Origin of the sequence: Rhodococcus sp. KRD197, assembly GCF_017168235.1 — a bacterium.
GTDB lineage: Bacteria > Actinomycetota > Actinomycetes > Mycobacteriales > Mycobacteriaceae > Rhodococcoides.
In genome coordinates this window covers 711,724-769,394 of the sequence record NZ_JABFAO010000004.1, presented here as the reverse complement: position 1 = coordinate 769,394, position 57,671 = coordinate 711,724, and the positions used below count along the sequence as shown (strand labels likewise).

Annotated in this window: 54 protein-coding genes and 3 pseudogenes (2 of these 57 only partly in view); 26 read left to right on the top strand and 31 right to left on the bottom strand. The window is 64.4% G+C overall.

The genetic code is table 11. The annotated features are described in order from the left end of the window. Both J1M86_RS09930 and J1M86_RS09925 read left to right on the top strand, forming a co-directional pair. A protein-coding gene (locus tag J1M86_RS09930) for a DUF1697 domain-containing protein (protein ID WP_075840482.1) crosses the window boundary here: on the top strand, positions 1-274 show its 3' portion. The gene continues 248 nt to the left of window position 1, outside the view; only the last 274 of its 522 coding nucleotides appear in the window; its start codon lies beyond the left edge, outside the window; its stop codon occupies positions 272-274. Beyond that, positions 271-1,557, top strand: coding sequence for an SLC13 family permease (locus tag J1M86_RS09925; protein WP_206509682.1), 1,287 nt, complete (start codon positions 271-273; stop codon positions 1,555-1,557). The genes J1M86_RS09930 and J1M86_RS09925 overlap by 4 nt, the downstream gene beginning before the upstream one ends. Here J1M86_RS09925 and J1M86_RS09920 read toward each other — a convergent pair. Genes J1M86_RS09920 through cobC form a run of 4 tightly spaced genes read right to left on the bottom strand, consistent with a single transcriptional unit; the run spans position 1,540 to position 5,702 of the window. After that, entirely contained in the window at positions 1,540-2,649 is a 1,110-nt protein-coding gene (locus J1M86_RS09920; RefSeq protein WP_307786619.1) for a bifunctional RNase H/acid phosphatase, read from the bottom strand. The genes J1M86_RS09925 and J1M86_RS09920 overlap by 18 nt on opposite strands. 5 nt (positions 2,650-2,654) lie before the next feature. Further along, a complete protein-coding gene (locus J1M86_RS09915) occupies positions 2,655-3,392 on the bottom strand; it encodes a zinc ribbon domain-containing protein (RefSeq protein WP_075840478.1) in 738 nt (245 codons plus the stop codon). Between the two features lie 58 nt (positions 3,393-3,450). Continuing rightward, on the bottom strand, positions 3,451-4,608 hold the full coding sequence (locus tag J1M86_RS09910) for a Nif3-like dinuclear metal center hexameric protein (RefSeq protein WP_206510068.1): 1,158 nt from the start codon (positions 4,606-4,608) through the stop codon (positions 3,451-3,453). Then, positions 4,605-5,702: an Rv2231c family pyridoxal phosphate-dependent protein CobC gene (gene cobC / locus J1M86_RS09905; RefSeq protein ID WP_075840477.1), complete on the bottom strand. Its 1,098-nt coding sequence runs from the start codon at positions 5,700-5,702 to the stop codon at positions 4,605-4,607. The genes J1M86_RS09910 and cobC overlap by 4 nt, the downstream gene beginning before the upstream one ends. Before the next feature lie 15 nt (positions 5,703-5,717). On the opposite strand from cobC, the gene J1M86_RS09900 reads away from it, so the two are divergent. From J1M86_RS09900 to J1M86_RS09890, 3 genes are read left to right on the top strand one after another with little or no spacing between them, the layout of a single operon-like run. Beyond that, complete coding sequence (locus J1M86_RS09900) at positions 5,718-6,416, top strand: HAD hydrolase-like protein (RefSeq protein WP_206509680.1); 699 nt, start codon at positions 5,718-5,720, stop codon at positions 6,414-6,416. Continuing rightward, on the top strand, positions 6,400-6,897 hold the full coding sequence (locus tag J1M86_RS09895; protein WP_187346819.1) for a low molecular weight protein-tyrosine-phosphatase: 498 nt from the start codon (positions 6,400-6,402) through the stop codon (positions 6,895-6,897). Before J1M86_RS09900 ends, J1M86_RS09895 begins: the two co-directional genes overlap by 17 nt. 32 nt (positions 6,898-6,929) lie before the next feature. Then, positions 6,930-7,871, top strand: a complete 942-nt coding sequence (locus tag J1M86_RS09890) for an SURF1 family protein (protein WP_206509679.1) — start codon at positions 6,930-6,932, stop codon at positions 7,869-7,871. Here J1M86_RS09890 and J1M86_RS09885 read toward each other — a convergent pair. Continuing rightward, positions 7,812-8,795 (bottom strand): cobalamin biosynthesis protein, encoded by a 984-nt coding sequence (locus J1M86_RS09885; RefSeq protein ID WP_206510029.1) that lies wholly within the window; start codon positions 8,793-8,795, stop codon positions 7,812-7,814. The genes J1M86_RS09890 and J1M86_RS09885 overlap by 60 nt on opposite strands. A 67-nt stretch (positions 8,796-8,862) precedes the next feature. Further along, positions 8,863-9,048, bottom strand: a complete 186-nt coding sequence (locus tag J1M86_RS09880) for a hypothetical protein (RefSeq protein WP_139318264.1) — start codon at positions 9,046-9,048, stop codon at positions 8,863-8,865. Between the two features lie 86 nt (positions 9,049-9,134). On the opposite strand from J1M86_RS09880, the gene J1M86_RS09875 reads away from it, so the two are divergent. Next, positions 9,135-9,692 carry a permease gene (locus J1M86_RS09875; protein ID WP_075840471.1) on the top strand — a complete coding sequence of 186 codons (558 nt, stop codon included), beginning with the start codon at positions 9,135-9,137 and terminating at the stop codon, positions 9,690-9,692. Positions 9,693-9,703: 11 nt separating this feature from the next. On the opposite strand, the gene J1M86_RS09870 is transcribed toward J1M86_RS09875, so the two are convergent. Then, complete coding sequence (locus tag J1M86_RS09870; protein WP_075840676.1) at positions 9,704-9,952, bottom strand: hypothetical protein; 249 nt, start codon at positions 9,950-9,952, stop codon at positions 9,704-9,706. A 65-nt stretch (positions 9,953-10,017) separates the two neighbouring features. Beyond that, the gene (locus J1M86_RS09865) at positions 10,018-10,911 is read right to left on the bottom strand and encodes a LysR family transcriptional regulator (RefSeq protein ID WP_075840469.1); all 894 of its coding nucleotides are present in this window, start codon (positions 10,909-10,911) and stop codon (positions 10,018-10,020) included. A gap of 70 nt (positions 10,912-10,981) precedes the next feature. Here J1M86_RS09865 and J1M86_RS09860 point away from each other — a divergent pair, with 70 nt between their 5' ends. The 3 genes from J1M86_RS09860 to J1M86_RS09850 all read left to right on the top strand — a co-directional run bounded on the left by J1M86_RS09860 (position 10,982) and on the right by J1M86_RS09850 (position 14,700). Beyond that, positions 10,982-12,514 carry a CoA-acylating methylmalonate-semialdehyde dehydrogenase gene (locus tag J1M86_RS09860; RefSeq protein ID WP_075840467.1) on the top strand — a complete coding sequence of 511 codons (1,533 nt, stop codon included), beginning with the start codon at positions 10,982-10,984 and terminating at the stop codon, positions 12,512-12,514. A 78-nt stretch (positions 12,515-12,592) separates the two neighbouring features. Next, on the top strand, positions 12,593-13,750 hold the full coding sequence (locus tag J1M86_RS09855; RefSeq protein ID WP_206509678.1) for an iron-containing alcohol dehydrogenase: 1,158 nt from the start codon (positions 12,593-12,595) through the stop codon (positions 13,748-13,750). Positions 13,751-13,782: 32 nt separating this feature from the next. Beyond that, complete coding sequence (locus tag J1M86_RS09850) at positions 13,783-14,700, top strand: NAD(P)/FAD-dependent oxidoreductase (RefSeq protein WP_206509677.1); 918 nt, start codon at positions 13,783-13,785, stop codon at positions 14,698-14,700. 12 nt (positions 14,701-14,712) lie between these two features. On the opposite strand, the gene J1M86_RS09845 is transcribed toward J1M86_RS09850, so the two are convergent. Beyond that, positions 14,713-15,588: a LysR family transcriptional regulator ArgP gene (locus tag J1M86_RS09845; protein WP_206509676.1), complete on the bottom strand. Its 876-nt coding sequence runs from the start codon at positions 15,586-15,588 to the stop codon at positions 14,713-14,715. Positions 15,589-15,657: 69 nt separating this feature from the next. Between J1M86_RS09845 and J1M86_RS09840 the strand changes: the two genes are divergently transcribed. From J1M86_RS09840 to J1M86_RS09830, 3 genes are read left to right on the top strand one after another with little or no spacing between them, the layout of a single operon-like run. Continuing rightward, positions 15,658-16,278 carry a LysE/ArgO family amino acid transporter gene (locus tag J1M86_RS09840; RefSeq protein WP_206509675.1) on the top strand — a complete coding sequence of 207 codons (621 nt, stop codon included), beginning with the start codon at positions 15,658-15,660 and terminating at the stop codon, positions 16,276-16,278. Positions 16,279-16,309: 31 nt separating this feature from the next. Further along, entirely contained in the window at positions 16,310-16,756 is a 447-nt protein-coding gene (locus J1M86_RS09835) for a MarR family winged helix-turn-helix transcriptional regulator (RefSeq protein WP_206509674.1), read from the top strand. Beyond that, a complete protein-coding gene (locus J1M86_RS09830; RefSeq protein ID WP_075840458.1) occupies positions 16,753-17,142 on the top strand; it encodes a DUF5313 family protein in 390 nt (129 codons plus the stop codon). The genes J1M86_RS09835 and J1M86_RS09830 overlap by 4 nt, the downstream gene beginning before the upstream one ends. 9 nt (positions 17,143-17,151) lie before the next feature. Here the strand turns inward: J1M86_RS09830 and J1M86_RS09825 are convergent, their stop codons facing one another. Then, positions 17,152-17,799 carry a TetR/AcrR family transcriptional regulator gene (locus tag J1M86_RS09825; RefSeq protein WP_206509673.1) on the bottom strand — a complete coding sequence of 216 codons (648 nt, stop codon included), beginning with the start codon at positions 17,797-17,799 and terminating at the stop codon, positions 17,152-17,154. Between the two features lie 65 nt (positions 17,800-17,864). Between J1M86_RS09825 and J1M86_RS09820 the strand changes: the two genes are divergently transcribed. Both J1M86_RS09820 and J1M86_RS26305 read left to right on the top strand, forming a co-directional pair. Next, positions 17,865-18,473 carry a TetR/AcrR family transcriptional regulator gene (locus J1M86_RS09820; protein WP_294634345.1) on the top strand — a complete coding sequence of 203 codons (609 nt, stop codon included), beginning with the start codon at positions 17,865-17,867 and terminating at the stop codon, positions 18,471-18,473. Positions 18,474-18,648: 175 nt separating this feature from the next. Then, positions 18,649-19,191 (top strand): nitroreductase/quinone reductase family protein, encoded by a 543-nt coding sequence (locus J1M86_RS26305; protein WP_241259748.1) that lies wholly within the window; start codon positions 18,649-18,651, stop codon positions 19,189-19,191. Positions 19,192-19,213: 22 nt separating this feature from the next. Here J1M86_RS26305 and J1M86_RS09810 read toward each other — a convergent pair whose 3' ends face one another. Then, positions 19,214-19,825: a TetR/AcrR family transcriptional regulator gene (locus J1M86_RS09810; RefSeq protein ID WP_294634349.1), complete on the bottom strand. Its 612-nt coding sequence runs from the start codon at positions 19,823-19,825 to the stop codon at positions 19,214-19,216. 74 nt (positions 19,826-19,899) lie between these two features. Here J1M86_RS09810 and J1M86_RS09805 point away from each other — a divergent pair, with 74 nt between their 5' ends. The 4 genes and pseudogenes from J1M86_RS09805 to J1M86_RS09790 all read left to right on the top strand — a co-directional run bounded on the left by J1M86_RS09805 (position 19,900) and on the right by J1M86_RS09790 (position 23,636). After that, positions 19,900-22,050: a molybdopterin-dependent oxidoreductase gene (locus tag J1M86_RS09805; RefSeq protein ID WP_206509672.1), complete on the top strand. Its 2,151-nt coding sequence runs from the start codon at positions 19,900-19,902 to the stop codon at positions 22,048-22,050. Next, a pseudogene (locus tag J1M86_RS09800) lies at positions 22,047-22,253 on the top strand (ferredoxin family protein); the annotation flags it as partial. The gene J1M86_RS09805 and the pseudogene J1M86_RS09800, both read left to right, overlap by 4 nt. 105 nt (positions 22,254-22,358) lie before the next feature. Continuing rightward, positions 22,359-22,541 (top strand): annotated as a pseudogene (locus J1M86_RS09795) (hypothetical protein); the annotation flags it as partial. A gap of 75 nt (positions 22,542-22,616) precedes the next feature. Then, complete coding sequence (locus J1M86_RS09790) at positions 22,617-23,636, top strand: HAMP domain-containing protein (protein ID WP_241259747.1); 1,020 nt, start codon at positions 22,617-22,619, stop codon at positions 23,634-23,636. A gap of 15 nt (positions 23,637-23,651) precedes the next feature. On the opposite strand, the pseudogene J1M86_RS26300 reads toward J1M86_RS09790, so the two are convergent. Continuing rightward, positions 23,652-23,771, bottom strand: a pseudogene (locus J1M86_RS26300) (YfcE family phosphodiesterase); the annotation flags it as partial. 10 nt (positions 23,772-23,781) lie between these two features. Further along, on the bottom strand, positions 23,782-27,066 hold the full coding sequence (locus J1M86_RS09785; RefSeq protein ID WP_206509670.1) for an error-prone DNA polymerase: 3,285 nt from the start codon (positions 27,064-27,066) through the stop codon (positions 23,782-23,784). 166 nt (positions 27,067-27,232) lie between these two features. Between J1M86_RS09785 and J1M86_RS09780 the strand changes: the two genes are divergently transcribed. Beyond that, the gene (locus J1M86_RS09780) at positions 27,233-29,362 is read left to right on the top strand and encodes an MMPL family transporter (protein WP_206509669.1); all 2,130 of its coding nucleotides are present in this window, start codon (positions 27,233-27,235) and stop codon (positions 29,360-29,362) included. A gap of 115 nt (positions 29,363-29,477) precedes the next feature. Beyond that, positions 29,478-31,475 (top strand): SDR family oxidoreductase, encoded by a 1,998-nt coding sequence (locus J1M86_RS09775; protein ID WP_206509668.1) that lies wholly within the window; start codon positions 29,478-29,480, stop codon positions 31,473-31,475. Positions 31,476-31,488: 13 nt separating this feature from the next. On the opposite strand, the gene J1M86_RS09770 is transcribed toward J1M86_RS09775, so the two are convergent. Genes J1M86_RS09770 through J1M86_RS09755 form a run of 4 tightly spaced genes read right to left on the bottom strand, consistent with a single transcriptional unit; the run spans position 31,489 to position 35,224 of the window. After that, positions 31,489-32,016: a hypothetical protein gene (locus tag J1M86_RS09770; protein WP_206509667.1), complete on the bottom strand. Its 528-nt coding sequence runs from the start codon at positions 32,014-32,016 to the stop codon at positions 31,489-31,491. A 9-nt stretch (positions 32,017-32,025) separates the two neighbouring features. Then, positions 32,026-32,784: an alpha/beta fold hydrolase gene (locus J1M86_RS09765; RefSeq protein ID WP_206509666.1), complete on the bottom strand. Its 759-nt coding sequence runs from the start codon at positions 32,782-32,784 to the stop codon at positions 32,026-32,028. A gap of 59 nt (positions 32,785-32,843) precedes the next feature. After that, a complete protein-coding gene (locus J1M86_RS09760; RefSeq protein WP_206509665.1) occupies positions 32,844-34,403 on the bottom strand; it encodes a DNA polymerase Y family protein in 1,560 nt (519 codons plus the stop codon). After that, the gene (locus J1M86_RS09755) at positions 34,400-35,224 is read right to left on the bottom strand and encodes a hypothetical protein (RefSeq protein WP_206509664.1); all 825 of its coding nucleotides are present in this window, start codon (positions 35,222-35,224) and stop codon (positions 34,400-34,402) included. The genes J1M86_RS09760 and J1M86_RS09755 overlap by 4 nt, the downstream gene beginning before the upstream one ends. A gap of 205 nt (positions 35,225-35,429) precedes the next feature. On the opposite strand from J1M86_RS09755, the gene J1M86_RS09750 reads away from it, so the two are divergent. Continuing rightward, complete coding sequence (locus tag J1M86_RS09750; protein ID WP_206509663.1) at positions 35,430-36,644, top strand: serine/threonine-protein kinase; 1,215 nt, start codon at positions 35,430-35,432, stop codon at positions 36,642-36,644. 69 nt (positions 36,645-36,713) lie between these two features. Here the strand turns inward: J1M86_RS09750 and J1M86_RS09745 are convergent, their stop codons facing one another. Continuing rightward, positions 36,714-37,361: a response regulator transcription factor gene (locus tag J1M86_RS09745; protein WP_206509662.1), complete on the bottom strand. Its 648-nt coding sequence runs from the start codon at positions 37,359-37,361 to the stop codon at positions 36,714-36,716. Beyond that, on the bottom strand, positions 37,358-38,668 hold the full coding sequence (locus J1M86_RS09740) for a PspC domain-containing protein (protein WP_307786584.1): 1,311 nt from the start codon (positions 38,666-38,668) through the stop codon (positions 37,358-37,360). Before J1M86_RS09740 ends, J1M86_RS09745 begins: the two co-directional genes overlap by 4 nt. Positions 38,669-38,838: 170 nt before the next feature. Between J1M86_RS09740 and J1M86_RS09735 the strand changes: the two genes are divergently transcribed. Both J1M86_RS09735 and J1M86_RS09730 read left to right on the top strand, forming a co-directional pair. After that, positions 38,839-40,221, top strand: coding sequence for a PspC domain-containing protein (locus J1M86_RS09735; protein ID WP_206509661.1), 1,383 nt, complete (start codon positions 38,839-38,841; stop codon positions 40,219-40,221). After that, complete coding sequence (locus J1M86_RS09730; protein ID WP_206509660.1) at positions 40,214-40,459, top strand: hypothetical protein; 246 nt, start codon at positions 40,214-40,216, stop codon at positions 40,457-40,459. Before J1M86_RS09735 ends, J1M86_RS09730 begins: the two co-directional genes overlap by 8 nt. Before the next feature lie 4 nt (positions 40,460-40,463). On the opposite strand, the gene guaA is transcribed toward J1M86_RS09730, so the two are convergent. The 4 genes from guaA to guaB all read right to left on the bottom strand — a co-directional run bounded on the left by guaA (position 40,464) and on the right by guaB (position 46,757). Further along, on the bottom strand, positions 40,464-42,053 hold the full coding sequence (gene guaA / locus J1M86_RS09725) for a glutamine-hydrolyzing GMP synthase (RefSeq protein ID WP_206509659.1): 1,590 nt from the start codon (positions 42,051-42,053) through the stop codon (positions 40,464-40,466). Positions 42,054-42,086: 33 nt separating this feature from the next. Beyond that, a complete protein-coding gene (locus tag J1M86_RS09720) occupies positions 42,087-43,868 on the bottom strand; it encodes an FAD-dependent oxidoreductase (RefSeq protein WP_206509658.1) in 1,782 nt (593 codons plus the stop codon). A 173-nt stretch (positions 43,869-44,041) separates the two neighbouring features. Next, the gene (locus tag J1M86_RS09715) at positions 44,042-45,181 is read right to left on the bottom strand and encodes a GuaB3 family IMP dehydrogenase-related protein (protein WP_075838867.1); all 1,140 of its coding nucleotides are present in this window, start codon (positions 45,179-45,181) and stop codon (positions 44,042-44,044) included. A 52-nt stretch (positions 45,182-45,233) separates the two neighbouring features. Beyond that, positions 45,234-46,757, bottom strand: a complete 1,524-nt coding sequence (gene guaB / locus J1M86_RS09710; RefSeq protein WP_075838866.1) for an IMP dehydrogenase — start codon at positions 46,755-46,757, stop codon at positions 45,234-45,236. Between the two features lie 300 nt (positions 46,758-47,057). Here guaB and J1M86_RS09705 point away from each other — a divergent pair, with 300 nt between their 5' ends. Then, a complete protein-coding gene (locus tag J1M86_RS09705) occupies positions 47,058-47,462 on the top strand; it encodes a DUF5319 domain-containing protein (protein WP_075838865.1) in 405 nt (134 codons plus the stop codon). 100 nt (positions 47,463-47,562) lie between these two features. On the opposite strand, the gene J1M86_RS09700 is transcribed toward J1M86_RS09705, so the two are convergent. The 3 genes from J1M86_RS09700 to J1M86_RS09690 form a co-directional block, all read right to left on the bottom strand. Beyond that, complete coding sequence (locus J1M86_RS09700) at positions 47,563-48,444, bottom strand: anti-sigma-D factor RsdA (protein ID WP_307786583.1); 882 nt, start codon at positions 48,442-48,444, stop codon at positions 47,563-47,565. A 121-nt stretch (positions 48,445-48,565) separates the two neighbouring features. Next, positions 48,566-49,144 carry a sigma-70 family RNA polymerase sigma factor gene (locus J1M86_RS09695; RefSeq protein WP_075838863.1) on the bottom strand — a complete coding sequence of 193 codons (579 nt, stop codon included), beginning with the start codon at positions 49,142-49,144 and terminating at the stop codon, positions 48,566-48,568. A 123-nt stretch (positions 49,145-49,267) separates the two neighbouring features. Then, the gene (locus J1M86_RS09690; RefSeq protein ID WP_206509657.1) at positions 49,268-50,086 is read right to left on the bottom strand and encodes a hypothetical protein; all 819 of its coding nucleotides are present in this window, start codon (positions 50,084-50,086) and stop codon (positions 49,268-49,270) included. Between the two features lie 788 nt (positions 50,087-50,874). Here J1M86_RS09690 and J1M86_RS09685 point away from each other — a divergent pair. Further along, the gene (locus J1M86_RS09685; RefSeq protein WP_075838862.1) at positions 50,875-51,168 is read left to right on the top strand and encodes a WhiB family transcriptional regulator; all 294 of its coding nucleotides are present in this window, start codon (positions 50,875-50,877) and stop codon (positions 51,166-51,168) included. Between the two features lie 86 nt (positions 51,169-51,254). On the opposite strand, the gene groL is transcribed toward J1M86_RS09685, so the two are convergent. The 4 genes from groL to J1M86_RS09665 form a co-directional block, all read right to left on the bottom strand. Beyond that, positions 51,255-52,868, bottom strand: a complete 1,614-nt coding sequence (groL, locus tag J1M86_RS09680; protein WP_206509656.1) for a chaperonin GroEL — start codon at positions 52,866-52,868, stop codon at positions 51,255-51,257. Between the two features lie 95 nt (positions 52,869-52,963). Continuing rightward, complete coding sequence (groES, locus tag J1M86_RS09675) at positions 52,964-53,263, bottom strand: co-chaperone GroES (protein WP_075838861.1); 300 nt, start codon at positions 53,261-53,263, stop codon at positions 52,964-52,966. A 191-nt stretch (positions 53,264-53,454) separates the two neighbouring features. Beyond that, positions 53,455-54,504 carry an LLM class flavin-dependent oxidoreductase gene (locus J1M86_RS09670; RefSeq protein ID WP_075838860.1) on the bottom strand — a complete coding sequence of 350 codons (1,050 nt, stop codon included), beginning with the start codon at positions 54,502-54,504 and terminating at the stop codon, positions 53,455-53,457. Between the two features lie 19 nt (positions 54,505-54,523). Then, on the bottom strand, positions 54,524-55,066 hold the full coding sequence (locus tag J1M86_RS09665; protein WP_206509655.1) for a potassium channel family protein: 543 nt from the start codon (positions 55,064-55,066) through the stop codon (positions 54,524-54,526). 239 nt (positions 55,067-55,305) lie between these two features. On the opposite strand from J1M86_RS09665, the gene J1M86_RS09660 reads away from it, so the two are divergent. Continuing rightward, positions 55,306-56,994, top strand: coding sequence for an Hsp70 family protein (locus tag J1M86_RS09660; RefSeq protein ID WP_206509654.1), 1,689 nt, complete (start codon positions 55,306-55,308; stop codon positions 56,992-56,994). 4 nt (positions 56,995-56,998) lie between these two features. Here J1M86_RS09660 and tsaD read toward each other — a convergent pair whose 3' ends face one another. Further along, positions 56,999-57,671: the 3' portion of a tRNA (adenosine(37)-N6)-threonylcarbamoyltransferase complex transferase subunit TsaD gene (gene tsaD, locus J1M86_RS09655; protein ID WP_206510026.1), read on the bottom strand. 371 nt of this gene lie beyond the right edge of the window; only the last 673 of its 1,044 coding nucleotides appear in the window; its start codon lies off the right edge, out of view; its stop codon occupies positions 56,999-57,001.

Sequence of the window (57,671 nt, the reverse complement as noted above, 5' to 3'; positions counted from 1 at the left end):
GGTCCAGCGATATCCGTTCGATCCTGAGCGCGACGGGTGGCATCCATACGTGATTTTCGGTAGCGACGCTCGTCACCTCGCCGAACTCCTCGACGCGGCGGACGCCCTCGACCCCGCCGTCGAACGTGTCGAGAGAGGCGAGGGCGTCGTGTACTGGGAGGTCGTGAAAGGGCGGACCACCGACAGTCCGTTCGGGAAGTCGACGGCCAAGAACAGGTACAAGCCCACCATCACCACGAGAAATCTGCGAACACTCGGCAAGATGCTCTCGTGACCGTCCTCGCTGCGTCCCTTGTCGGCGCAGTGTTGCTCTTCGCGATCGCGCGTCCTCGAGGCCTGCCGGAGATCGTCGTCGCCGGGCCCGCCGCAGCCGCAGCGCTCGCGCTGGGGCTGGTCACTGTCGACGCTGCGCAAGCACAGGTGCTCGAATTGTTGCCGACGGTGATCTTCCTGGCGTTCGTGCTGATGATCGCCTACCTGGCCGACACACTCGGTGTGTTCTCGTGGGTGGCAGCCACGGCGATCGATGTCTCGCAGAGCAGCCCGCGGCGGCTCCTGGCGGCCGTTTTTGCGGCAGCTTCGCTTACCACTGCTGTGCTGAGTCTCGATGCCACGGTCGTGTTGTTGACACCGGCGGTCATCGGTGCGGCGCGGGTGCTGCGCACACCGGCACGGCCGTACAGCTACGCAACTGCTCACCTCGCGAACTCCGCGTCCACGCTGCTACCGGTGTCGAACCTGACGAACCTGTTGGCATTCGCCGCGACCGGGCTCACCTTCGCTCATTTCGCAACGTTGATGGCACTGCCGTGGGCGGTGGCGATTGCTATCGAATTTGTCGTATTCCGGATCTTCTTCCGACGCGACCTCGCTCGACAGGGTGCAGTTGGGCCGGATGGGAGTCCGACCGAAGCGGCGCCGGACAGGAGGCCGGCGTTTTCGCGGACCGGGCAGCCTGCTCCGAAGCTCGCCCTCGCAGTTCTGGCGACGACGTTGCTCGGGTTCGGCGCTGCCGGATTCGTCGGCATCGAACCGTTCTGGGTGGCTGCGGCAGGCGCCGGCGTTCTCGCGGCGTACGCACTGCGGCACGGGTACACCGCACCGACCAGGGTTCTCAGCGCCGCCGACCCGATGTTCTGCGGCTTCGTGCTGTTGCTGGGTGTGGTCGTCCTCGGCGTCACATCCGGGCCGATCGGTGACTGGCTCACCGGGGTCCTGCCGACCGACACATCGCTGACCGGTCTGCTGGTCACCGCGCTGATCGGCGCGGCCGCGTCGAACATCGTCAACAATCTGCCTGCGACATTGTTGTTGCTTGCCGCATTGGGGCCATCGGCGCCGCCTGGCCTCGTCCTGGCGATGATCATCGGGGTGAACCTGGGACCCAACCTGACCTATGTCGGATCGCTGGCGATCATGCTGTGGCGCAGAGTGACCTCGAACAACGGTGAACCTGCATCGCTCGGCACGTTCACCCTGCTCGGTTCGATCACGACTCCGCTGACGATCCTGGGATCCGTGGCAGCATTGTGGTTGGCGTTAGGAGCTCAGATATGACGTGTCGTTGACCAGACGCACCGACGCACCGCCGTCCGGGTAGAACTCGGCGACGCTGAGCGAGGCCAGATCGAGATGCAGTCTGTACAGAAGGGACGGACCGACGTCGAGAGCCAGCTGAAGCAACATCTTGATCGGCGTGACGTGGGTGACGACGACCACCGTGGATCCGGCATACGCCGTGATCAGTTTGTCGCGGGCCGTCGTGACTCGTCCCAGCACCGTGTCGAATGCTTCGCCACCAGGCGGGGCGACGGAGGTGTCGCCGAGCCACTTACGGTGCACGTCCGGGTACCTCTCGGATGCCTCGGCGAAGGTCAACCCTTCCCAGTTGCCGAAATCGGTTTCGACGAGTTCGTCCATGGTGGTCACGGGGAGGCTCACTCGATCTGCCAGAGCCCGGGCAGTGTGTTGCGCCCGATCGAGAGGCGATGCCACCACAGCAGCGATGTCGGCGGTGTCGGCAAGGTGAGCCGCAGCAGCCGTGGCCTGCCGCTCACCGAGGTCGGTGAGTACTGGATTGCCTCGGCCGGAATAGCGTCGCTCCACCGACAACGGTGTCTGGCCGTGCCGCAGGAGCAGCAGCCTCGTGGGGGCGCCCACCGCCCCGGTCCATCCCGGCGCAGCAGATGAGCCCGCCGATTTCTGCAGCACCTTCGGTGGAGTCTTTTCGAGCTTCGCACCGGTCGCGGCAGCATCCATCGCTTCGTTGGCGAGTCGGTCCGCGTGCGAGTTCTCAGCGCGCGGTATCCACGTGTAGGTGACGCGATCGAAGCCGCGAGCTACTTCTGCAGCTTCCTTGTTCAGAGGAATCATGTCCGGGTGCTTGACCTTCCAGCGCCCAGACATCTGCTCCACCACCAATTTCGAATCCATGCGGACCTCGACCTCGCGGGCTCCCACGTCGGCCGCAGCCGTGAGCCCTGCGATGAGCCCGCGGTATTCGGCCACGTTGTTGGTGGCAACGCCCAGGGCGGACCGTCGTTCCGCCAGCACCGTCGAACGGTCCGAGGTGAAGACGACAGCCCCGTAACCGGCGGGACCGGGGTTTCCGCGCGAGCCGCCGTCTGCTTCGACGACGACCCTTGCCACTGCGCTCACAGACCCGATTCTTTGGTTCGCACCAGAATCGCGTTGCACTCGGAGCATCGAATGAGCTCGTCGGCAGGCTTCGCGGCGATTCTGGAGATCTCGCCCCGGTCGAGTTCGATACGGCAGGCACCACAGCGCCTGGCCTGAAGCAGCGCGGCACCGCGGCCGGTGAGCGAGCGCTGCTTCTCGTAGATCGCAAGAAGTTCAGCCGAGAATGTCGTTGCGAGTTCCGACCGTCGTGCAGTCGCTCGCTGCTCGGCGCTCTCCACGTCCGCGACCGCGTCGTCGCGGCGGCGGCCGGCGTCGATCAACTCGTCCTCGATCTGGGTGAGCTGCGCTCCAGCATGGTTGTAGTCGGTCTCGGATGCCTCACGTCTTTCCATGACCTCGAGCAGTTCCTCTTCGAGAATTCCCTGCCGACGTTCCAGACTGCCGAGCTCGTGCTGCAGCTCCGACATCTGCTTGGCAGCGACGGTGCCGCCTTCGAGGAGCTTTCGGTCGCGGTCCTCTCGCTGGCGGACGGCGTCCACCTCGCCCTCGAGCTTCTTGATGTCCCGGTCGAGATCGTCCATGGCGATCTGCACGCTGACGGCAGCGTCTTTGCGCGCTACGCGCTCCGCCTCGAGTTTCTCCAACTCGGCCTGCTCGGGCAGAGTTTTACGGCGATGTGCGATCTGCGTCAGCTCGGTGTCCACTGCGGCCAGTTCGAGAAGGGAGGCCTGTACTCGGGGGTCGACATTCACGCGTGATGACTCCTGCGACTATGGAAGTTGATTCGGTCAAGCCTACCGGGTGCGGCGGCTAGCGTTCACCGCTCGCGTGGACCGATCCCACTGTCCACGGATCGGTACGACGGACGCTGACACGACTCGTCCATCTCGGATACCGCGAGAACCGTGAGTCCAGAACACCGCGTGCCTGTTCACACCACGGCCACTCCGAGGCCCAGTGTGCGACATCGATGACGGCAGGCCCGCCGGCACGCAGGTGCTCGTCGACGGGGTGGTGCCGGAGATCGGCCGTCACGAACACATCGACACCCAACGAACCGACGACTCCGAGGAATGAGTCACCCGACCCTCCACACAGCGCCACCGTGGACACGATCGAGTCGGGGTCGCCCGCCGCCCGGACGCCCCACACGGTCTCCGGCAGAGCCGCCCGCACGCGCTCGGTGAAGTCCCGCAGCGTCGACGGTTCGTCGAGCGTGCCAACTCGCCCGAGGCCGGTCGAGGTCGGCAACGGTGCTTCTTCGAACACGTCGAACGCCGGCTCCTCGTAGGGATGGGCTCGACGCAGAGCCGCCAGGATCTCTGCACGCGCCGAGACCGGGGCGACCACTTCGATCCGGTCCTCCTCGACCTCTTCGAGTTCCCCGATCCGGCCGATGGCAGGTTGAGCGCCGATCTCGGGCAGGAACCGGCCCAGGCCGCGGACGGTCCAGCTGCAGTCGCGGTAACGCCCGATCGAGCCGGCACCTGCATCGAACAACGCTCGGCGCACGGCGTCGCCGGCGGCTGTCGGGACCAACACGGACCACTTGTCGATCCGCGGTGTATCGATGGGCGCGATGGGGCGAGTTGCCGTCACCCCGAGCGCCTTCGCCAACGCGTCGGACACCCCGGGATCGGCGCTGTCGGCATTGGTGTGCGCGGTGAACAGTGCGCAGCCCGCTCTGATGAGTCGGTGAATCAACGCGCCCTTGGGGGTGTCGGCAGCGACCGTATCGACGCCACGGAGAAGCAGCGGGTGGTGCACGACGAGTAGGTCGGCGCCCCATTCGATGGCCTCGTCGACGACGTCGGCGGTGGCATCGACCGCGAACATCACGGCGCCGATTCGGGCTTGCGGATCGCCCGCGACAAGGCCCACCGAATCCCAGCTCTCGGCCAGGCGCGGCGGGTACGCATCGTCGAGAACATCGATGATCTCGGCGAGCGTCACGGGATGTTCGGTCACATTCGTCTCCTCGGTAGAGCTCGATTCAGCGCTCGCTGTAGTCCTTCTATGAGCACGTCGACCTGATCCGGTGCCCGGACCGCGACGCGAAGGTGCCCCGGGGCCAACCCTGGAAACGTGTCGCATCGACGCACCGCGACGCCGTCGGCTCGGAGCCTCGACCTGACCTGCTCGGCGGCCGGAATCTTCAACAGTAGGAACGGTGCCTGCGGTTTCCCGCAGATCTCGATGCCCAGGCTCTCCAAACGGGCGGCCATCGACCGTCTGTCCGCGCCGATTGCTTCCGCTTTGGCAGCGGCGATCTCGAGCGCACGGGGTTCGCTACAGGCCGCGATCGCTTCGATCTGCAATGTTCCGACCGGCCAGTGGGCGCGGCCGCGAGTCAGGGCGGCCAACACGTCCGGGTGGCCCAGGGCGTAGCCGCACCGCAGCCCCGCGAGCGCCCATGTCTTGGTGAGACTGCGCAGCACCACAATGTCGTCGAACGTGTCGCCGGCCACCGACTCGCGTTCACCGGGAACAGCATCGGCGAATGCCTCGTCGACGACGAGCACACGGCCGGGCCGTCGCAGCGCGAGAATTGCACTCCGCTCGTGCAGAACCGATGTCGGGTTGGTGGGATTTCCGATGACGACCAGGTCTGCCTCTTCTGGAACCGAGGCTGTGTCGAGTGTGTACGGCGGCGCCAACATCACCTGCACGATGGGCACGGACGCTTCCCGCAGCGACACCTCGGGTTCGGTGAACGAGGGATGCACGACGGCCGCGAGACGGGGACGCAGTCTTGGCAGCATCGCAAATCCCTCTGCTCCGCCGGAGAGCAGCAATACCTCGTCGGGAGAGCGCCGGTGTCTGCGAGCGATGGCCTCGCGTGCATTCAGATCGGCAGCTGCGCTGGGATAGGAACCCAACGACGTCAGAGCCGCGGCGATCCTGGCGGTGAGCCAGTCCGGTGGCGCGAGCCCTTGAACGTTGACCGCGAAATCCATCAGTCCGTCGCCAACTTCGACGTCACCGTGGTGACGGAGAAGCGCCATCGAGTCCACTGCGCTCAGGATCCTTTCGTTGCCGATGAGCGTAGTCGCCGCCGTCACCGATATGGTTTTGTCATGACAAACCCAGCTGCACCGGACCGCCCGGGTGCCACGGTTGTGCTCTTCGATCTCGATGGAACGCTCACCGATTCTGCACCGGGAATCTTCGCCGGATTTCGCCACGCGCTGGAGACCATCGGCGCCCCCGAACCCACACCGGCCCAGCTCGAAGGTGTCATCGGGCCACCGCTCATCGACACGCTCAGGATGATGGGCTTGCCGGAGGACCGCGCGCAGCAGGCCCTGAGCGCGTACTTCGAGCGCTACGACGCCACCGGCTGGGCCGAGAACACTGTGTTCGAGGGCATCGAAGAGGTCCTCGAAGGCCTGCAAGCTCGGGGTATTCGCCTGGCTGTCGCTACCTCGAAGTCGGAGCGATTCGCCCATCGCATCCTCGACCACTTCGGGCTGTCGCGGTATTTCGAGTTCATCGGCGGCGCGAGCAACGACGGTGTTCGACGCGCCAAGCCAGACGTCATTGCGCACTCACTGCGCAATCTCGAACTTGTTCCCCGCGAGGTAAGTGCCGGTGGAACGGCCGGTGTAGTGATGGTCGGCGATCGTGACCACGACGTCCACGGCGCCGCGCGATTCGCGATACCGGCGGTCTACGTGGACTGGGGATACGGCATCACAGGTGAGGACGACGAGGCCGCCTTCACTGTTGCGACGATGGAGGAGTTGAAGAAGGTGCTCGATGAACTCACCCGCTGACCGAGCAACCCTGCACATCACGTTCATCTGCACCGGCAACATCTGCCGTTCCCCCATGGCCGAGAAAGTCTTCGAGACCTACGTTCGCGAAGCCGGACTCGTCTCGAGCGTGCGGATATCGAGCGCAGGCATCGACGGTTGGCACGAAGGAGAACCGGCAGACTCCCGCACCGTCGCCGAACTGGACGCCCACGGGTACAGCAGCGAGCACGAGGCCACTCAGGTGGGCGCGGACCACCTCGCCGCGGACCTGCTCGTCGCTCTCGATTCCTCGCACGCCACCGAGCTGCATCGACTCGGCGTCCCGAAAGATCGAGTCGTGCTGCTGCGCGCATTCGACGACGCAGCCGATTCGGAGTCGGTGGCAGACCCGTACTACTCGACGGACGACGCCTTCACCGAGGTGCGAGAACAGATCGAAGCGGCAGTCCCCGGCCTCGTGCGGTGGCTCGAGAACAAGCTCTCCGACGAGGCGTCGTAGGTCACTTCGAGTCAACCGCTACCGTAGATGTCGTGCGAAGGCTCAAATTCCTCTTACGCCCCCAGTGGCTGGCGCTGGCTGCTGTCGTCGCATTGTTCGCGTTTCTGTGTTTCTCCGTTCTCGCCCCCTGGCAGCTCGGCAAGAACACTTCGACTGCCGAGCGCAACGAACTGATCAATCAGTCGACGGAGTCCGAGCCGGTCGCGATCGGTGAGCTCCTCACCTCGACCGATCCCGCAACTGGAGAGCCGAGTTTCGCCGCCCAGGACGAATGGCGTCGCGTCACTGCCACTGGCACGTACCTCCAGGACCAGGAAGTACTCGTTCGTCTGCGGGTCGTGCAGCAGTTGCCGGCCTACGAGGTCGTCACCCCGTTTCAGCTCACCGACGGCCCGATCGTGCTGGTCAACCGCGGGTACGTGTTGCCTGAGCAGGGAACTGCACCACCGCCGTTCGAGGCGGCACCCGCCGGAGAAGTCACTCTCGGCGCCCACCTCCGGCAAGCCGAAGATGGCTCTCGCGCATCGATCGAAGAAGCCGGCCATGTGCAGGTCTACAACATCGATCCCGAGCAGATCGGTTCGGTGGTGGGGGTGAGCGCAATCGACGGCTACCTTCAGCTCGAGAGCGATCAGCCAGGCGGCCTCGGTGTCATCGCACTTCCCCAGACCGATTCCGGCCCGTATCTGGGGTACGGGCTGCAGTGGCTCGCATTCGGCATCATGGCGCCGCTCGGGCTCGCCTACTTCGTGCGGGCAGAGTTGCGTGAGCGACGCAAAGCCGCCGGTGAGCCCGAGGACACCGCACCTGAGGACGTCACCTTGCCCCTGCCGACCGAGTCGGATCCTGTTGCGGCAGAACCGGAGTTCACCCTGCCGACGCGCAAGCAGCGCAAGTCGAAATCGAAGAACACATCAGTCCCGAGCACGGCGAACGATGTCCGCCTGGCCGATCGCTACGGCAAGAAGCGCTGAGACCACCGTCGCGGAGACCTGCACCAGAACGGACAGCGCCGCTGCGCGGTCGAGGTCCGAGGGTGTCGGTGTACGGCCGGATCCGAGCGTCGGTCTGATCTCGATTCCGTGGGCGTATTCGGTTCTCCCGCCGAGACGAACCCCCAGCGCTCCCGCCGCGGTGGCTTCGGCGACACCGGCGTTGGGACTGGGATGACGTGCCGCGTCGTCCCGCCACGCTCGAATCGAGTCCGACGGCCTGCCACCTACCGCTGGCGCGAGTGCCACGGTGAGTGCGCCGGTCAGGCGCGCGGGGGCCAGGTTGACGACGTCGTCGAGTCGCGCCGCGCACCACCCGAACTGCCGGTACCGCTCGGATCGGTATCCGATCATCGCGTCGAGTGTGTTGACGGCGCGGTACCCGACCACGCCGGGAACACCTGCAACAGCTCCCCACAGCACAACGCCGACGGTCGCGTCGGAGGTGTTCTCGGCCACCGATTCGAGCGCCGCACGCGCGATCCCCTGCGCGTCGAGTACGTCCGGGTCGCGCCCACACAGCGAAGGCAGAAGCGCCCTTGCCGCTGCCATGTCACCGTCGGTCAGGTGGCCGGACATGCGTGCACCGGTTCGCGAGAGCGACGTTCCGCCGAGGCACGCCCACACTGCCGAGGCGGTCAATGCTGTCTCGGCGATCAGCCCACTACGCCGCGCGATGCCGGTGGCCACCACACCCGCGGTGACCGTGCCGCCGACCAGCGCGCTCGTGTGCAGTACACCGGCCCACCTGGAATCCCGATAAAGACTGCGCTCGGCGCGCGCAGCGATGAGACCGAAACCGGCGACGGGATGCCACCTGCGGGGATCGCCCACTATCCGATCCAACGCAAGCCCGAGGACCAGTCCCGCAGCCCGAGCGTGGAATCTCGTTCCCGAGCCCGTCATCCTGCCGATGTGCATGACCAGACGGTAGACACCTGCGACTGCGTGGCCACTCGGCGGGTGCGCGCGATCACGCCCAGCGAGACCGATACACGCCCGCCATTTGACGATTGTTGAACTCGAGGTCGCGACCCGAGTTGAGCATCGCCACAGCGATACCGAAGAATCCGACCGTTGCCATCAGAAACATTGCCATGATTTCCCCCGAAAAGGTGTCGTGGGCCTGCATACCGGCCCTGATGATCTTGATTGTCACCGACGCGTCCGTGGATGGAAATGCAGATGAGTGCGCCATCACATGTGGCGGCTGTCACGACGAGTCACGCGTCTAGGATCGTTCTCATGACAGTCGACGGAACCTCCCCCGCTCCTTCCACCACAGGTAGGCCGCGGTGGGTGAACAAGGCGATCGTCATCGCCATCGGCGTGGTCGCTCTGGTGATCGCGTACTTGATCCTGTCTGCGTTCCTACCGCGCTGGTGGAGTATTCGTGTGGCGAACCTGGCCGACCAGACGTTCACCAGAGGAATCTTCTGGGGCCTGACATTCGGCATCGTCTGCACCGTGATCCCGCTCGCGTTGTTCGCAGCAGCGTGGCTGGTGCGCAAGCGCCGAGGCGGCAAGATCGGCGCGATCGTGTTGTCGATACTGGCTTTGCTTGTGGCCGCCCCGAACCTGCTGACCCTGTCGATCGTCCTCGGTAGCAACAACGCGGCGCACGCCGGCGAGCGAACGCTCGACACCGAGGCGCCAGGATTCCGCGGGGCAACCGCCCTGGGGTTTGTTCTCGCGATTGCGTTGTTCGCGTTCTTGACCTTCGTCATCGTCCGCGCGCGGCGCCGACGGGCCCAGAAACGGCTCGACGCAACGACAATCGACGCGGCGGGAAGTGGTCAGTAGGTGCGTGGGAATCAGGGAACTACGGGTGCTTTCCCGCCGTCGTACGGCTCGACCGTGACCTGCGTCTCGGGCGCGAACGTCATCACGGCGGGACCTGTTTCTTCCGCCACCGTCACCACCACCGACATGCCCTCCTGGGCCACCGATTCGATACGCCCACGCTGTTCACCCATGTCGTTCACGAGCGCATAGTCCCCGACCAACACGAGCAGCTCCTCGGCCGAGAGTGTGCGTCGGCCACCGAAATCTTCCACAGTCATGTCACCACCGTAGGCGAGATGGTACCGGTTTTCGCTCGCTCGCCCTTGACGGATCGGTGACCAGGTCAACGGCCGGGCGTCAGATGCGGCGCATCGGCGACGATGTCGGTCAGCACGTCGTTCACCGCCTTCACCCGCGCGAGCCCGGTGAGTTCACGCGGAACCGCGACCCAGTAGGTCCTTTCGATCGAGAACTGCTCGGGCACAACCCGCACGAGGGAGTCGTCCGGTTCACCGATGTAGCTCGGCAACGGGGCGATTCCGAGACCGCTGCGCGCCGCGAGCCAGTGCCCGGTGATGTTGTTGGTCTGGATTTGCGCCCGACCGTCGGCGAGGATCGAATCGAGTATGCGCAGCGGCTCGACGTCGAGGAGCGCGGCTACGTACCAGATCAGTGTGTGCGCGCGTAGGTCGTCCAGCTTCGTGATCGTCGGGGCGGCATCGAGATACGCCCGTGTCGCGTAGAGGTGTAGGGAGTACGTGGCCAGTTTGCGAAACGACACGAGCCTCGGCGACGGTTGCTCCAGGGTCACGGCAACGTCGAATTCCCTTGTGCTGAGCGAGTTGTGTTCCGTTGCGGTGACGAGTTCGACATCGAGATCGGGATGCATGCGCCGCAACCGTGTCAGGTTGGGCGTGAGCACGAAGGCTCCGAAACCATCGGGCGCGGCTATTCGAACCGACCCCGTCAACGAGCCCATCGTCGAGGTCTGGTCCTCGAAAGCTGCGATGAGGGTGGACTCGACCTTCTCGGCGTAGCCGACCAGGCGTCGTCCGGATTCGGTGAGTCGCCATCCGGTGGGGGTTCGATCGAACAACCTGCCGCCCACCGATTTCTCGAGGCTGGTGATGCGACGGCCCACCGTGGTGTGGTCGACGCCGAGCGCACGGGACGCCTCGTTGAGCCGACCGTGTCGCGACACTTCGAGAAAGAACCTGAGGTGGTCGGCACTGAACACGTGACCAACCGTAGCACTGCGTGCATTTATGCACGCGAAAGTGCGATTTTGACCTTTGACACATACAACAATGCGAACGAGACTGGGGTCACACCACGAGCAAAGGACAACCGTGACAACTATCGCTCACTGGCTGGACGGGAAGCCGTTCGCCGGCACCTCCGACCGCACAGCCCCCGTCACCAACCCCGCCACCGGCGAAGTCACCGGACAGGTGGCGTTGGCCACCGTCGAGGACGCCCGCGCGGTCATCGACTCCGCCGCAGCCGCATTCCCAGCGTGGCGCGACACCTCACTGGCCAAGCGCACCGCGGTGCTGTTCACCTTCCGCGAACTGCTCAATGCCAAAAAGGGCGAGCTCGCTGAGATCATCACCGCCGAGCACGGCAAGGTGCTCTCCGACGCCCTCGGTGAAATCAGCCGCGGCCAAGAAGTCGTCGAATTCGCCTGCGGCATTCCCCACCTCCTCAAGGGCGGCTACACCGAGAACGCCTCCACCAACGTCGATATCTACTCCATCCGCCAACCCCTCGGCCCCGTCGGCATCATCTCCCCGTTCAATTTCCCCGCCATGGTGCCGATGTGGTTCTTCCCCATCGCCATCGCCGCCGGGAACACCGTGGTCCTCAAACCCAGCGAGAAAGACCCCACCGCCTCCATCTGGATGGCCGAGCTGTGGAAGGAGGCCGGGCTGCCCGACGGTGTCTTCAACGTCCTGCAGGGCGACAAGCTCGCCGTCGACGAACTGCTCGAGCACAAGTCGATCAAGTCCATCAGCTTCGTCGGCTCCACCCCCATCGCGCAGTACGTGTACTCCACCGGCACAAGCCACGGAAAACGAGTCCAGGCCCTCGGCGGTGCCAAGAACCACGCCATCGTCCTCCCCGACGCCGACCTCGACCTCGCCGCCGACGCCATGGTGAATGCCGGTTTCGGCTCCGCGGGTGAGCGTTGCATGGCCATCTCCGCACTCGTCGCCGTCGGCGACATCGCCGACGAACTGGTAGCCAAGATCGTCGAGCGCACCATCCCGCTGGTAACCGGTGACGGAACCAAGGGCTCGGACATGGGCCCGCTGGTCACCAAGGCACACCGCGACAAGGTCGCCTCCTACGTCGACGCCGGTGAAGCCGACGGCGCCACCATCGTCGTCGACGGACGCACGGTTCAGGCCGACGGCGCAGCTGACGGATTCTGGCTAGGACCCACCCTCATCGACCATGTGAAGACGGACATGTCCATCTACACCGACGAGATATTCGGCCCCGTCCTCTCCGTCGTCCGCGTCGACACCTACGACGAGGCGCTCGAGCTCATCAACTCGAACCCCTACGGCAACGGCACCGCCATCTTCACCAACGACGGTGGCGCAGCGCGACGCTTTCAGAACGAGGTCGAGGTCGGCATGATCGGCATCAACGTCCCGATCCCCGTCCCCATGGCCTACTACAGCTTCGGTGGTTGGAAGAACAGTCTCTTCGGCGACAGTCACGCCCACGGCACCGAAGGCATCCACTTCTTCACCCGCGGCAAAGCCGTCACCAGCCGCTGGCTGGACCCCAGCCACGGCGGCATCAACCTCGGCTTCCCCCAGAACACCTGACCCCTATGTGCGTGGAAATACGTGGCAGGCCACGTATTTCCACGCACAAGCGCGAAGCGCCCTACAAAGGAGTAGTGCATGGTTGCCAACATCTCGTTTCCGCGATTCCTGAAACTCGGACCAGGCGCCGTCGAAGAGCTCGGGTCGGTATTGAACGACCTGAAAGTCGAGCGTCCACTTCTGGTCACCGACGCTTTCATGGTGGGCAACGGAAGCGCCGAGCGATTGATGAAAATCATGGAGGCAGCCGGCAAGAAGGCTGCGTTGTTCTCGAAAACCGTCCCGGACCCGACGACCGAATCACTGAGCGCGGGTATCGACGCCGTCAAAGCCCACGCCGCCGACGCGATCATCGGTTTCGGAGGCGGTAGCCCGATGGATACAGCCAAGGCGCTGGCCGTGCTGTCCGAGCAGGGCGGCGTCATGCGCGACTTCAAGGCTCCGCGCGTGTACGCGGGCCCAGCGCTCCCGATCATCGCAATTCCCACTACTGCCGGAAGTGGCTCGGAAGCAACGCAGTTCACCATCATCACCGATGTAGCGACGGACGAGAAGATGCTGTGTCCGGGGTTGTCGTTCCTGCCGATCGCATCGATCGTCGACTCCGAACTCACGATGTCGATGCCGCCCAGACTCACCGCGGACACCGGCGTGGACGCGTTGACCCATGCGATCGAGGCGTACGTCAGTGCGAAGGCAAATCCGATCTCGGACGGTCTCGCGTTGTCGGCGATGAAGACCATCGGGAAATACCTCCTGCGTGCGTATCGCGACGGTTCCGACCGTGAGGCCCGCGATGCAATGATGACCGCGTCGACCCAGGCCGGTATGGCGTTCTCCAACGCAAGCGTGTGCCTCGTACATGGAATGAGCCGGCCGATCGGGGCGCACTTTCATGTGGCACACGGTCTTTCGAATGCCATGTTGCTTCCGGCAGTCACTCGGTTCTCGATATCCGGTGCGCCCGGCCGCTATGCCGATTGCGCACGCCAGTTGGGGGCGGCCGAACGTCAGGACAGCGACGAGGCCGCGGCGGCGAAGCTGATCGAGTTCATCGACACCTTGTGCGCGGACGTCGAGGTACCGACACCGAGCACCTATGGAATCGACGCCTCCCGCTGGGAGGAGTTGATCCCGCTGATGGCCCAGCAGGCTCTGGCATCCGGTTCCCCGTCCAACAACCCGGTCGTTCCGACTGCCGAGGAGATCGCCGAACTGTACCGAAAGGTGTTCTGACGCGAGTTGTGTCGGCGGCCTACGGTGAACAGGTGACCACGCGATCGAATGCCATCACCATCATCGGCGCAGGTGTCGCCGGCGCCGCCTGCGCAAATGTGCTGCGTGACGCCGGCCTTGCCTTCCGTGTACTCGACCGCGGGCGCGCGGTCGGCGGACGCATGGCCTCGCCTCTGTTGCACGATCGGCGCGTCGATATCGGGGCCGGGTACTTCACCGTTCGCGATCCGGAATTCGAGGCTGTGGTCCAGCGATGGGAAGCCGCCGGCATCGCTCGGCCGTGGACGGACACGTTCGGTGTCCTCTCACCCGACACGGCACCGGCGACGAGTACCGGACCGATGCGGTGGGCGACACCGAACGGTCTTCGCTCGCTGGTGCAGAACCTGCTGTCCGAGATCGACACCGAGACGGTGAATGTCGACCACTTGCCGGATGGCGATGTCGTGTTGGCCATGCCAGATCCTCAGGCAGCCAGGTTGTCCGCTGTCGCGGACCCGGTCGAGTACCAACCCGTCGTCACTGTCGTGTGTGGATTCGATTCGCTGGAGCTGCCGTTTCGGCACGCCGCTTTCGTCAACGACCACCCGGTGCTCGAGTTCGTCGCCGACGACGGTGCACGGCGCGGTGACGGCGCTCCTGTGCTCGTCGTGCATACCACCGCGGAGATGGCCAAAGACCATCTCGACGAGCCGAACCGTGCTGTTGCGCCGGTCGTCACCGCAGTTCACGCTCTCGTCGGATCCACCGAACCCGTCTGGTCGTATGCACACCGCTGGACGTTCGCCAAGCCGTCGTCCGTCCACGCCGCCAGCTATCACCTCACCGAATCATCGGGTCGGCGGATAGGTTTCGCTGGAGATCAATGGTGTCCGAGTGGTGCCCCGAGAATCGAGAGTGCGTGGCGCTCCGGAACCGATCTGGGGCGGGCGTTGGTCGCATCACGCTGATGCACTGGCGCGTCAGTCGAGTTCGGTCGATGCCGCGGCGATGATCGCGTTCGACAGTCGCTCCAATGCCGCGGTCCGCACACTCCATTGCTGCCAGTACAGCGTCACATCGACGCCGGTCCCCGGGAACATGTCGATCAACTCGCCGGTGGCTTCCCAGCGTTCGCTCTGCTGCCGCGGCAGCACCGCCCACCCGATTCCCAGACGTACCGCTTCGGCGAAGTCCGCCGAGGACGGAACGTAGTGCCTACGCGCTCGACATCGCTCACCCGTCGTTTCCACCAGGTACCGATCCTGTAGATCATCGGAGCGATCGAACACGAGCATCGGGGCGTGGGCCAACGAATCGGATGTGGTCCCGTCCCGAAACCACCTTTCTCCGAACTCCGGTGAGCACATCGGTCGGTAGCGCATGAGGCCGAGCCGCGTCACCGAGCAGCCTTGCACCGGTTCGGCCGACGCGGTCACCGCGGCCATCACGATTCCCTGACGCAGCAGGTCGGCGGAATGGTCCTGATCGACGCGGCGTACGTCGAAGGTCATCGCCCCGGACAGCGATGCCAATGCCGGGAGCACCCACGTGTTGAGCGAGTCTCCGTTGACGGCGATCGGTACCGTGACGGCGCCCTCTCCCCCGGTCTCGAGCGATACCTCGGCAATCAACGCTCGAACTTGATGAGCCAGGCGAAGATACGCGACGCCGGCTTCGGTGATCCGGGCCGGTTTCGACCGCTGCAGCAACACTGCTCCTGCAGCGGCTTCGAAGCCCTTGACGCGCTGGCTGATTGCGGAAGGGGTCACGTGCAGCCTGCGGGCCGCCGCGTCGAACGTTCCCTCCTCGACGACGGCAGCGAGCGCCTCCAGTTGCGCGAGGTCGAAGTTCGTCATAAGAGATACTAACGTGTCGTGAAAATCATTCGCTGTACTGTAGCCACCAGGTTGCATAGGTTCGATCGCATGCATCCAGCACTGACGCCGTCCATGGCGGGTTTCGCCTTCGGCCTGTCGTTGATCGTTGCGATCGGCGCCCAGAATGCGTTCGTGCTCCGTCAGGGAATCGCTCGGCGACACGTGCTTGCGGTCGTGACGGTCTGCGCGACATCGGACGTCATCCTCATCACCGCCGGAGTGGCGGGCGCCGGATTGGTCGTCCGAACCAATCCGGGCCTTCTGCAGTTCGCCTACTGGGGCGGAGCGGCCTTCCTGCTCACCTACGCCGCGTTGTCCGCCCGGCGAGCAATGCGAAACACATCTCTGGAAGTGGAAAACACAGCGCACACAAAGCAACTCGGAACGGCCATCGTCACTGCACTCGCATTGACCTGGCTGAACCCGCACGTCTACCTGGACACCGTGGTTCTGCTGGGTTCCGTTGCGGCTACCTACGACACGACTCGGTTGTGGTTCGGCGTGGGTGCCGCAGGCGCCAGCCTCGCCTGGTTCAGCGCATTGGGATACGGCGCCCAGTTCCTACGCCCCCTGTTTTCGAGGCCTACCTCGTGGCGCGTGTTCGACGGAGCGATCGCCGTGTTCATGCTGTGCCTTGCGCTGACACTCGCCGTCCAGGCAATTAGTTAGTGCACTAACCATTCGTGTACGCTTCAAATTTATGAACGGTGATCCACTCGCGCTGGACCGGCAAGTGTGCTTTGCGCTCGCAGTCGCCAATCGCGCGGTGCTGAGCGTCTATCGGCCACTTCTCGAACCCATGGGCCTGACTCACCCGCAGTACCTGGTGATGCTCGCGTTGTGGGAGAACTCGCCGATGTCGGTGAAGGAGATCGGCGCGGCGCTTCAGCTCGACTCCCCGACCCTCTCCCCGCTGCTCAAGCGGCTCGAAGCGGGCGGCCTTCTCGTCCGCACCAGGAGCACGAGCGACGAACGCCAACTCGACGTGCACCTCACCGAGGATGGCATCGCGCTGCGTCGTGAAGCCGAGAAGATCCCCCCGGCCGTTGTCGCCGCACTGGGCGTCGACATCGCCGAGCTGGAGGAGCTACACACCGTGCTCGGTCGAATCAACCGGGCAGCAATCGAAGCAGGAGCCATACGATGACCGACCTCGAACGAACCAGTCCGAATCTCGTTCAGTGGCTCAAATACACCGCCGGCCGACCACTACCCGCCTCGATGCGCGGGTGGGTCGAGAACGATCTGGTCGGACGAGGCGCGGTACCCAAACACCTGTTCCGGGCAATGATTCCGTTCCTACCGATCTTCATCGGCTTCTTCGTTCTCTTTCCAGGACCGCTCTGGTTGCGAGGGTCGATGTTTCTGCTGGGCTTTCTCCTGGCGATGTTCTTCACACTCGCCTACATGGAGCCCAACCGCGCACGCAGGCTCGAACTCAACGGTCTGCCACCGGATCTGCAGAGCGCACGCAAACGCGCCGCCGCACAGGACGAGCGGACGCGATACGAGAGCCAACACCCCCGAAAGTGATTCCGGAGGTCACCCTCCGACGACGATCCGCTCCCCCACCGCCACGACGGCGCGCCGCAGACTCTTCGATGCATGTCTGCTCAATGGGCCCTCGTCCATACGCAACGCCTGGATGGTCATCAACAGCTCGATGAGTGTCCGGGTCGACAGCGTACGTGTCGCATGCTCGTTCGCAGCCGCCTTCCTGCTCGCGGGCACCGGCCCCGGCGGAAGATAATCGAAAGCGCGTTGGACGTGCGTTTCCTCGAACTCGCGACGCAGCGCCGACGCCTCGGCCGTGGCACCGGGCAAGTGATAGTGCAGCAACCGCGACTCGTGAGGGTGAGCTTCCACCCAGTCCCACACGGCAACGATGACGGCCTCGAGCGAGGGTTGCTCGGCGGGGTCCTCCCCGGCACGGACGTCGGCGACGACCTCGTTGATCATGTCGAGAACACGTCGCATGGCCAATTCGAACAGTTCGTCCTTGCCCGCGAAGTGGTAGTAGACGGCCGATGACACGACGTTGGCCTCGAGTGCCACGTCGTGGATGCTGGCGTCGGAGAAGCTCTTGGCGGCAAAGACGCGGATAGCCGCGCTGACGATGTCCTCCCTACGGGAGGGCCGATGCGGTGACTTCTTCTGCACCGGATCGCCGGCCCCTTGGTCGCTAACCATGCATCCTCACCAGTAGTAGATCCATCGGACACTAGTCTTGCATGATCGAAACCGAGGAGAGATCAGTGCCAGCAGCAAAGCGTCCCGCGCACCGACCGTCGCGGCGCGGTGTCATCGTGGAGACCGCCTTCGAGTTGTTCGCCTCGAGCCCTGTCGACACGGTCACCGTTGCCGATATTGCAGCTGCCGCGGAGATGACCTCGGCCGCAATTTATTATCACTACCCTTCACGCGAGGAGATCCTGCTCGAAGGACTCCGCGAGTTCGCCGAGTCGTATGTCGGAGAGATCGAACGCCTGGCCGCGGAGGAAGTGGTGCCGGCGGCGCGCATGGGGGCAATGATCGAACCGTTCGTTCGATGGCTCGCCGACAACCGGACCCGCGCATCGGTCTACTTCGTCCAATCACGGGGAGCGAGCCAGCAGGTCGAGGCGATCAGGCGTGCGAACGCGCTGGTGTTGATTCCCATCCTCGGCCGAGCTGCCAAAAAGGCGCGCGGCAAAGTGTCGGCCGCCGAGGCCGGCGTGATTGCTTCGGCGCTCATCGCCGAGTTCGAGATCTTCGCCTCCGCGTTCCTGTCGGAGGATCGGTCCTTCAAGACCCTGGGCCGCGCCAAGTTCATCGAAGCCGGAGTCGCCCTCGCGGACCGGATCGCGGGTACCGATACCGCCTGAACCAACCATTCCCCCGCAAGGCGCGACGAGACCCGGGCGCCTGCTGAGCGAGTGCTGTACAGGGACTTTGGGCCCTAGCGGCCAGGTCCCGACAGATCCGAAGGTGGTAGATGCACAGGCGCGTTCCAACACCACACCCGCCATAGAGCGCCTCATCGTGAGGAGGGAATGCACCATGAGGAAGAAACTGGTTCCGGTTCTGTCCATGTCGGTGGCACTGGTCATGTCGGCCGGGGCAGGGGAACACAAGCCAGGAGGGAGCGAGAGGACACCGCGGCTGCAACCGCGGTGGTTCATCGTGCTCTTCTGGAAGGTGCACCGAGCTCTGTTCCGGGTCACCGGTGGCCGTCTTGGCTTGTGGCCCGCGCGCGCCCAGCGTTGGGGCGCAATGCGATTGACCACAACCGGACGCCGCAGCGGTCAGGCGCGGTCGGTGATCCTCGGTTACATCGAGGACGGCCCGAACCTGGTGACCCTGGCGATGAATGGCTGGGGCGAAGGAGAGCCGGCATGGTGGCTGAACCTCCAGGCGCACCCGCAGGTCCGGGTCCAGCTCGCGGACGGGACGCGCGAGGTCGTCGCCCACGCCGCGACCGGCGAGGAGCGGGCCCGGCTGTGGGACCGATGGCGGGCAGTGGACAAGAATCTCGACGGCTACGCCCGTCGCCGATCACAGACTGCCGTGGTGGTGCTCGAACCCAGAAGCGAACCTGTTTGATGTGCGCCGCCTCGCTCGGCAGCTACGGTGCGATCGGGCGATACATCGACAACCAGAACACTCTGCCCAGGGTGCGCGCGAAGCGCTCGTCCTCGGTGGTGTGACCGGCGGTGAGGGCCTCGATGAAGCTCGCGCGCATGGTGGTGACGATGAATCGTGCCGTCTGGCTCGTGTCGACCTCGGCCGGGACGAGCCCGTCGTGTCGTTCGCGGTCGAGGCGGGCGGCCATCTTGCGGGTGTAGGTCTCGGTGGCTTCGCGCAGGGTGGCGCCGAACTCGCTGTCGGAGGACGCGGTTTCCAGATAGGCACGCCAGATGGGCGCGCTGGCCCTGGCCAGGGCCAGCATCTGGGTGACGATGTCGGCCAGGGTATCCGCGGACCCTCCGTCGCTGCGGGTCCACCACGAGTCCGAAGCGGCGAGGAACTCCTCCACTCCGGGCTGGGCGACGCGCTGGATCAAAGCGGTCTTGTCCGGGAACCATTGGTAGAAGGTGGATCGAGACACTTTGGCCAGCTGCAGGATTCGTTCCACTGGCAGCTCCGCGTAGCGTTGCCCGTCGCTCAGCAGCGTGGTAGTCGCCTGCAGGATTCTTGCTTCGGTGCTTGTGCGGCGACGTTGGGGCGTTGCGGTCACAGTCGTTGATCGTACATACTGTCCGAACCATTAATCGAACACCTAGTTCGAATAAGAAGGGTGAGTGTGGCCCAATGACCGCGACAGTGGAGAAGAAGACCTTCTGCGGAATCTGCGAAGCGTCGTGCGGGTTGATCGCAACGGTCCAGGCCGATCGTGTGCTGGAGCTACGGCCCGATCCCGATCACCCGGCGTCACGGGGTTTTGCGTGTTCCAAGGGCGTCCAGTTCCACAACGTGGTCACCGATCCGGACCGAGTTCTGTATCCGATGCGACGACTGCCCGACGGCACCTTCGCGCGCGCGAGCTGGCGCGAGGCGTTCGACGACATCGGCGCGAGGCTGCGCCGGGAGCAGCGCGAGCACGGCAACGAAGCCATCGGTGTGCTGTGGGGCAATCCCATCGCCTGGAACTACGCCGCCGCAGTCACCACGGTGGGTCTCGCCGCGGCGTTGGGAACCAAGCACCACTACTCGTCGGCATCGATCGATGTCAACAATTACTGGGCCGCTGCGCACATCATGTACGGCGCAACGGCGATCAACCTACTGCCCGATTTCGCCGACACCCATTTCGCGCTCATCCTCGGCGCCAATCCGGTTGTGTCGCACGGAAGTCTGGTGACGACCGGACGGATCCGCGACGTATTGCTCGACATCCCCGCACGCGGAGGCCAGGTCGTGGTCGTGGATCCGCGCCGCACCGAAACAGCCACACTGTTCGAGCATGTTCCGATTCGCCCGGGCGCGGACCCATGGCTGCTGGGAGCGATGCTGGACGTGATGTTCCGGGAGGACCTGATCGATCAGCACGCGGTGCGCACACAGACCGCCGGCATCGACGGGTTACGTGAGCTGGCCCGGTTGTTCGACCTCGAAACCGCTGCCGCGCGCACGGGCATCGACGCCGCGACCATCACACAGCTTGCGCGCGACATGGCCGCAGCGCCCACTGCCTGCGCGTACGGGCGTTGCGGGGCATCGCTCGGCAAGTTCTCGACATTGACCAAATTCCTGCTCGACGCCCTGTCGGTCGTCACCGGCAACGTCGATCGACGCGGCGGCATGGTCCTGGGTGATCCGATGGCCGATATCGAAGGTTTCGCCGAGCTGCTCGGAGTGTCCGGGCGTGGCCGATGGCGCACCCGGGTCGAGGGCGCCCCAGAGGTCAACGGGCAGGCGCCGGTGGCTTGCCTGGCCAAGGAAATCACCACTCCCGGTCGCGGACAGTTGCGGGCGCTGATCGCCATGTCCAGCAACGTCGTCACCAGCGGACCCGGAACCGTCGAGACTGCCACCGCACTCGAGACGCTCGAACTGATGGTGTCGCTGGACCCGTACATCACCGAGACCTCACGGCACGCACACTGGATTCTGCCGCCGTCACTGTGGCTCGAACGCGAACAGATGCCGGCGTTCACCCAGGCTCAATCCACGGTGCCGAACGCGCAATGGGTGCGCCCGGTGGTCCCGGCCCGCGGACAAGCACGCGATGACTGGTGGATCATCGATCAGCTCGCGCGCGAACTGGGCGTGGTGCCGTCCCCGATGCCGGGTGCGCAGTGGCTGGGCAAGCTGGGAGTGCGGATTCCGCCCTCGTTTTCGATAGATCTGCTCACCCGCGTGGGCCGCCATGGCGATCTGTTCGGGCTCCGACCCCGAGGGATCAACCGCAAAAAGCTGCTGGACCATCAGGGCGCGATCAAACTCGCCGATCATTGCCCCACCGGCGTGCTCGGAAAGAAGATCCACACCCGCGACGGACGCATCCAGTTGGGCTCGCCGGAAATGCTCTCCGAAGCCCGGCGATTGGCTGTCCCCGACCCGTCCGGAAGCGAATATCCATTGCGACTGTTCAGCATCCGGGAACTGCGATCCCACAACTCGTGGCTGCACAATGTGCCCAAACTGATGACCGGGCTACGCAAGTGCCGAGCGAAGATGCATCCGGACGATGCCGCAGCAGCAGGGGTGCACGACCGCGACGTCGTATCGATCACCTCGCCGTGGGGGAACATCGAGGTTCCTGTCGAGGTGACCGAGGAAGTCTTCGTCGGCTGCCTGGGCCTCACCCAGGGATGGGGTCACGCCGGCACCTGGTCCACGGCGGTGGCCGCGGGCGGTGTGAGCTACAACCAGCTCACACCCACCGACGCCAGCGAGATCGACATGCCGTCGGGGAACGCCTACTTCAACGGAATCCCGGTTGTGGTGAGCGCTCGATGACGTATGTGATCACCCAGAACTGTTGCAACGACGCCACCTGCGCGGACGTGTGTCCGGCCGCGTGTATCCACCCCACCCCGGACGAACCCGGTTACGCCAGTACCGAAATGCTCTACATCGATCCGGCGCGGTGCATCGATTGTGGGGCCTGCGAAGAAGCGTGCCCGGTCGACGCGGTCTACGCCGCAGACGTACTACCCGCCTCGATGAGTGCGTACTCGAGCATCAACGCCGACTACTACCGCTGTCGCTTATACACATCTGTCGCTGCCGACGATAAGGCTCGCTGACATCTTAGAGGATGGGGTATCCGTTCCGAGCGTCCGGCGTTCGAGTTGCATTACCCGCACATGGTCGACCGGATGCGCGCCGAAGCCCACGTCGGTCCCGGCACACATGGCGGCGAGAGCACCGAAGTCCTCGAACAGGCACGCCGGGCACCCATCGCCACCAGCGACCACGAAGGCTCCGGGGACGACGACGTCAAATAACGTGCCCCGAACGGCGTCGGGACGCGGCCGAATCGCTCTCAGATCTCTCACAGCAGGGCAAGCGATACTCGACCGATGCCATCGTCCACCCCTGCGCCGTCGACACCTGTACCACTGTGGGCAAGGCCGATGATGTTCGCGTTTCGTCGCAACGTTTCGCTTCACACACGGATCCGCGTCCTGACGATCAGCTTGGCAACGCTTGCGGTCGCCGTGAGTGCCCTGGCCATCTATCTCGTCGCCGAGCAGGCGCTCCGCGATCAGCTTGCCGATCGTGTCACCCGCAACGCCGATGCACTGATCGCCGGTGCAACCCTCGGAGTTCCCTCGACCTTCTACGGCTTCGGTGTCGGTAGCGTCGATGGCCCGGCCATCAAGGTGGCGCTGGTGACTTCTTCGGGCGAATTCGTCACCTTCACCACAAAATCTCAACCCTTCACCGGAGCGACGGGAGTTCTGGACGAGCCCGAGCAACAGGTCGTCGACGGTGAAGCCGCCGAGTCGCTGCGCGAAGTACGGGGCTACATGATCTCGGCCAAGCGAACCATCACCGGTGAAACGGTGATGGTCGCCGAGTCACTCGATACGAATGCTCCCCTCCTCGGCAAACTGACTCTGGCGCTGGTGATGATCGGCGCGTTCCTCGTAGCCCTGGCAGGTATCGCCGGATCTGCTGTTGCCCGAACCGGTCTGCGGCCGGTGAAAAGACTGACGAACGCCACCCAACAGGTGGCCCGCACCGGGCATCTCGAGCCCATACCCGTCACCGGTGACGACGAACTCGCCTCACTTGCCAGGAGTTTCAACGAAATGCTGGAGGCGCTCGCCGCCTCCGGTGCGCGCCAGAACAAGCTCATCACCGATGCGGGTGAGGAGCTGATAGAGCCTCTGTCTGCGCTCCGCGCGAAGATCGATACAGTCATGTCGCTCGACACCGACCATGCTCCCCCCATGACGCCCACCGAGCAGGACGAGCTCCGCGCCGGTGTCCTGACCGACATGGATGTCATCATTCGCTTGGTCCACGACCTCGTGAACCAGGCACGGGACAAGTCGCTGACAGCGGGTGCCCACGACCTGGGCGGCAGGTCATGAATTTCGACGCCGGTCAATTTCGAGCCCGTTCTCCGCGAACGTGTCCCCCGGGATATGGCTGTGCCCGAAGACGAGCACGTCCGTGTCCGGATACGCAGCCGCCATCCGCTTCTCGCGCCTTGGCGCAGAACCAGATCGGCGACCCTCATCGAAAGTCACGGGATGAGGTTCGAACTCGCAGGTCCATGAGCTGCAGGTGGTCGGCGACCACGGTCACTGCCCCCTCGGCGTTCTGTACTTTCCCGCGGATCAGCAGAGCAGGTGCAGTGAGAGCGAGCTTCCGATACTTCGCCCACAGACCTACTGAGCAGACGACGTTGACCATCCCCGTCTCGTCCTCCAGGTTGACGAAGGTGACACCGGCTGCCGTAGCCGGTCTCTGTCGGTGAGTCACCGCGCCACCGACGAGTACACGATCTCCGTCCGGAACCGACAGCAACCGATCGGCCGGAAGCACCCCGAGCGCATCGAGCTGCTCACGAAAGAACTGGGTGGGGTACGAGTTCGGCGACACACCTGTCGCCCACACATCCGCCGATGCCAGATCCAAGTCACTCATGCCTGGAAGGACAGGTGCACGCGTCGACGCTCCGAGCCCGGGAAGCAGATGCGATCGCTCACCGGCTGCCGCCCCGGCCGCCCACAGCGCTTCCCGCCGAGTGATGCCGAAGCAACCCAGCGCGCCTGCAGTGGCCAGCGATTCGGCTCGGGCGGTCGAGAGCTCCACCCGTCCCGCGAGATCGACGAAGGATGTGTACGCACCGCCCAGGACTCGCTCCTCGACGATACGCTCGGCGAAATCCTGGCCGATGTGCCGCACGTCCGCGAGACCCATCCGGATCTCGAGACCACCTCCGGTGAGATCCGCGTACCACGAACTCACGTTGACATCGGGGCCGTGGACCTGAACGCCGTGTCTTCGCGCATCGGCGACCAGGGACTGAGGCGAGTAGAACCCCATCGGCTGCGCTCTCAACAGACCTGCGCAGAACGCTGCCGGATGATGCAGCTTGAACCAGGACGAGTAGAACACGAGCGAGGCGAAACTCTGTGAATGACTTTCGGGAAAACCGAAATTCGCAAATGCAAAGAGCTTTTCGAAGATGCGATCTGCAGCCTCACCGACGATGCCGTGCAGTTCGCGCATTCCGTCGTAGAAACGACCACGCATCTCGTTCATTTTTTCCGGGGATCGTTTCGAGCCCATTGCCCGACGTAGTCGATCGGCTTCGGCAGCGCTGAATCCCGCGACGTCGATGGCCATCTGCATGAGCTGCTCCTGGAAGAGCGGCACTCCGAGCGTGCGGTCGAGAGCCTTCTCGAGCGACGGATGATCGAACGTGACAGGTTCGATTCCGTTGCGCCGCTTGATGTATGGATGCACCGAACCGCCCTGGATGGGACCGGGCCTGATCAACGCCACCTCGACGACCAAATCGTAGAACTCCCGGGGTTTGAGCCTCGGCAACGTTGCCATCTGAGCCCGGGACTCCACCTGGAACACCCCCACCGAGTCGGCCCGCTGCAACATGTCGTAGACGGCTTTCTCGCCCAGATCGATGTCCGCAAGATCGATTCGGATCCCTTTGTGCTCGTCCACCAGATCGATCATGTAGTGCAGAGCCGACAGCATGCCCAGGCCCAACATGTCGAATTTGACCAACCCGACTGCAGCGCAATCGTCCTTGTCCCACTGCAATACGCTCCGGTTCGCCATCGTCGCCCATTCGACCGGACACACGTCGGCGATAGGACGGTCGCAGATCACCATGCCACCCGAGTGGATACCGAGATGGCGGGGAAAGCCCTCGATCTGCTGAGCCAGTTCGAGAACGGGCTTGGGGATGTCGCTATCTTCTTGCTCACCGATACCGGACCAACGGGTGACCTGCTTGCTCCAGGCATCCTGCTGCCCCTGCGAGAATCCGAGGGCGCGAGCCATGTCACGAACCGAGGACTTTCCACGGTAGGTGATGACGTTTGCGACCTGCGCAGCGTGTGTGCGGCCGTATTTCTCGTAGACGTACTGAATCGCTTCCTCACGTCTGTCCGATTCGATATCGACATCGATGTCCGGTGGCCCGTCTCGTTCGGGGGCCAGGAAACGTTCGAAAAGGAGCTTGTTCGCCACTGGATCGACATTGGTGATTCCGATGGCAAAACACACCGCCGAGTTGGCTGCCGATCCTCTTCCCTGACAAAGAATGTCACGGTCCTTGCAGAAGGCGACGATGTCGTGAACGACGAGAAAGTAGCCCGGGAAGTGCAACCTCTCGATGATGTCTAGTTCGTACTCGATCTGCGCGTACGCCGATGGGTGGTCGGCCGGCGAACCGTACCGCCGCTCCGCACCCCGCTGCGCGAGCGTACGAAGGTAGCTGATCTCCGTGTGGCCGGCAGGTACGTCGAACGGGGGAAGTTGCGGTGCGATCAGACGAAGATCGAATGCGCACTCCCGACCGAGCTCCGCCGCCGCACCCACGACGCCCGGATAGTGCCCGAACAGCCGAGCCATTTCCTCCCCCGACCGTAGGTGTGTCCCACCGGTGGGTGACAACCATCCAGAGGCCTCGTCCAAGCTCGTTCGCGCCCGCACCGCCGCCATCGCCATCGCCAGGTGGCGGCTGTCCGGTGTGGCGTAATGCGCCGCGGTGGTGGCGACAACCGACAGTCGATACCGAGTCGCGAGCTCGAACAACGCGTCGTTGCGTTCGTCGTCCTCCGGTAGCCCGTGATCGGTGAGCTCCACGGTGACACGGTCGGCGCCGAATCTGTCGACGAGATCGGCCAATGCCGCCTCTGCAGCACCGGGGCCGTCCCTCGCCAGAGCGCGTCGTACATGCCCTTTTCGACAACCGGTGAGAATCTGCCAGTGACCGCCGGCGGCCTCCGACAGAGCGTCGAAATCGTAACGAGGTTTTCCTTTCACGCCGCCCGCCAGATGCGCTGCCGCGATCTCGCGCGAGAGCCGTCGGTACCCCTCCTGCCCACGCGCGAGCACGAGCAGATGCGTGCCGTCCGGATCCAATTCGCCTGCCCTGGATCTGGCCGTTCCCAACGACAGCTCAGCGCCGAACACGGTCTTGATGCCGAGCGCTTTGGCTGCTTCGGCAAACCTGACAACTCCGTAGAAGCCGTCGTGGTCGGTGATCGCAATCGCTTCCAGGCCCAGACGCACAGCCTCTTCGACCATTGCTTCAGGATGACTGGCACCGTCGAGAAAACTGAAGGCCGAATGCGCATGTAGCTCCGCGTACGCAACCGTCGACGGCTCGGTCGAGATCGCACTTCTCTCGTACGCTCCGCGTTTGCGCGACCATGCCGGACTGTCTCCACCGTCGCCGATGATGTCGGGTTTCGGGCGCGCGGGACGGCCGGAGAGAACACGCTCCATCTCCGACCACGTCGGCGGACCCTCGTTCCACCCCATCGCTCACCCCTTTCCTGCCCATCGACTTCCCTGCCCTCGAACGACGACGAAGGCAATGTTCGAACATGTGTTCCCATTAGATCGCACGGCACCGACACAACTCAACCGGGACGTAGCCGATAGGCTCGCTCGTCGGGTAGCACACCGAGAGAGCCGGAGAATGCACGTGAAAAATTGGGCTTCGTTCGTTGTTTCCCACAAGAGATGGGTTCTTACCTTCACCGTCCTCGTGGTGGCGCTGACCGGCGTATGGGGCCTGGGCGTGTTCGGCAAGCTCAGCGAGGGCGGCTTCGTCGACCCGAGTAGCGAGGCCGCCGAGGTCAGCTCCCTCGTCACCGACCTTGGTCAGCCAACCCCGGACATCGTCGCCATCTACACTCCGCCCGAGGGACAGACGATCGACGATATCGGTCCCGACGTCACCGCCGTCCTGGACGAATTCCAGAGCAACTACTCGGTTCAGAACGTTGCTTCCTACTGGACGGCCAACGCCGCTGCCCAGCCGTTTCTCGTGTCCGAGGACGGCACCAAAGCGCTGGCGACAGTCACCCTCGGGCCCAACTCCGGTGTCACGTTCGCCACCTTCGGTGACCTACCGCCACAGCTCGAAGTCCCCGGCGTCACATCTCAGTTCGCCGGCGGTTCGGTCGTCGGCGTCTCGTTCAGCACAACCCTGCAGAGCGACCTCGTTCGCTCCGAGGCAATCGCCATCCCCGTCGTTCTGGTCTTGCTGATCTTCATCTTCGGCGGTGTCGTCGCAGCCGCAGTGCCGGTGTTCGTCGGCATTCTCAGCGTCCTCAGCGCCCTGGCAATACTTCGAGTGCTCACTTCCTTCACCGAGGTCAGTTCGTTCTCGATCAACGTCGCGTCACTACTCGGGCTGGGATTGGCAATCGACTACGGACTGTTCATCGTCAGCCGATTCCGCGAGGAAATGCGATCGGGCTCCGAACCCGCCGACGCAGCCGTGCGCACCGTGCTCACCGCGGGGCGCACCATCGCTTTCTCGGGCCTGCTACTGATCTGCGCCTTCGCCGGGATGCTCGTATTTCCTCAACCCATCCTCAAATCTCTCGGCTTCGGCGCGATGGCGGCAGTGGCGTGCGCTGCGATCCTGTCGCTGACGGCCGTACCGGCACTGCTCGCCCTCCTCGGACACCGCATCAACTCGCTGACGTGGAGCAAGACCGCGTCCGATCGCGGCGAGGCTCGCGCACAGAAGTTCTGGGGTGGCGTCGTCGCCAAGGTGATGCGCAAACCTGGAATCGTCGCCACCGTCATCATCGCCGCGCTTCTCGTGCTGTCCGCACCGGTGCTCAAGATCATGCTCGGCGAAGTCGACTACACAGCGCTCCCGCAGGACGATCCCGCCCGCATCGCTGTCGAGACACTCAACACCGAGTTCCCGACCACCGGCGAAGGAGCCACGATTGTTCTACGCGGCCTCGACGGACAGAAGCCACAGGGTGCCCCAATCGCAGACATCACGAGGCAAGCAGAGTCCTTGGACGGTATCGCGCGCGTCCAATTCACCGGTTCGAGTGACGATTTCGTCGCTATTCAAGCGACGTTCGGTGAACCGTCCGAAGGCGAAACCGAAATGGCATCGTCCAGCAATGCGGTGGCCGAACTCCGCGCGATGACCCCACCCGACGGCACCGAACTTCTCGTCGGTGGCTCCCGAGCCCTCGTCGACGACGGCAACGCCGCCATCGCGAAGTGGCTGCCCGTGATGATCGCGATCATGGTCGTCTCGACGCTGATCCTGCTGTTCCTCGCATTCGGGTCGATCGTGCTGCCGATCAAGGCGGTACTGATGGCCGGATTGAGCCTCGGCGCCACATTCGGTGTCTTGACCTGGGTTTTCCAGGAAGGCAACGGCGCCGAATTGATCGGGGTCACCCCGGCACCACTCGAAGCAACCTTCGTCGTCCTCATCCTTGCCGTCGTGTTCGGGCTCTCCACCGACTACGAGGTGTTCCTGATGTCCCGGATGGTCGAGGCCCGCACCGCCGGCGCGACCACGGAAGAAGCGGTCATCTTCGGCGCACAACGCACCGGACGCATCGTGACAGCAGCCGCCCTCGTTCTCATCGCCGTCACCGGCGCCTTCACCATCTCGGACCTGTCGATCATGCGATTCCTCGGCCTGGGAATGATCTTCGCGCTGATCGTCGACGCCACGATCATCCGAATGCTGCTCGTCCCGTCGCTGGTGAAGCTGATGGGCGATACGAACTGGTGGGCCCCGACCTGGATGAAGAAAATCCACTCGAAAGTAGGAATCGGACACTAGATGCCTCGTACACTCGGCGGGCTCGGGGCGTGGTCCACCCGCGACGGTGACCGAATGTCACATTCGGTCACCCAAGAGGGTGGTTCCGGAACTTACCTTGGAGTAAGTTCACCTTATGGCGAACTACATCGTTACCGGCGGTACGGGCTTCCTGGGGCAGAATCTGCTGCCACTGCTACTGGAGCGTGACCCGTCCGCGCAGGTACACGTACTGGTGCGTCGACAGTCGGTCGCCAAACTCGAACAGCAGGTAGCTGCACTGAGCGGGAAGGACCGGGTGCATCCGCTGATCGGCGACCTCACCGAGCCCGGGCTGGGGCTGGAGGAAACACCGTCGAACATCGATCAGATCGTTCATCTCGGCGCAATCTACGACATCACAGCCGGTGACGAACAGGCCTCGACCAATGTCGACGGCACCCGATCGGTCGCCGAACTCGCGGTACGCCTCGGCGCTCGCCTGCACCACATCTCCTCGATAGCCGTCGCCGGCGACCATGCCGGAACGTTCACCGAGGACGACTTCGACAAGGGCCAACAATTCCCGACGCCGTATCACCGGACCAAGTACGAGTCCGAGAAAATCGTTCGCGAATCGGCGACCGACTGGCGGGTGTATCGCCCTTCTGCGGTACTCGGCCATTCCGAAACCGGAGCGATCGACAAGATCGACGGGCCGTACTTCTTCTTTCCATTCTTCGCCGAACTCGCCAAACTGCCCGACGCGCTGCCCATCACCGTGCCGAACATCGGCGCGACAAATCTCGTTCCGGTCGACTATGTAGCCGCCGCCATCGTCGAGTTGATGCACCGCAACCCGTTGGGCCAAAGAGTTTTTCACCTTGTCAATCCGCGGCCGCAGTCGATGCGTGAGGTATACGCGGCATTCAGCGCGGCCGCGGGCTCGAAAGCCAGAATCGTCGAGATGCCCGGGGCCGTCGCAGCCCCAGTTCTCTCACCTCGGTTCGATGCGATTCGAGCAGGTCGCGATGCCCTGCTCGCCCGGTTCGGCGTCCCGCCCGTCATGCTCGACCACGTCACACTGCCCACCACGTTCGACTCCACGAGAACGCGAAATGCATTGAGCGGAAGCAAGATCAGCGCGCCCCCGCTCGCGTCGTACGCGGACGCGGTGTGGAAGTACTGGCACGACCATCTGGATCCCGTCCGCGCTCGCCGCACAGATCCACGTGGACCGCTGGTCGGACGCACCATCGTCATCACGGGCGGCTCGTCCGGAATCGGCCAGGCCAGCGCGGAAGCTGCAGCGCGCAAGGGTGCCACCGTGATCCTGCTCGCACGAGGTGCTGAACAGCTCGAGGCAGTCGTTGCGGGGATTCGCGCCAAGGGCGGCGACGCATCTGGCTATCCGTGCGATGTAACCGACAGCGAGTCGGTGGAACAGACAGTGAAGAGCATTCTGAGCGAGCACGACCACGTGGACATGCTCGTCAACAATGCGGGCCGGTCGATTCGTCGTTCGTTGTACAGGTCCACAGACAGACTTCACGATTTCGAACGCACCATGGCCGTCAACTACTTCGGCGCGGTTCGATTGGTGCTGGCTCTGCTGCCGCACATGCGTGAGCGCAGATTCGGTCACATCGTCAACATCAGCAGCGCCGCGGTACAGGGGCACACGCCTCGATTTGCCGCCTACGTGGCGAGCAAGGCGGCCCTCGACGGGTTCGCCGATGTCGCTGCAGCGGAAACACTGTCCGACGGAATCACCTTCACGACCATTCACATGCCTCTTGTTGCGACACCGATGATCACTCCGACCGGTGACAAGAACGTCGGCCCGGTGGTGTCCGCAGAGAAGGCCGCGGCGATGGTGATGCGTGCGCTGATCGACAAGCCGAAGAGAATCGATACCCCACTCGGCACACTCGGTCAGTTCGGCAGCATATTCACTCCGAAAGGCAAGGATCGGACATTGCACCAGTTCTACCGCCGGTTCCCCGATTCTGCTGCCGCCAAGGGTGACAAGACCGAGACTTCCCTCCCAGCCGACTACGCTCCGAAGGACGTGTACGACGCCTCCACTCCCTCCGCGCGGGTAGCGAAACTCGCCCGCCGGCTAGGCAGGCTCGTGCCCGGCACGTACTGGTGATCCGCTGACCGGGTCAGCCCAACAGGTTCCGTCGCCAGTGACGCACGAATCCTTGGCTCAGGTAAGCAAGCGAACCGGCTGCGGTGACCCACTTGACGGTACTGACGACGGTGGTGGCTCGAACGACGTTGTCGCTGATCAGTTCTCGATTGTCGACGAGGGTCAACCCGACGATGTTCTCGATGTAGTCACAGGCAGCTGATACCGCCGGCGCGACTGCCAGCGCCCTGACGGTGGCGGGTCCCGGGACTGACTCGGGGTTCAGCGATGCCTTGGCGGTCAGACTCCTCGCACCCGCCCGCAGCGCCATGGCGTAGATCGCGGGGTGGACGAGATCCGGGAAGTAGTGGCTGCGGAACCGCGCGGTTTCGGCGTCGTCCATGCTCGCCAGGATCTCTCGGTAGCGTCTTTCCGACCACGCTGTCTGCACCTGGAGCACTTTCGGTCCGGCAGGACCGAGCAGCCGGACGATGTTGGCCTGTGAGACGACGAACAACGCCGACCACACGATCAGTTTCCGGTCGAGCACGCTCAGGGCCATGGCCGAATCCTAGTAGGTCAAGAACGGCAGAACTGTCGCTTCGAACGCCGCGTAGGCATCGCGGTGGATGCTGTGTCCACTGCGAAACACCTCGACTCGGCAATCGCGTATCGCACCTGTCATGAGCTCCAGACGTACCGGATCGACCATCCCACCTGGACCTCCGCGGAGAATCAAAGTAGGAGCAGCGATATCCGACAGCGCTTTCCACCACTGCGCATTGGGCTTGCGGAACTGTTCGAGCGCAGGTGCGGTCATCGACCGATCGAAGGCCAGCGCGGCGCGCGGGTGCCGAATGACGGTGGTTCCGGCATGCCAGAGTTCGGTGATCGACGGAAACTTCCCGGTCAGCTTCGGTGGCGCATCACCCGGTCTGATCGGAATCGGCAGTTCCTCGACCACGAGCCGACGTACGAGCGTCGGACGGCGCTGCGCCACCACGGTGGCGGCGTAACCGCCGAGCGAATGTCCCACGATGTCGACCTCGGTGAGCCCGAGATGGTCGATCAACGCAAGAACATCTCCTCCGAAGGACTCGAATTCGTAGGTCGGCGTGTGCGCGCTACGGCCGTGTCCGCGTAGATCGACGGCGATGGCGTGGCGGCCGTTGGTGGTCAGCGTCCGTGCGAAACGATCCCATGTACCGCCGTCGCCGCCCATCCCGTGCACCAGCACAACGGGCACGTCATCGGCTTTCAGCGCCGGGGTGAACGAGCGATACGCAATATCGATGCCATCCAGTTCGACAGTCTCCGTCGTCATCTCCATTGCTTCGACAGTAGCGGCCGTTGTGTCTGTCGCGCGGGGTGTCTGTCGCGCGGGCACTGTCATTCGTAGATGCCTTCCACCCGCCACTGTCCCCCATCGAACACCAGCAACAACGCTCGATCGTCCGCGAGCAGCACCTGCACACGAGCCACCGGTCCGGTCGCTGTGAGACCGCCGTCCCACCAACGCTCGTCGACCGGCCATGGCCCGGCCAACCCGGCGAGGTCCCACTCCTTCGTTCCCCAACGCATGCGCGCCGGTCGAGTGTCGAAGTGGCCGCGTTCGGTGACACCGACGCCCGACCCGGCGCGATTCATCAGAGTCACTGCCGGTCGCGAAACGATCACCGCTGCCGGCGCAGGTTCGGGCAATCGCCCCGGCCACGGAGCGCTTGGATCCGTCAGCGGTACCAGCTCGTCGCCGAGGGGACGCAACGTGATCCGCTCGGCCGGACCCCGCCCCCCGCTGAGCACGCCGCCCAGTACCGAGTCGCCACCGAGCAGGCCCTGCACTCGCACGAGCGCTCGACGCGCCCGCTCGTCCTCGTCGCCGACGCTCCCCCAGAGCCCCAGTTGCAATTCCTCGGCTGCGACGACTTCGACCGGCTCCAACCGTAGGACCACGATGCCCGACGTCGGTTTGTTCTCGCTTCGTCCTGTCAACCATCCATCGAGCTGCCAACGAACTCGATCGGCCGTCCCCTCAGGAGTGAGCGGCTCGGCGCACCGCCATGTCCGTGACAGGCTTTCGCCGCTACCGGTACTTGCGTGCACCAGCAGTCGAGTACATGCGACGGCGGCGGCAGCGAGCTTGGTGTGCAGTTGCTCGGCCATTCCGCGACCGGCGAAGGCAGCCGCATCGACTCGATCGATCGGCGGATCGCAGAGATACTCCACATCGAGATCCGGCGGCAGTGCTCGAGCCGACGGCGGACGTTCGGGCTCTCCCCGCGCACTCCGGTGCGCCAGGATCGCGTCGGTACCGAACCTCGACGCCACATCCCCCGGCGTCAGCGCAGCAAAATCTCCGATGGTTCGCAAACCCAGGCGTCGCAGTAGGTCGACGAGTTCATCACGATTCGCTGCAGCCATGCTCGGTTCGGCAGAAAGCTCGGCCACCGGCAGCGGTGACAGAAATCCGGCGCCTCCACCACGCGGCACCACCTGCGCATGCCGCGCCGCGATCACTGCGGTGGACAGCTCGTCGGCTATCCCGACCTGGCATTCGACGCCCGCTGCCGAGGCCTCGTCGATCAGCCGTTCCACGGCCAGATGCTCGGACCCGAAGTAACGCGCAACGCCCCGGGCTGCAAGGACGAGCAGTCCCGGCCGCAGCACTTCGACGCCGGGCGCGATCGCCGCGATGGCCGATACCACCGGCTCGAACACCCGAGCGTCTCGATCGGCGTCGGCCAGAGCGATATGTATCTCCGGGCAGCGTGCCTGAGCTTCCCTCCGCCGCACACCACGCTTGACGCCGAACGTTCGAGCCGTCGCAGAGCAGGCGATGACGCGATTGGCCGACGTGACAGCCACCGGGTGGGTGGCTGGAAGGTCCGCCAGAGCGGCCGCAGCAACCGCAGGCCAATCGGGACACCACAGAGCAAGAACGCGGCTCATGTCGACACCGCGACGGGCAGCGATACGGGCGCAGCGTCGCGCTCGTCGGCGAACCACTCGACACGACCACCGACGGAGCGTAGGTCGAGCCGAACAGTGCGGGTACGCATCGCCTTGCCTCGAGCGGACACCGACAACCGAATCGATCGAAGCCGCCCTCGCCCCAGCTCTCGGCCGCTCCCGAGCCCGTCGTACCCGTGTACCGAGGCTTCGAGTCGTAATTCGGCTCCGTCCCAGCGTCCGTCCGTGACCAGCAACGTCGCGCCTTTGCTGCGTGCCCTCGCCACCACGGCCCGAGCTCGGGTGGGCGCGACCGATTCACCACCGAGACCGAGCACGACCAGGTCCACACCGTCGAGCAGGATGGCCGCGACCTCCACCGGATCGGACCCTGGATCGGGAATCAATGCCAACTTGTTCAACTGCGCCCCCATCTCGACGGCAGCAAGAACGCCGAACCGCGGCAGCCCGATGACAGCGACATGCCCTCCGGCACTCGTCACCGCAGCCACCACACCGAGCAACAACGAGCCTGCGCCCGACACCGAGACCACAGTCCCCCGGACCAACCCGCCATGCGGCAGCACACCGGCTATGACCTCGGGCACCGGGAGAACAGAACGCGTGCGCCCGGCCGCTTTCGGGGATGAAGCAGTCGATCGTTCCTCGACCGGTTGTGTCTCATGATGCTCGATACGCTCCGACGCCGATTCCCCTCGCGAGGGCACCTCTGCCATCCGTCGACGCAGCAACGCAACCCGCTCGGGCAGGGACAGGCCACCCAGCGCATCCGGCGAAGCGGAAGCATCCGATACAGACATGTCACTCCCCTTGCACACTGAAACCAGCACATGAATTTCGCGAGCTCGAACACACGGGAAGTGGAGCATTCGAACACACTTTCGATTCTCGTTCCAAGTAAAGCCGGTCGGGTGCCAGCTCGTCAAGGCGACAGCGTTTGCGCTGGTAGAAACCATGACGAGGCTCCTGCGGGCAGTGATGCTCACCGTCCACTAACCTGTGGTCGTGACCGAGCAGCAACGCACCGCACGGGTTGTGGGACCCGACTACCTTCTCGCCGGCAGGTACCGCCTCGCCTACAAGCTCGGCGGTGGCGGAATGGGCGCGGTCTGGCTCGCGCAGGACACACTTCTCGCCCGCAAGGTCGCCGTCAAACAGGTCACCTCGACGGCGCACCTGAGCGACGAAGCGGCTCGCGAGGTACGCAACCGCGCCATGCGCGAGGGCCGCATCGCCGCCCGCTTGTCGAGCCCCCACGCCATCGCCATGTACGACGTCGCGATCGAAGACGGTGAACCATGGCTGGTCATGGAGTACATGCCCTCACGCAGCCTCGCGCAGGCACTCAACACCACGGACTTTCTACCGCCGTACGAGGTGGCACAGGTCGGAGCGCAGGTGGCCGACGCACTCATCGAGGCGCACGAGGCGGGAATCGTCCATCGCGACATCAAGCCCGGCAACATTCTGATCGCCGATCGCGGACGCACCCTGGGCATCGTCAAGATCAGCGACTTCGGCATCTCGCGCGCGAGAGGCGATGTCGAGGAATCGGATTCGAGCGTCATCACCGGTACGCCGGCCTACTTCGCCCCCGAGGTCGCACGCGGGCAGGATCCCACCGAGGCGAGCGATGTGTTCTCCCTCGGCGCGACGCTCTACACAGCCATCGAAGGCAAGCCGCCGTTCGACATCGACCAGGATTCCATCGCACTGCTCCACCGAGTTGCCCGAGGCCAGATCATCGCCCCCACCAGGTCCGGTGATCTGACCCAGGCATTGCTGCACATGCTCGAACCCGATCCGTCGCGCCGACCGTCGATGACGCAGGCACGCGACGAGATGATCCTCGGCGCAATCAACAGCCGAGGGAGCATCGCGCAATTACGAGGTGTACCCCTCACCTCGTCCAAAGGCACAGTGCCCACCTGGGCTCATCGGTCCACACCCGTCGCCGAAACCCGCCGCCCCTCGCGAGAATTCGGCAAGACCATCGCCGGACTCCCCGCCGTACGTTCCGGTGGCAACCTGGACGGACACGAGCCGAAGCCGTACGCGCCGCCGCCATTCGACCCCCCGAGGAAGAAGAATCCGCTCGATGTGGTCCTGGACCGCATCGACGACGCCGTCGGCGACAAGGTCGACGTCTCACCCGCGGTGATCCTGGCCGGAATCGTCGCGGTGATCGTTCTACTGTCGATCCTCGCAATCGCCCTGTAGGCGCTTCGCACATGTGAGCGGAAATACGTGTCCCACTATGTATTTCCACTCACATGCGCGTCAGCGCCCTCAATCGATGCGCCGATTGTGCGCCCACCTCGTGAGCGCATTCCTGTTCGACTGCTGCGTCTTTCGGAGAACGTTGGACGCGTGGGTTTCGACGGTCTTGACCGAGATGAACAGGTCTTCGGCGATCTCTCGGTAGGTGTAGCCACGCGCGAGGAGCCGAAGCACCTCGAGCTCGCGTGGCGTCAACGAATCCAGTTCGGGATCGAGGGGAGGCTCCGGCGCCGCCGACTTTCCGGTGAACGAGTCGAGCACGAACCCGGCGAGGCGAGGGGAGAACACCGCGTCTCCCCCGGCGACGCGTCGCACACCGTCGGCGAGTTCGGCCCCGGAGATGGTCTTGGTGACATAGCCGCGCGCACCTGCACGGATGACAGCGATGACGTCCTCGGCCGCGTCGGATACCGACAGCGCCAGGCAGACCGGACCGGCCGATATTCGCCCGAGGACGGCGACGCCCCCGCCATCAGGCATGTGGACATCGAGCAGGACGACGTCGGGCTTGGTGGTCTCGATGCCCGCCACCGCGTCAGCGACGCCACCTGCCTCACCGACCACTTCGAGATCGGGTTCACGCCCCAGTTCGGCGCGCACCCCGGAACGGAACACTGCATGGTCGTCGACGAGAAAGACACGAAGAGTGTCGGTCACCTGGGCTGCTCCTGCGGTATCGGCTGCTGCGGTATCGGTTGTTCGGTATCGACGTGTTCCGCTGGCTGAGGCTCCTCTGGTGTGCGGTTGCGGGGCATCAGAATTCGGACTTCCGTTCCCTTGCCCACCTGGGAGCGTACAGATACCTCGCCACCGCGCCTCTCGATTCTTGCGCGGATCGATTTGGCGAGGCCCTGCCGATCCACCGGCACGAGGTCCTCGTCGAATCCGACGCCTCGGTCGCGAACGAACACCGTCACCTTGTCCGGTTCTGTCTCGGCGAACAAATCGATGTTGGTCTCCCCCGAATGCTTGGCTGCATTGACCAATGCTTCACGCGTGGCGCCGAGCAAGGCGGTGAAATGCTCACGCGGCAGACCGGATTCCGAGTCGATTGCCGAAAGCTGCACGTCTCCGACCGTGATCGGCCGAACCGTCACACCGTGCTGGTCCTCGACCTCGCCGGAGATGGTCTTGAGCGCCTCGGACAGCGACGAGTGGTCCGGGTCGCCGCCCTCGAACAACCACTTTCGCAGCTCGCGCTCCTGACCACGCGCCAGCCGCATCACCTCCTGCGGCTGATCGGACTGCTTCTGAATCAACGCCAGCGTCTGCAACACCGAATCGTGCAGGTGAGAGGCGATCTCCTCTCGTTCGTCGTTGCGAATACGGGCCGAGCGCTCCGTATTCAACGTGCGCCACATCCGCAACCACACCGGAACGGTGAGCAACGCGGCACCGACAAGGGTGACGATGACGGCCAACAACGACGATCGGACCGCTGCGATGTCGACACGTGCGAGAACCACGACACCCAGGCCGAGAACGATGAGCGTCGCACCTCCTACCACCCGGGCCCAGCTGAGCACGGTCGGCTTCTTCGGCATGCCCAGAACCGAACGTGGGCCGTCGGAATCGAATTCGCGCCATACCAGCGCCGCACCGATCACGACCACCACGATCGGAACCAGAACCGATGCTGCGGTGCCGTCCAGCAACCATGCCAATCCGGCGGCGAGTCCGAGACCGAGCGCCGAGAGTCCGAGCGCCCGCTGGCGTTCCGCGTCGCTCGGGCGGTCCACATCGGTGCCCGCGGGTGTGAACACCCACAGCAGCCCATAGGCGAAGATGCCGGCACCGGCCATGACGGCGAGCAACGCGAACGCCACCCGGACCTTGAACACGTCGACGCCCAAATGATCCGACAGGCCGCCGGCCACCCCACCCACGATGCGACCGCCACCCCGCCGGTAGAACTTCACCGGATCGGGGCCCGCGGACGTGGGCAGTAGCTCGACATGGTTCACGTCTCCGATCCTGGCACGAATCGGAGGTCTGCCGCATCAGGGTCTCCCCTGATGTTCCACTGCCCACATGTTCCACTGCCCACCGACTCGAACCGAGGACGAGACTCGGTCAGGAGAAGATCAGGGCGATCCCTGATGCAATTGCTGCCGAGACGGACCACGATGGTTCTATGAGCAACGCAACCGTCTCCGACCAGCTACAACATATGTGGCGAACTCGTCCGTACCGGTTGCCGCAGCGAGGCCACATTGCGGGAGTCGCCGCAGGCATCGGGTACCGCTACGGCATCGACCCCGTTCTCGTTCGTGTCGCCCTGGTCGTCGGAACCATCTTCGGCGGCGCCGGGATCGTCCTCTACCTCGCGGCCTGGCTTCTCTTCAGCAAAGCAGGCGACACCGCCTCGCCCGCGGAATCTCTCATCGGCAAAGGCGGCAGCTCGGACTCCACGACCAAGGTCGTGGTTCTGATCGTCGCTCTGGTCATCGTGGTCTCGACGATCGGACCGGTCGGAGTCGGCATGGGCGGTTCCGGATTGATCAGCATGGTGGCTCTGTTGGCTGGGTGGTGGTTGTTGTATCAACGCCGGCCCGAACCTCCCGAGTTTCTTCCGGACGGCGCCCAGGCCTATCTCCAGCAGGGCTTTCCGATTTCGTTCAACTCCCCGTACGGCCCGAACGTGGGCGTGCCGAACAGCCCCTGGGCAGGTGCCAACTACCGGCCACCGAACTATGACGCCACTCGCCCCCCGTACACCCCGTATACGACGCTTCCCAGCAATTACGTCCCGAACCCGAGTCCGGCCGCGCCGCCGGAGGAGTCCACATCGGTGAATCTGACGAAGGACACCGGCGAGTCGGCGATCCCAGATCAGCCGACACCCCCGTCCTGGGATCCGCTCGGGGTCGCACCATTCGCCTGGGACCTACCGGAACCGGCGTCGGCGCAGGTACCCGAGGCGGCGGAGAAGAAGCACCGATCACGGTGGACGACGAGTTTCATCGGACTGGCACTGGTGGCCGCGGCCGTGACGGCGGGTATCGCGTACGCCTCGGATTCGACGTGGCTGACGCCCGCGCGTATCGGCGCGGTAGCTCTCGCCGTCGTCGCAGTCGGACTCATCCTCGGTGCGTTCCTACGCAGGGGGTACGGGTTGCTCGTGGTAACCGGGCCCCTGCTGGCGTTCGTGGTCCTCGCCTCGATCGTGGGGCCGATTTCGATCGACGGCGCCAACTCGGGTGAGCAGCGAGTGGCGCCCACCACGTTGGCCGAACTGCAGCCGAGCTACGCCGTGCAGGTGGGTGATCTGCAGCTCGACCTCTCCGGACTCGAGCTCACCGAGGACGCCACGGTCGAGATCACCGTCGCTGCGGGCAACGCCACCGTGATCGTCCCGTGGTCGATGAACGTGCTGACCGAGTGCACAGCCGTCTTCGGCTCGACCTCGTGCGAGCCCGAAAGTGTTCGCCAGCGCGGCAACTCAGCCGAGAACACGCACGTCCTGATGATCGACGGAAACGTACAATTCGGAAACCTGGAGGTCATCCGTGAATGAGACATGGCAATACGGCGACAGCGACGAGGACACCCCCGAACAGAACAAGGCCCGCTCCCGCCCGTCCGCACTGCTCTTCCTCGTCGGCCTCGCTGCGATGATCGTCAGCGTGAGCGCGCTGATCGGGCCACCGGCCATCGAAGCGCTCGGCAACGTCGAGTTCCGCTGGGTGTTCGTCATAGCGGCGATCGTCATCGGACTGACTCTGCTGGTGGCTCCGAGCCGCAAGAAAAACTAGCTACTCACTCCCACTCGATCGTGCCCGGTGGCTTGCTCGTCACATCGAGAACGACTCGGTTGACCTCCGACACCTCGTTGGTCACCCGAGTCGAAATCGTTTCCAGCACGTCGTAGGGCAGACGGGTCCAGTCGGCCGTCATCGCATCCTCGCTCGACACGGGACGCAACACGATCGGGTGACCGTAGGTACGACCGTCGCCCTGCACACCGACGCTGCGCACGTCGGCGAGCAGTACCACCGGGCACTGCCAGATCTGCTCGTCGAGCCCGGCGGCCGTCAGTTCCTCGCGCACGATCGAATCGGCCTGACGCAGCGTAGCCAGCCGGTCTCGGGTGATCTCACCGACGATTCGGATCGCGAGGCCGGGTCCGGGGAACGGCTGGCGACCGACGATGTCCTCGGGCAGACCCAGTTCACGACCGACGGCACGAACCTCGTCCTTGAACAGCGTCCGCAGCGGCTCCACCAGCGCGAACTGGAGGTCGTCCGGCAGACCACCGACGTTGTGATGGCTCTTGATGTTCGCAGTACCCGAACCTCCACCGGATTCGACGACATCGGGGTAGAGGGTGCCCTGCACGAGGAACTCCACCTCGGCTCCGTGCGAGGCGTTCTCGCCCAGCACCTCGGCGACAGCGCCTTCGAAGCTGCGAATGAACTCGCGGCCGATGATCTTGCGCTTCTCCTCGGGGTCCGAGACTCCGTCGAGTGCCCCGAGGAAGGTGTCGACGGCGTCCACGGTGACGAGCTTGGCGCCGGTCGCAGCGACGAAGTCCTGCTGAACCTGCTCACGTTCACCCTCGCGCAGCAGACCGTGGTCCACGAACACACAGGTCAAACGGTCGCCGATGGCGCGTTGAACGAGAGCGGCGGCCACTGCCGAGTCGACGCCGCCCGACAGTCCGCAGATCGCCTGCCCGTCGGGGCCGACCTGCTCCTGAATCTGCTCGACGAGAGCGTCGGCGATGTTCGCGGCCGTCCACTCGGCCTTGATGCCCGCCGTCTCGTGCAGGAAGCGGCTCAGAACCTGCTGCCCGTGCGGCGAGTGCATCACCTCGGGGTGGTACTGCACGCCCGCGAGGCGGCGCTCGGTGTTCTCGAACGCTGCCACGGGTGCGCCCGCGCTCGTCGCCGTGACGGTGAACCCGTCCGGTGCCGCTGTGACGGCGTCGCCGTGCGACATCCACACCGGCTGTGTGGCAGGCAGACCTTTGTGCAGCACACCGCCGTCGACGCTCAACTGCGTCCGGCCGTACTCGCGTGTTCCGGTGTGCGAGACCGTTCCGCCGAGCGCCTGGGCCATTGCCTGGAACCCGTAGCAGATGCCGAAGACCGGGATGTCGAGGTCGAACACCTTGCTGTCGAGAGCGGGAGCGCCCTCGGCGTACACACTGGACGGTCCGCCCGAGAGCACCAACGCGACCGGGTTCTTCTCGGCGATCTCCTCGACCGTAGCGGTGTGCGAGATGACTTCGGAGAACACGTTCGCCTCGCGAATACGCCTTGCGATGAGCTGTGCGTACTGAGCACCGAAGTCGACGACGAGTACGGGCCTGGGCAGTGCAGTTTCGGGCTGCTGCGATGCGGTCACCGGGTCAGTCTAGTGGGGGTCACCGCCCGCGAATTACGCAGCACCCGAGGTGGCAGGCTTAGGTTTGTGATCCGGTTTGTGGTCCGGAGTACGGATCTCGACGATGGGCAAGCGCAGAGCCGCCGGAGCGGATGCGGGCACCGCGGGGCTGTTCGGAGCGATCGGATCCACCCGCTCGTAGGGCAAGCCCTGTCGCGGCCGAAGATCCTGCTCGCCCTTGTTCGGCCAGAGTGCTGCGGCGCGTTCGGCCTGGGCGCTGATGGTCAGCGAAGGATTGACGCCCAGGTTGGCCGACACAGCGGCACCGTCGACGACGAACATCGTCGGGTAGCCGTGAACACGCTGGTAGGGGTCGATGACACCGTGTTCGGGATCGGACGCGATGGCGCATCCACCCAGGAAGTGCGCCGTCAGCGGGATGTTGAACAGCTCACCCCACGTGCCACCTGCGACGCCGCCGATCTTCTTCGCGATCCGCCGAGTTGCATCGTTCCCCTCGGGAATCCAGGTCGGGTTCGGTTCACCGTGCCCCTGCTTGCTCGAGACCTTGCGACCGAAGATTCCGCGCTTGGTGAACGTGGTGATGGAGTTGTCGAGGTTCTGCATGACGAGCGCAATGATGGTGCGCTCGCTCCAGTTCTTGACGTTGACCACGCGAACGAAGTCGGCCGGGTTCCGCAGGAGTGCGATCAAGAACTTGAGCCAGCGCGGAATGCGGCCTCCGCCATCGGTCATCAACGTCTGCAGCAGTCCCATCGCGTTCGAGCCCTTGCCGTAGCGAACCGGCTCGATGTGCGTGTTCGAGGACGGGTGGAACGAGGAGGTGATGGCGACACCCTTGGTCAGATCCACGTTCGGATCGACTTTCAGCTTCGCCGCGCCGACGATGGACTCGGAGTTGGTCCGGGTGAGCTCGCCGAGCTTGTCGGACAGCTTCGGCAGCTTGCCCTCGTCCTTCATCTTGTGGAGCAAGTTCTGCGTGCCCCACGTGCCGGCTGCCAGCACGACGTGCGCGGCGGTAAAGGTCTTCGGGCCCTTACGAACCCACGCGCCCGTTCGCTCGGTCGTCACATCCCAGGTGCCGTCGGACAGGGCGCGCAGGCCGGTTACCGTCGTCATGGGGATGATCTCCGCGCCGGCTCGTTCGGCCAGGGCGAGGTAGTTCTTGAGCAGTGTGTTCTTGGCGCCGTGTCGGCAGCCGGTCATGCACTCGCCGCATTCGATGCAGCCTGTCCGCTCGGGTCCTGCGCCGCCGAAGTACGGGTCGTCGACCTTCTTGCCGGGCTCGTCGCCGAAGAACACACCGACCGGGGTTTGGATGAAGGTGTCAGCGACGCCCATGTCCTCGGCAACGGACTTCATGACCTCGTCGGCGGGTGTCATGTGCGGGTTGCGAACGACTCCGAGCATGCGAGTCGCCTGGTCGTAGAACGGTGCGAGTTCACTGCTCCAGTCGGTGATGTGGGCCCACTGCTTGTCCTTGAAGAACGGCTCCGGCGGCTGGTACAGCGTGTTCGCGTAGTTCAGCGAGCCACCACCGACGCCCGCGCCCGCGAGAATCAGGCAGTCGCGCAACAGGTGGACGCGCTGAATGCCGTAGCAACCGAGCTTCGGCGCCCACAGGAAGCGTTTGAGATCCCAGCTGGTCTTGGCGAAATCCTCGTCCTCGTACCGACGTCCGGCTTCGAGAATGCCGACCCGGTAACCCTTCTCGACGAGGCGCAGTGCGGTGACGCTGCCGCCGAACCCGGATCCGACGATCAATACGTCGTAATCCGTCTTGCGAGCCTGTGAACTCCGAGCTTGTGCACTCATGGTGACCTCCGCCGTACGTGATGCAGCTAGCCGTTGCTCATCGACACCCACATACGATGTGATGGCGACCACATCGTATGTGACATACGCGCTGAGGTGACAACGGGCTTGTGACAGTTGACACATGCCACTGTAGCTGTAACTCGAAGTGTCACCAAGCTGGCACCATGGCGCTACGCCCGAACGTTCAAGCCCACCTTCTGGAACTCCTTCAGATCCGAGTAGCCGGATTTCGCCATGGAACGACGCAAACCTCCCACAAGGTTGATGGACCCGTAGGGCTCACTCGACGGACCGTGCAGCACCTCGTCCAAGGACGGGCGCTCACCCGCAGCGACGGGTAGCAGAGCGCCGCGCGGCATCGAGGGGTGGGCAGCGGCCGACGGCCAGTACCAGCCTCCACCCGGCGCTTCCGCGGCAGCAGCGAGCGGCGCGCCGAGAACGGCAGCGTCGGCGCCACAGGCAATGGCCTTCGCAAGAGCACCCGAGGTGGTGATGTCACCGTCGGCGATGACGTGGACGTAGCGTCCACCCGTCTCGTCCATGTAATCGCGTCGTGCAGCAGCAGCATCGGCGATGGCGGTGGCCATGGGAACGCCGATGCCCAGCACCTCGCCCGACGTCGTGCCGCCCTCGACCGAGCCGTACCCGACGATGACACCGGCGGCACCGGTACGCATCAGGTGCAGCGCAGTGCGGTGATCGCTCACGCCGCCGGCGATGACGGGCACGTCGAGGTCCGAGATGAATGTCTTGAGGTTGAGCGGCTCCCTGTCGCTGTGTGCAACGTGCTCGGCCGAAATGATGGTGCCCTGAATGACCAGCAGATCGACACCGGCCGCCACCAGTGCAGGGGTCAACCACTTGGCGCTCTGCGGGCTCACCCGCACCGCGACCGTCACTCCCGACGCACGAACCCGAGCGACCGCGGCGGCCAGCAGATCCGGCTGCAGCGGAGCGGCATGCAACTTCTGCAGAAAGGCCACGGGCGCATCGACATCGAAGTCGTTCTCCGCGATGGCGACCAGCTCGTCGATCTTCGCCTGAACATCGGTGTGGCGCGCCCACAGTCCTTCACCGTTGACGACGCCGAGGCCCCCCTGCTTGCCCAACGCGATGGCGAACTCCGGCGAGACCAGCGCGTCCGTGGGATGAGCAAGTACCGGTATGTCGAAGCGATAGGCGTCGAGCTGCCAGGCCGTCGACACCTCCTTCGACGACCGCGTACGGCGCGAAGGCACGATATCGATATCGTCGAGCTGGTAGGTACGCCGGGCTTCTCTGCCCATGCCGATTTCAACGAGGTCGCGCACGCGCGCACCTTTCCTTGGAGTTCAATGAAATTCGCTTGTGATGCCGAGGCGATCAGCGGGTCGCGTAGTTCGGCGCTTCCGCTGTCATCGTGACGTCGTGTGGGTGGCTTTCCTTCAGACCCGCGGCAGTGATCTGCACGAATTGGGCGTTCTGCAGATCCTCGATCGAATTGGATCCGGTGTAGCCCATCGCCGCGCGCAAGCCGCCGGTCAACTGATGAATGACCTGATTCAGTGGGCCGCGGTAAGGAACGCGGCCCTCGATGCCCTCAGGTACCAATTTGTCCTCGGCGAGCACATCATCCTGGAAGTAGCGGTCTTTGGAGAACGACTTCACCGCACCACGTCCCTGCATGGCACCCAGTGAACCCATGCCGCGGTAGCTCTTGAACTGCTTGCCATTGACCAGAATCAGTTCGCCCGGCGACTCCGCCGTACCGGCGAGCAACGAACCGAGCATTGCCGTCGACGCGCCGGCCGCCAGTGCTTTGGCGATATCACCCGAGAACTGGAGTCCGCCGTCCGCGATCACTGGAACGCCGTGCTGCTTGCACGCCGTGACCGCTTCGAGGATTGCGGTGATCTGCGGCGCACCCACGCCTGCGACGACGCGTGTGGTGCAGATCGAGCCCGGACCGACACCTACCTTGACCCCGTCGGCGCCGGCTTCGACGAGCGCCAGCGCACCCGCTCGGGTCGCTACGTTGCCGCCGACGATCTGAACACGTTCGCCCACCTCGGCCTTGAGCTTGCTGACCATCTCGAGGACCTGAGCGTTGTGCCCGTGCGCAGTGTCGACGACGAGGACGTCGACGCCCGCATCGGCCAGCGCCATGGACCGCGACCACGCGTCCTGCCCGACGCCAACTGCGGCGCCGACCAGCAGCCGTCCGTCGCGGTCCTTCGTCGCGTACGGATGCTGCTCGGTCTTGACGAAATCCTTGACTGTGATCAGTCCGGTGAGCGCTCCCTGCCCGTCGACGATGGGGAGCTTCTCGATCTTGTGGCGTCGCAGCAGTCCGAGCGCGGCCTCGGCCGTGACACCTTCGCGTGCGGTGATGAGCGGAGCCTTGGTCATCACATCGGCGACGCGACGGTTCTGGTCCACCTCGAAGCGCATGTCGCGGTTGGTGATGATCCCGACGAGCGCGCCGGTCTCGTCCGTGACGGGCAGCCCGGAGATCCGGAATCGTGCGCACATCGCGTCGACCTCGGCGAGGGTGTCCGTCGGCTTGCAGGTGACCGGGTCGGTGACCATTCCGGCCTCGGACCGCTTGACCGTCTCCACCTGTGCGGCCTGGTCTTGCCAGGAGAGGTTGCGGTGCAGGACCCCCATGCCGCCGGCTCGCGCCATGGCGATGGCCATCCGCGCCTCGGTGACCGTGTCCATCGCCGAACTGACGAGCGGAACCCTCAGCCTGATCTCACGGGTGAGCTGACTGGACGTGTCCACCGCACTGGGGATCAAGTCCGACGCAGCAGGCAGTAGAAGGACATCGTCGAAGGTCAGACCGAGCATGGCGACCTTGTTGGGGTCGTCACCGCCGGTACGGACGTGGGCTCCGGAACTACTCATGTGGATCTGGCCCTCCCTAGAGCCTGGATGCTCCTCGTTGCACGCAAGAGACGATGCGTGGACGAGAGGCGTGTCGAGAACGGATGGAGAACTTTCGGCGAGTACGCGCGCTCACTCGCGCGGCGCCTGCCTATGGTATCGGCTCCGCCCAACCAGCGTGAACGCGCATCGGAGGGGGCGCCCGACCCGTGCACGAGCCGCGGTCGAGGCCGACTGCACAACCACGATCGCGCATTGATCTCGGTGTGCCGATAGTCGAACGGCTGGCGCAGACCCACCAATCCTGCGTACCGTGGAGGCGTGCGCGATCAATTGCCTCCAGGTCTACCGCCGGATCCCTTCGCCGGTGACCCCGCCGACCCCTCGGCCGCCCTCGACGCGATCGAACCCGGCCAGCCACTCGATCCTCAGGAGCGGCTCGCCGTAGAGGAAGATTTGGCGGACCTTGCCGTGTACGAGGCTCTCCTCGGACACCGAGGCATCCGCGGTCTCGTCGTGTGCTGCGAGGACTGCCAGCAGGATCACTACCACGACTGGGACATGCTCCGAGCCAATCTTCTCCAGCTGCTCGTCGACGGCACCGTGCGTCCTCACGAGCCCGCATACGATCCGGTGCCGGACGCGTATGTCACGTGGGACTACTGCCGTGGCTACGCAGACGCATCGATGAACGATGCGTTGCACGGCGACGGTTACGACAACTGACGCAGGCTGCTTCGGCGCCCCTGAGTACGGACCAACATGCAAAGGTGCCCTCCACGAAATCGTGGAGGGCACCTTTGCATGTGACTCGGCTGAATCCTGCTCAGCCGCCGTTGTCGGCCGTGTCGACACGCGGTTGCTGTGATGTCCCGCCCGAAGTCGAGCCACTTGCAGTTGCCGTCGGGCTCGGCTCGCGCAAGATGGTCGGATTCGGAACGGTGGTGGTAACCGGCGGTTCCGAGGGTGCGGGCGATACCGGCGCACTCGATACCGGCGGAAGCGCGGGCTCGGTTGTGATCGGCGGCAGCGGCTGCTGCGGAACCGACGTCACAGGAACACCGGGGATCGCTTCCGGTGCCACGGTGCCAACCGGGGGTGCAGGCAGAATGGGGGCCTGGAGAATCGGCGGAATCGTCGGGATCGTTGGCACGAACGTCTGCACTTGATCGAGCAATCGTTGCATCCAGATCTCGAGATCGGAGCGCTGAGCGGGGTTGATGACCGACCCGGTACTCGCAGCCGCCCCGTCGAGGAGAGCCCGAGCTCCGTCGACATCGCCGGATGCGATCAGTTCTTCGGCCTGTTCCAGCTTCGACGTCGTCTCCATTTGAGCGACGGTGGAATCGGCCTGCTCCGAGAACACGACAGACTTCACACTCCACAGCGGATCTCCGGGCGCGGAATCGTACGAGAAGGCAACCAAGCCGCCCACGACGACGGCAATCGCCGCCGCGGCACCCGCCACTGGCCTGAGCAGACTCGATCGCCTACCGACCGATGCCCTTCGGGACAAACCGGCGGCGGCGATCTCGTGATCGACCGCTGCGGCCACCTCATCCAGGTCAGGACCCGACGGAAGTGCTGGAGCGATGATCTCGGCTCGCCAGTTCGTCAGCAGCAATGCGAGCTGGTATTCGTCGGCGTTGTCCGTGGCGACCGGGCCGTCACCGCGGATCGCCTCGATGAACTCGTCGTCTCGTCGCACTGCAGCAATGTCTACTGGACCGGTTTCTGTCGACAGATCGCCGACAGTCCCGTCAGAGGCATGCTTCGGCGCCGAATGATCGTGGCGACCAATACGGGGAATGCCATCACGGCCGTTGTTCCTAGCCATACATTTCACCCGCTTTCACAACTTCGTTCTTCAACTTCGCGAGGGCTCGATGTTGAGCCACGCGTACCGCGCCTGCCGTACTGCCCACTGCTGCCGCCGTTTCCTCGGCCGACAGACCGACGACCAGACGGAGTACCAAAATTTCTCGGTGCTTCGCCGGAAGCGTTCCCAGCAGTTCGGTCATCTGTCTGCTGGACTCGGATTCGAGCGCACGCTGCTCGGGTCCGTGTTCGGTGGATACGACATCCGGTACTTCGGCGGCCGGGTCCGATTTGTTACGCGAGGCGCTTCGATGCGCGTCGGCAACTTTGTGAGCCGCTATTCCGTACACGAAGGCCATGAACGGTCGGCCCTGATCCTGGTAACGCGGCAAGGCGGTCATGACGGCCAAGCAGACCTCCTGAGCCACGTCGTCCGCCGAGAGCTGACCGCGCTCAGCAGACCCCACTCGCGCGCGGCAGTACCGCACGACGAGTGGACGGATGATTTCCAGCACTCGGGAAAGTGCGGCTCGTTCGCCCTGCGCTGCGGCAACGACGAAGGAGTCCAACTCCTCACCCGTGTTGTTCATCGCTCAAGATTTCCCAGCGTTACAGTGACGCCGCCGGAGTTCGACGACGTTTCCACCAGTAGGTGGAACCTAGTAAGAATAGCTACCTCACACCCTCCGATTCGAACCGCTCGGTACGCGGATTCACGCACCAGCAAGGACCGCTCCACGGTGGCGCAGAATCACCGCGCATTCGTCGGCAATGGGCAGTGCTGTCGTGACCTCACCGAGACCGTTCAGCAACATCGCTGCCGCCCAGCGCAATGGGACCAACCCGTGCTCGGCGCAGACGTCTACCACGCTGTATGCGATCGTGCGACTATCCCCGACTTCTCCCGTCGTGCAGTACGCCGCCGCCGTGATCAGCTCCGTCTTCACCCGGTGGCGCAACGAAATGGTATCGGTCGAACGCTCACGTGCATCCAGGGCGTGTCGAAGTGCAGTCCGACCGTCACCCGAGACCATCGCGAGTTCCGCGCGTACCCACTGCATCCTCAGCTGCTGGCGCCACATCCGCTCGGGGGGCCAACCCAAATCCAGAAGATGTCCACAACGGGTGAGCAAGGCATCCGAGGTGGCAAGACGTCCGACGCCCAGCATGTCTGCGGCCAGTCCGGTCAACGCGTCGCACTGCGCCTCGACGATGTCCGCCGAGTCCGACCCCGATGCCGAGTCCGAGTCTGCTGTCAGGCCTACCAGCGCGAGGGCGGCTCCATCGTGCGCGGCGGCAGCGGCGTGACCTCCGGTCTGCCTCGACCAGGAAGCCCTCGTCGAGGCCATCAGCGATCTCAACGCTACCGGCACACCTGCTTCGGCCTCGAGCGCGTCGAGTTCGGCGGCGGCGGCGTTGTATCTACCCTGGCCGCCCAGCGCCACTGCGCGGTGCCACTTCGCGGTCGGATCGGTGGCCGAGGATAACGGCCACCGGCCCGGATCGGGTCCCCAAGCGGTCGGCACGTTCACGAGTCGAACAGTACGTAAGAAGATCCCCAGCCGTTGGGGTTGCGGATCTCATTTCGACTGCGTGTTTCGGTACTTTCCCCGGACTCGACGGTGATAAATGAACGCTTCGGCCCTTTGTTTCACGGAATTAACAATTCGTTCGGTAACCACGATGTGAGCTGAATCTGTCCATTTCGTATCCAACAGGTTAATGCCTTCTCGGCAGAACTGTTGCGGTCGATAGGCACCCGGTTGCGATTTCGAGCCGGGCGCACCCGTCCGAGGACTCGGACCGGTGGCGCGGGACCCGAATTCCTACCCTGGCCGCGCCGTGTACCGGCTCCGCCGTCAATCCGCGCAATGACTCCTTGACAGCTCTGCGAGCAGGCGATTCACGGCGGTAGCCGGTTCGACGTGAGCGCCACCTCAACCGCTTGTCAGCACCTGACAACCGCCGAGGTCGACACTGCGATGCTCATCGCATCGCCAAGGCAGTGTCTCCGGGAATCCGCAAGCGCTCAGACGTCACGCACGAAAAGGGGTACAAGTAAATGTCGCGGGAGTTAATTTCTCGGTTTTCACCTATGCAAAACGCCACGGTGGAGGGCTATTGACGCCATTTCACAGCCGCACATAACGTTGTTTCAGTTCCTACGGACCGGCGTCACACGACGGTTTTGCAGAACGAGTAGACCACACCATCGTCTTCACCGCAGAGGACACAAAGCCCCATCCCGGGCGTCGATCAGACGCGTCGCCGCAACATCGCCACAACCGAAGCCGGCGAGCACACACCCCTAGGAGCTCTCATGCCACAACCGAACCACCTCCCTGGGCCCAACGCAGATATCTGGGACTGGCAGATGCACGGACTCTGCCGCGGGGTCGACTCGTCGATGTTCTTCCATCCGGACGGCGAACGCGGCCGAGCACGCGCCCAGCGCGAGATGCGCGCCAAAGAGATGTGCCGAAGCTGCCCAGTGCTCGCCCAGTGCCGGTCGCACGCGCTCAGCGTCTCCGAGCCCTACGGAATCTGGGGCGGAATGTCGGAGACCGAACGAGAAATGCACGCACGGCACAACCGTCGCCGCATCGCCGTCTGACGGGGCACACGCAAGAGAACATCAAACGAACGAGGACCCCGTCCGATTGCTCGGGCGGGGTCCTCGTTCGTTCTCGGCAGTTCAGGTCAGTGGTTGTGACCGTGCCCGCCCGCCGACTCTTCTTCTTCGACAGGCTTTTCGACGATGGCGCTCTCGGTCGTCAGGATCATGCGCGCGACGGACGCTGCATTGACCACTGCCGAACGAGTGACCTTCACCGGATCGACGACACCATCAGCGAGCAGGTCGCCATAGGTGAGGGTCGCGGCGTTGAAACCGTGTCCCTTGGCCAGCTCGGCGACCTTGTTCACCACGACTGATCCGTCCATACCGGCGTTCGTGGCGATCCAGAACAGCGGAGCGTTGAGCGCGTTGCGCACGACTGCGACACCAGTCGCCTCGTCACCGGTGAGACCCAGATCGTCGGCGAGAGACAGCGCGGCCTGCGTCAGAGCAGAACCACCGCCGGGCACGATGCCCTCTTCGACCGCTGCCTTCGCCGCGTTGACGGCGTCGTCGACACGGAACTTGCGTTCCTTGAGTTCGGTCTCGGTTGCGGCGCCGACCTTGATGACCGCGACGCCGCCGGACAGCTTCGCCAGACGCTCTTCGAGCTTCTCGCGGTCCCATTCGGAGTCGGTGTTCTCGATTTCGCGACGCAGCTGCGCAACGCGAGCGTCGATATCGACCTGGGTGCCCGCCCCGTCGACGATGGTGGTGTCGTCCTTGGTCACCACGACGCGACGAGCCTGGCCGAGGAGCTCCAGACCGGCTTCCTTCAGGCTCAGACCCACATCGGAGGTGATGACCTGGCCGGCAGTGACGACTGCGAGGTCATCGAGGAACGCCTTGCGACGGTCACCGAAGAACGGAGCCTTGACGGCCGCTGCCTTGATCGTCTTGCGGATCGAGTTCACGACGAGGGTGGACAGAACTTCGCCCTCGGTGTCCTCGGCGATGATCAGCAGCGGCTTGCCACTCTCGGCGACCTTCTCCAGAAGCGGAAGGAAATCCGGAAGCGAGGTGATCTTCTCGCGGTGCAGGAGGATGTATGCGTCCTCGAGCACGGCCTGCTGGGAGTCGAGATCGGTCACGAAGTAGGGCGAGAGGTAGCCCTTGTCGAACCGAACACCCTCGGTGACGGTGAGCTCGGTGCTCAGAGTCGACGATTCCTCGACCGTGACGACGCCGTCGGCACCGACACGAGTGAGAGCTTCACCGACGAGTTCACCGATCTCAGGGTCACGGGAGGAAACGGTAGCGACCTGCGCGATGGCTTCCTTGCCCTCGACGGGAGTCGCTGCAGCCAGAAGTGCCTCGGCGACCTTGTCGGCAGCCTTGGCGATGCCGGAGCCCAGCGCGATGGGGTTTGCACCCGCCGCGATGTTCTTGAGTCCACCGCGAACCAACGCCTGCGCGAGCACGGTTGCCGTCGTGGTGCCGTCACCGGCCACATCGTTGGTCTTGGTCGCGACGCTCTTGACCAACTGCGCGCCGAGGTTCTCGAACGGGTCTTCCAGGTCGATCTCGCGTGCAATGGACACACCGTCGTTGGTGACAGTGGGACCACCGAAGGCCTTGGCGAGCACGACATGCCTGCCGCGTGGCCCGAGCGTGACCTTGACGGCGTCGGCGAGCTTGTCGACGCCACGCTCGAGAGCGCGACGCGCGTTCTCATTGAAAATGATTTCTTTGGACATCTTCTGGGGCTACTCCTTCGAGTGCGGAAAGTCGATCGAAACGCAGTCCGCCCCGGGACCGAGTGTGTCGGGCTCCGGGGCGGAATGCGTGAGGCTTACTTACCGATTACGGCCAGCACGTCGCGTGCCGACAGAATCAGGTACTCCTCGCCGGCGTACTTGATCTCGGTGCCGCCGTACTTGCTGTAGATGACGGTGTCGCCTTCTTTGACGTCGACCGGGATCCGGTTGCCCTTCTCGGTGACACGACCCTCGCCGACTGCGACGACGGTGCCTTCCTGAGGCTTCTCCTTGGCTGTGTCGGGGATGACCAGACCGGAGGCGGTCGTCGTCTCGGCCTCGTTGGCCTGGACGAGGATCTTGTCCTCGAGCGGCTTGATTTTCACGCTCGCCACGTTGAGCCCTCCATTGTTATGGGGTACGCGTCCGGGGTCGGATCCCCGAACTGCTGTGTTTTGCCGATATTGTTCTACGTTCGCAGCTCTTCGCTCGTTCCCGTCGTCGCGGGTTCCGGGACTTCGCTCAGCGCCAACTAGCACTCTATACACGCGAGTGCCAGCACTCAACCCCAACGTGTGCAAACACTTCAGGTGCGGTCCGACATGGCCGCACGCACCAGCGGGGCCACCTCGGTGCCGAGCAACTCGATCGCATGCAGAACTTTCTCGTGCGGCAAGGTCCCGACGCTGATGTGCAACATGAAGCGCTCGAGTCCGAGTTGCTGCGCGGTCGAGACGATCTTGTCGGCGACGACCGCAGGGTCTCCGATGTAGAGCGCGCCATCCGGGGACCTGGAAGCGTCGAAGGACGACCGTGAAATCGGTCCCCATCCTCGCTCGCGCCCGATGTGGGACATCGCCACCCGATAGGGCGGAAAGAACTCGTCTGCTGCTGCCTGCGTGGCATCGCCGACATACCCGTGGGCATGTACTGCGATCGGGGCGTGAGGTTTGCCGAGCTCGGCCAGGGCCCGACGATGCAGATCCGCGAACGGAGCGAAGCGTGCTGGTTCACCACCGATGATGGCCAAGGCCATCGGCAGGCCGTACGAGGCTCCGCGGACCACCGACTGAGGGTTGCCGCCGACACCCACCCACACCGGCAACGGGTCCTGGAAAGGGCGTGGATACACCACATGGTCGATCAACGAACTGCGGTGCGCACCCGACCACGTCACCGAAGCCGAGTCACGGAGAGCTACGAGCAGATCGAGTTTCTCGGCGAACAGTTCGTCGTAGTCGGCGAGGTCGTACCCGAACAACGGGAACGACTCGGTGAAGGAGCCTCGGCCAGCGATGATCTCGGCGCGCCCGGACGACATCTGATCGAGCGTGGCGAAGTCCTGAAAGACCCGCACAGGGTCGTCGGAACTCAGTACGGTCACTGCGCTGGTAAGTCGTATCGACCGGGTCGAGCCCGCGATCACCCCCAGTACGACGGCCGGTGCGGATGCCGCGAAATCTTCACGGTGATGCTCACCGACGCCGTAGATGTCGAGACCCGCCGCCTCGGCGGCCTGCGCTTCCTCCACCACCTGCCTGAGTCGATCACCGTGCGAGGTGAGATCGCCCGTATGCGGATCCGGATACGTCTCGACGAATGTGGTGACTCCCAGTTCGAACGGTGGATTGCTCATGAAAAAAGCCTAACCGGCACTAGCCTCGAGCTTTCCGCGCTTGCCCGCGGCGCACTGCCGCGACGAGCAATCGTCCGCCCAGTGCGACGAAAAGGACATTGCAGACCATCTGCACCGAGACGATTGCGCGGGCCAGATCGGTCGAGGCGGTGATATCCCCGAAGCCGACCGTCGAGAAGACGGACAGCGTGAAATACAGACTTCCCACCCGCGTGAGCGACTCGGAGAAATCGCCCGAATGACGCTCGGCCAAGAGGTAGTAGCCCGCCGCGAAACCGATGAGGTAGACGGAGATGACGGCACCGAGCGCTTCCCCGGCCTGCAGGGCCGGATAGTCGGCGCGCACCACTCGGTGCACCTGCCATATGCACACCAGTACGACCACAACCAGCGTCGCCACCAGCAAGACTACGGAACCGAGATCGGCAACGTCGTCCATCGGAACAACGAAGTAGCCCGTGGTCAACACAACCGCGGTGGCGATCGGACGGAGCACTGCGCGCCGAATGACCGCGCGCCTGGCAGAATCGTCCAGTTGCTGGTACGAATCCGAGGACGTCATCTTTTCCACCTTCGTAGGAATCGTTTGTGACCGGACCTTCGAATTCTCGAACAGAGCTCCAGCTTTTGCCCCCGTTCGCGCGAGCCGCGTTTCACATTCACCCTTTCGGTTCTGTAACGTTAAGATAACGAGACGTGATATCCGTGAAGGAATACACGTGGTGACTGGCCGAAAGCGCCGGAACCGGCGAACCAGGCTCACCGGCTGCGTTCGTATGCGAACGAGGCGGGAGGTGCACCATGAAGATCGGTATCGGAGTATCCGCCGGCACCGACGTGGTGTGCGCGGTCCTCCTCGTCGAATGCGTCGATGGCACCCACTCGGTCGAGTACCGAACGATTTCCGCCGATGGGGATGTCAACTCCGACATCGGCGAACTCGTGGCCTCGGCCATCGAACTTATGGCCTCCCTCGCACCTTCCGATCCCACGTCGCCGGAAGCAACCGGTCGACGCGCACCGAACGCGATCGCCGTGTCGTATCGCACCACCGAACAAGCCTCGTCGATCCGGTCGGCGCTCGCCCACTCGGACCGCAGCGTTCTTCTCGTGCCTGAAGCCGCCGCGGCGCATGCTTTCCTCGAGAATTCGGGATTGGTCGCGCGGTACGACTCCGTGGCCGTCGTCGACATCGGCGCCTCCGGTACGACGGTTTCCATCATCGACCCTCACACCGGCACCGTTCACGCCACCGATCGCACCGACCGCTTCGGCGGCACGGTGGCGGACCGAATCCTGAGAGACCTGGTGCACGGTCACAACACAATTGCGGAACCGAGCCTGCGTAACGACCGAGGGGTCAAACGCGGCGAGCGGAGCCGAATCTCCGCCCGATACCGGGCGGCCAAGGAGCACCTGTCGACTGCGGATTCCGCGGCTGTGAGCGGGATCGAGGGCGCATCGGTCGATCGGGCATCGTTCGCGGATGCACTACGACCTCGGGTCGACGGCGTAGCCGAGTTCACGAGAGAGACTGCCGCGTCGGTCGACGCGGCGATAGAGGCTGTCGTTCTCATCGGCGGAGGCGCGAGCATTCCTCTCGTGCGATCCACGTTCGAATCGGCGCTGAAGGTCCCCACGCTCGTGCCCGACGAGGCCGATACCGTGCTTGCGAAAGGCGCTGCTCGACTCGCACTCGACTCCTCGGCAGGTATGCATGCTGCCGGAACGCACTACGCGAGCACCTACGACACCGTCGGAGGCGCAACGAACACCAGTAGTCGATCGGTCGGCAAGTATTCGGGCGCAGTGCTCGCAGCACTCGTTGCCGGCGTGATCGTACTGGCCTACGGGGTGCAGGCCCTTGCTCTGCGCGGCGAAGCCGATGTCACGCCGGCTGGTTCGGCCGTCGAATCGGCGAACAACGAGACACGGCCCGAACTGCCCGAGGACGAGGCGCCTTCGGTTCCGACCTCGACCGGCACTGATTCGACCGTCAGTGTGCCTTCGATGCCTCGGGGCGGGCCTGCCACTACGCGCGCGACCCCGACCCCGACTCCGACACTCACGCCCGCGCCCGACCTTCCGATCATCGAGTGGCCCGCACGATCGACCACACGCCAGCTCGCGCCCGACCCGACCCCTGCGAGATCGGCGCCGACCTCGACGGAGCCGGAGTCCCCACCGAGCGCAGCAGTGCCGAGCCCGACCGATTCGACGGAGCCCGACGCCACCCCGGCGCCCGAGGAGACGACCGCCGTTCCGCCCAGCGAGAATCCCACCGAATCGGACACTCCGGTGGAGCCGACGCCGGACTCGACGACCGAACCGCCCACGGCTACCACAGGGGCGACGCCCACTCTGGTCACGCCCACCACGGACGCCCAGGCCGAGCCGACATCGCCCACCCTGGCTCCCCCGTCGACGGTATGGACTCCGCCGCCGAGCAGCGGAACTGCCGAGTCCGACGCGGCGGAAACGGTCGGTTGACCCGCTAGCTGCGTTTTGTGACGAAACTGGTCGAAACCGGGAGACCTGGATCGGTCGCCACCGACAAATCGGAAGGCTCGGCTCCCCCGGCGACGAGGTGCGCACCCAATGCAGCGATCATGACGCCGTTGTCCGTGCACAGTCGCGGCCTCGGAATTCTGAGCGTCAGACCCGCTGCGCCGCAGCGTGCCTCGACCATCGATCGGATTCTGGAATTGGCCGTGGCACCGCCGCCCAGGACAACCGTATCCACAGCGACGTCCTCGGCCGCACGCACCGCCTTCATCGTCAACACGTCCGCAACCGATTCCTGGAACGACGCCGCGATGTCCGCGACAGGAATGCTGTCCCCGGCACGACGGCGCGCCTCGACGAAGCGCGCGACCGCGGTCTTCACACCCGAGAACGAGAAGTCGTAGCGCGCATCCTGTGGGCCGGTCATTCCTCGAGGAAACGCAATCGCAGCGGGATCACCCTCGCGCGCAGCGTCATCGAGAGCCGGACCACCGGGATAGCCCAGTCCGAGGAGTCGGGCGACCTTGTCGAAGGCCTCACCCGCCGCGTCATCCACCGTGGTCCCCAACTCCACGATCGGCGCACCGAGGTCGTCGACGTGCAGGAGGTGAGTGTGTCCACCGGAAACCAGCAGGGCCACGCACGAGGGCATCGGACCGTGT

Bases quoted from the DNA above. Each gene is read 5' to 3' on its own strand.
- J1M86_RS09900 (WP_206509680.1), top strand. From the start codon at position 5,718: ATGACAAACCCAGCTGCACCGGACCGCCCGGGTGCCACGGTTGTGCTC.
- J1M86_RS09895 (WP_187346819.1), top strand. From the start codon at position 6,400: ATGAACTCACCCGCTGACCGAGCAACCCTGCACATCACGTTCATCTGC.
- J1M86_RS09885 (WP_206510029.1), bottom strand. From the start codon at position 8,795: ATGACGGGCTCGGGAACGAGATTCCACGCTCGGGCTGCGGGACTGGTC.
- J1M86_RS09875 (WP_075840471.1), top strand. From the start codon at position 9,135: ATGACAGTCGACGGAACCTCCCCCGCTCCTTCCACCACAGGTAGGCCG.
- J1M86_RS09870 (WP_075840676.1), bottom strand. From the start codon at position 9,952: ATGACTGTGGAAGATTTCGGTGGCCGACGCACACTCTCGGCCGAGGAG.
- J1M86_RS09860 (WP_075840467.1), top strand. From the start codon at position 10,982: ATGCGAACGAGACTGGGGTCACACCACGAGCAAAGGACAACCGTGACA.
- J1M86_RS09855 (WP_206509678.1), top strand. From the start codon at position 12,593: ATGGTTGCCAACATCTCGTTTCCGCGATTCCTGAAACTCGGACCAGGC.
- J1M86_RS09845 (WP_206509676.1), bottom strand. From the start codon at position 15,588: ATGACGAACTTCGACCTCGCGCAACTGGAGGCGCTCGCTGCCGTCGTC.
- J1M86_RS09840 (WP_206509675.1), top strand. From the start codon at position 15,658: ATGCATCCAGCACTGACGCCGTCCATGGCGGGTTTCGCCTTCGGCCTG.
- J1M86_RS09835 (WP_206509674.1), top strand. From the start codon at position 16,310: ATGAACGGTGATCCACTCGCGCTGGACCGGCAAGTGTGCTTTGCGCTC.
- J1M86_RS09830 (WP_075840458.1), top strand. From the start codon at position 16,753: ATGACCGACCTCGAACGAACCAGTCCGAATCTCGTTCAGTGGCTCAAA.
- J1M86_RS09825 (WP_206509673.1), bottom strand. From the start codon at position 17,799: ATGGTTAGCGACCAAGGGGCCGGCGATCCGGTGCAGAAGAAGTCACCG.
- J1M86_RS26305 (WP_241259748.1), top strand. From the start codon at position 18,649: ATGAGGAAGAAACTGGTTCCGGTTCTGTCCATGTCGGTGGCACTGGTC.
- J1M86_RS09805 (WP_206509672.1), top strand. From the start codon at position 19,900: ATGACCGCGACAGTGGAGAAGAAGACCTTCTGCGGAATCTGCGAAGCG.
- J1M86_RS09790 (WP_241259747.1), top strand. From the start codon at position 22,617: ATGCCATCGTCCACCCCTGCGCCGTCGACACCTGTACCACTGTGGGCA.
- J1M86_RS09785 (WP_206509670.1), bottom strand. From the start codon at position 27,066: ATGGGGTGGAACGAGGGTCCGCCGACGTGGTCGGAGATGGAGCGTGTT.
- J1M86_RS09775 (WP_206509668.1), top strand. From the start codon at position 29,478: ATGGCGAACTACATCGTTACCGGCGGTACGGGCTTCCTGGGGCAGAAT.
- J1M86_RS09770 (WP_206509667.1), bottom strand. From the start codon at position 32,016: ATGGCCCTGAGCGTGCTCGACCGGAAACTGATCGTGTGGTCGGCGTTG.
- J1M86_RS09765 (WP_206509666.1), bottom strand. From the start codon at position 32,784: ATGGAGATGACGACGGAGACTGTCGAACTGGATGGCATCGATATTGCG.
- J1M86_RS09760 (WP_206509665.1), bottom strand. From the start codon at position 34,403: ATGAGCCGCGTTCTTGCTCTGTGGTGTCCCGATTGGCCTGCGGTTGCT.
- J1M86_RS09755 (WP_206509664.1), bottom strand. From the start codon at position 35,224: ATGTCTGTATCGGATGCTTCCGCTTCGCCGGATGCGCTGGGTGGCCTG.
- J1M86_RS09735 (WP_206509661.1), top strand. From the start codon at position 38,839: ATGAGCAACGCAACCGTCTCCGACCAGCTACAACATATGTGGCGAACT.
- J1M86_RS09720 (WP_206509658.1), bottom strand. From the start codon at position 43,868: ATGAGTGCACAAGCTCGGAGTTCACAGGCTCGCAAGACGGATTACGAC.
- guaB (WP_075838866.1), bottom strand. From the start codon at position 46,757: ATGAGTAGTTCCGGAGCCCACGTCCGTACCGGCGGTGACGACCCCAAC.
- J1M86_RS09695 (WP_075838863.1), bottom strand. From the start codon at position 49,144: ATGAACAACACGGGTGAGGAGTTGGACTCCTTCGTCGTTGCCGCAGCG.
- J1M86_RS09685 (WP_075838862.1), top strand. From the start codon at position 50,875: ATGCCACAACCGAACCACCTCCCTGGGCCCAACGCAGATATCTGGGAC.
- groL (WP_206509656.1), bottom strand. From the start codon at position 52,868: ATGTCCAAAGAAATCATTTTCAATGAGAACGCGCGTCGCGCTCTCGAG.
- J1M86_RS09670 (WP_075838860.1), bottom strand. From the start codon at position 54,504: ATGAGCAATCCACCGTTCGAACTGGGAGTCACCACATTCGTCGAGACG.
- J1M86_RS09665 (WP_206509655.1), bottom strand. From the start codon at position 55,066: ATGACGTCCTCGGATTCGTACCAGCAACTGGACGATTCTGCCAGGCGC.
- J1M86_RS09660 (WP_206509654.1), top strand. From the start codon at position 55,306: ATGAAGATCGGTATCGGAGTATCCGCCGGCACCGACGTGGTGTGCGCG.